The following is a 57,671-nucleotide window of genomic DNA, read 5'->3' as shown; positions in this document are numbered from 1 at the left end:
GCGTGAGCGCCAAGTTAATCTGGCAAAAGCCCGTAACGAAGCGCATATCGGTAGCGATGTAAATCAAGTGATTGAAGCGCGCCGTGAGAAAAAAGAAGCGCAGCGTCGACTCGCCGCCGAGAAAAATAACGTGAAAAAATCGCAAGCGCTTTAACTTTATATGCCATTAGATGGGTCGTGAGTGAGTTAGTCATGAGTTAGTCATGAGTTCGTACTGAACTCGTTTCTCACTCAGGCCGCTTTCACATGGCTCTCACAGTGAATATGACTTGCACTCTGGCTCGACTCGTTCGGGCCATTTTTTTATATAGATTTTAGTTTTAGCGTGAATGTGCTTTTAGGCCATTATTTAACTCATTATTTAACTTATTATTTATCATAGCGCTATGCCGAAAACCTTAAATTTATGATAACTTTCAGTCGCTAGTATTAAAAACGTTAGTATTAACAACGCTAGCATTTCAAAAAAGTCGAGTGCTATATACGAAGGGAGCGATTCAGTGCAAGGTAGGCAAAGCGCATGAGCATTTGGAAAGAGCTATACGATATTTTCGATAAGGAACGCAGTCGCTGGCAGCAATCGAGCGCCAGTAAGCAGGCGATTGCCTTTGAGTTAAAAGCCAATTTGGGTTTTCTGGCCGATGCGTTAAGCAGCGGTTTGTCGCAAAGTGCGATCGCCAGCGGTTTAGAATGCAGTATTTTTGAGGCAAAACTGAAAGAGGGCGCAGCACTCACTGCGTTAAATCGCCGTAAAGTGACACTGAAATTTATTGGTGAATTTGCCGAGTTTAATAAATATGTCGGTAAAGAGAACGACGCTTTAGTCGAGAATGCTTACGCTAGAATCAAATCGCTGCAGAAGTTAGTCGCGGCTGAGCCCAATAAAAATCATGATCTTAAGATTAAATCCCTGTTTCGCTTTTTAGTCTTTTTAGTGGCGCACCTTGAGGAGCTGCCATTGAGTCGCACATCAGCGAAAAAAGCCTAAGGCTGATGAGTGGCATTGACTAGCTTGTTATTTGAGAGACAAAAAAGGCGCCTGTGGCGCCTTTTCTATGTTTGCGAACGTCATTGCTCAGTGTTTATAGCGCAGTCTTTAAAAGGCGTGTTCAAGAGCCATCTTTAGACTCACTTTTAAAAGCCGCCATTGAGCTTAGCCTCTAGGTGGTTCAGTTTTGCTTTGATCTGCTTTTTTGGGTTCTGAGTCCGCAGAACTTGGCTTGCTTGAAGCCGCATCGGCATCATTCTCTGCTGCCGAAGGCTTGGCAGTATCTGACTTTATCTGCTTATCTTTACCATGTTGACCGAACTGCGGCAGTTTGAACTTAGCACTGTACTTCAACGCAGCAAGATTGCTGGCGATGACACCGACGATCAAAATAATAATGATCCAGACTTCTAAGGTCGACATACTCAGCTCCTGTTTCGAATTGACTCGCGCACACCTAACGGGCGATTAATCAACCGCTAAACGTTGCTCACATTTACGAATGTCTTCTGGCGTATCAACTTCAATAGAATCAAAGGCGCTAATGGCGATTTTGATCTTATGGCCGTACTCTAATGCACGTAATTGCTCGAGTTTTTCCAGATCTTCTAGACGACCTAATGGTAGGGCGGCGAAGGCCTGTACGAATTTGCGTGTATAAGCATACACACCTAAGTGTTTATAAACGGGGTAATCTTGAGTATCGCGGCCAAAAGGAATACGCGAACGAGAGAAATACAAGGCGTAGTTGTTGTTATCGAACACCATCTTCACATGCATAGGATCGTCAAGCTCGGCTTTATTGACGATTTCAAAGCCTAAGGTGGCCATTTCAAACTCACCAGGGTGACGCTCGAAGAGGCTGATGACTTGCTCGATAGAGGTTGGGTCAATAAGAGGTTGATCGCCCTGTAGGTTGATCACTAAGTCGTCATCTTTTAGTCCCAGTTGGTTTATTGCATCATTGATACGATCTGTACCCGAGGCTGCATCTGGGCTGGTCATGACTACTTTGCCGCCAAAACCTTCAACAGCCGCTTTAATGCGATCATCATCGGTAGCAACGTAAATATTGGTGAGGCCTTTGGCTAACGACGCGCGTTCATACACGTGTTGGATCATTGGCTTGCCGTTAATCGGGGCTAAGGGTTTGCCCGGGAAGCGGCTTGAACCGTAACGAGCCGGGATTAACAGAGTCACATTCATCAAATTATCCTACTTTTATCAAAGATATACAGTGTAGATATACAATGCATATAGACAAAAGGGCTCACAATTGAGCCCTTTTAACATGTGTTAGAGCTTAGATACGACGGAACAGGGCAGTCAACATTTCATCTGTGACTTTCTCTTCCCAACCCGCGCCGTAAACGTTAGCCCATAGTGGACCCATGCTCTTAGTCACGGCAACCATTTTTGCTATGGTTTCGTCTGGCAGATCTTTACAGATGTTCTTCGGCAGCGTGATGTTATGTTTCTTCATCATCAGACGGAACTCTTCAACGCCTTCTGGATAGAATTCTTCTAACACATCAAAGGCGATACAGTTGCCGATACCGTGGTGGTAACCCAGGATATAGGACAGACCGTAAGAAACCGCATGACAGGCACCCACTTGGCTATACGCTATGCTCATGCCGCCCATGAAAGACGCCATCATTAGCTTGTCGTCTTTTTCTATGTGGTCGTCTAAGTACACTTGGCGACATAAATCCATCGCTTTTTCAGCGTAGGATTTAGAGAACTCGTTTAAGAAGGTACCTTGTAAGGATTCAACACAGTGGATATAGCAATCCATACCTGTGTAGAACCATTGGTCTGTTTCCACACCTTCGATTAACTCAGAATCCATGATGATTTGATCGAATACTGTGTAATCTGAGTTCAAACCTAGCTTACGCACTGGACCACATAACACTGCGGTGCGTGACGCTTCTGCACCAGTACCAGAAATCGTTGGGATACCAATGTGGTGTACCGCTGGGTTCTTGATTAAGTCCCAACCTTGGTACATGGCAGAGCCACCTGGGTTTGTCAGCATCAGCGATACCGCTTTAGCCACGTCCATGGTTGAACCGCCACCTAAACCGACGACGCTCACTGGCAGTTTGCTATTGAAAGCTTGAACTTGTTCAGTCAGGGCATCGATTTGAATTGTGCTTGGCTCTTCATCAACGTTAACCCAAATCACCATGTCTTGTGCTTTAGCTGGAATGCGGCCCTCAAGGGCTTTGCCTTGATGCACGTCATCGACTAAAAACACCACGAAGTCGTCGGCGGTTTTACGTTCTGCAGCTAACACTTCATCCAGTTGGACGAATGAGCCACGGCCGAAGATCATTTTTTCAACTACTTTAAAATTCTTAAAACTCATTGCAACAAACTCCCGTAGAATTATTGGGCAAATGCTTTCTTGATGTTTTCGATACGCTCGGCGATCTGAGCATCGGTCCAAGACAACTTGATGAGCATAGAAATCGTGCGGCTCATAATGGCATCGGATTTAGGCACAGAAACTTGAGTATAGTCAGGTCTGTCGGCGATTAATGTGATTGGCAACGCAGCAGATGCCTTAAGCTCCTGAATGTGTTTCCAGTTTTTCAAATAATGCCAGTTGTTTACATACCAGTAGAAGCAGCCATCAACGCCGTTTTCAGCCAGTTTTTTGCTGATTTCTTGCGTGCGCGCTTCGGTTGGCAACATAAAGGTTAAGAAGCCAGCCGAGTCGCCTTCTGGATCGGGGATCTGGCGGAAGGTGACTTCTGAAATCGCGGCCATTGCATCTTTAATGGTCTTTTTGTTTTTACGTTGAATATCGATAATGGTATCGAGTTTACGTAACTGCGCTAACCCTAAGGCTGCATTCATTTCCGAAATACGGAAGTTCAAGCCAATGATAGGGTGTGACTCTGCGCCGCGGTCTTTACCAATATGGTCATGGCCGTGATCTGAGAACATGTGCGCATTGTTGTAGATTTCTGTGTTGTTAGTGATCACAGCGCCACCTTCACCACAGGTGATGGTTTTGACTGAATCGAATGAGTAACAACCCACATCACCGATAGTACCTAACGCTTGGCCCTTGTAGCTGCCACCAATGGCTTGGCAAGCATCTTCTAAAATCAGTAAGTTATGTTTTTTACAGACAGCTTTGATCTCGTCCATCTTCGCCATAGAACCGCACATGTGCACTAAGTTAATCGCTTTAGTGCGTGGGGTAATCGCGGCTTCGATACCTTCTGGAGATAAACACAATGTCTCATCGATTTCGGCAAAAATCGGAATAGCGCCTGCCATAAAAATCGCTTCAACTGAGGCTACAAAGGTAAAAGGTGGCACGATAACTTCATCGCCAGCACCAATGCCTGCAGCCATCATGGCCGTTTGCAGCGCAGCAGTACCGCTTGATAAAAGGTGAGCATGCTTCACGTTCATCTTCTCGCAAAGCAGTTGCTCCATATCGCGCGTCTTCCAGCGATCATTACGCATATGGTCGAAGTTGTAACGGAAGGTAAAACCGTTTTCCATAACGTCAGCGACTTCCTGCTTCTCTTCAGGACCAAATAATTCAAAACCGGGCATGGAAGGTATCTCCTTAGAATTTGTGGCGCATAGGTCGCCTGCAATTAACTGGCGGATTATAACTGGCGTAATAGACCCTTGCGATGTTTTATTGCTGAAAATTGTCATGGAAAAAGAAAAACCTGCACAGCGGCAGGTTTTATCTGAGCATTGATGATACTCAGCGGGGTGTTGAAAGCCGACATTCAGGCTGTTAGCGTGGATTAGCTAAACCGTATTCGCGATCGACCGTAACATCTAAATCTGTCAGTAAACCGTTATCAATGCCGTAAATCCAGCCGTGTACCGCCACTTCTTGACCACGATCCCAAGCTTCTTGCACTATGGTTGAACTGGTCACATTAGCAACCTGCTCAATCACGTTTAGCTCGCACAGGCGATCAAAACGTTTGGCTTCGTCCATCTGTTGTAATTCTTCCTGATAAATACGATAGATATCACGTAAATGCCCGAGCCAGTTATCGATGAGTCCTAAGCGTTGCTGACCCATGGCCGCGCGCACACCACCACAACCGTAGTGACCCACTACCATAATATGCTTCACCTTGAGCACATCGACGGCGTATTGCAGTACAGATAAGCAGTTAAGATCGGTATGGATCACCATGTTGGCGATATTACGGTGAACAAAGACTTCACCGGGCATAAGATCAATGATTTGGTTTGAGGGTACGCGACTATCTGAGCAGCCAATCCACAGGTATTCAGGATGTTGCTGTTTCGCTAATTGTTCAAAAAAATCAGGATTTTCTTGGCGTATACGTCCGGCCCAGCGGCGGTTATTGTCGAATAAAGGTTTGAGTAGTTTCATTTTAACCTATTGTTTTATTGACATATAAAATGTCTTCTCATGCTCTAATTCATGCAAGCAGCACATTTTTAGCAAGAGTATACCAGCAAATTTGGCTCTGCTGGTCTATCCAATTAAGGTTTGAATCAGGATATTGAAAAATCGAGATTATTTTTTCTTAATAGTACTGCAAATGGATAAGCCCTCTCTGAGGGTACAAGCACCATTTGATTTTGATAGTGTGTTTGTTGTTTATATCGCACAAATGCTGAGTGGAAACCTTGTCCGCCACAGATTAAGGCGGACAAGGATGATGCAGTATGGGTTAGAACTTACTGATCACTTTCACGCTGTCGTTGACTTCGCTGACGTCAACAAATCCGATCATATTGGGATTGGCGGCAATCAATGCGAGCATTTCAGCGCTGGAGTCGACGACTTTGGGCGGTTGACCTTGGCCTGAAAAGACCAGTTTTGACCAATAGGCTTTTAACTGACTCTCGGTTTTATTAAGGATCTGTTTAACAAAGGCATCACGTGCAGGCGTGCCTTCAGGTTGATCGAGTGCGACGACAGTGCCACCACTGGGGAAAGACTTAAGTTTGCCTAAATAGATCCGTGAAATATCCGCCGCGCTAATTTCTGACGTATTAGAAGGGTGTACCACGACGGCAATTTCGGCTTGAACACAGGCACTGCCAAATAGAAGCGCACTGGCGACTAAGGTTTTTATCATCAACCGAGAACTTATTAATAGTTTCATGCTTAACTCCTTAAAAAACTAAGTCTATTGCCATACTCAGCAACTGTTCATCGGAGGACGGTTTGTCGTTACTGTAGTTGGTGTACTCTAGCTTCAGTGCGGCAGAAGGATGGAAATCCCAGCGGGTGCCTATGATGTAGTAGGCGCTGTCTTCCTGCTGTGCTTCAAGCGCCGCTTGTGTTCCAAAAACAAGCGGTGCGAGTGCAGCTTGGTTTGCTGGTGGCAGACCATTGTAAACAGGTAACATAGCATCATAGGCATCGTACTGGGGCTCACCTTTATCAATACCGTAGGTCAAGTGGAAGGTGAAATCGTGATAGCGGATCCCGCCGGAAACAAAGGCTGAATCTTGAATATTAAAGCTACTGGGATCGACATCAATTCGCGTGTATTCGGCCAAAATAAACCATTCTTCAGCATCATATTTAACATTCGCGCCAATGAGTAACGCACTGTCATTAATCGGTAAAAGATCATCAACCACTTGCTGAGTAAAGAGTCCGGTTTGAGAAATTGCATTACCTAAGCCAAGTAGTGCGGGTAATTCGTAGGAGAAATCGGTGACTATGCCAATATTTAAACCGTACTCAAACCCTGAGGTTACAAAGTTAAAGTTCATTATGTGGCCCTCGGCGGAGAAGGGCGCAGGAGGCGTTGATGAACCGGTAGGCGAGTAGTCAGAAACTGAAGTAGTAATGTATTTATAGGTCAAACCTACTTCGGTATCGCCCCATAAATCGGCATAAACTAAGCCTACACCTTCACCTGAATTAAATGGCAGTGAATAAACTCCGCGGGGCGGAGTGATCCAATGATAGGCATAGCCTACATCAATATAATCGGAGTATTTATAGAGATTAAAACGTTGGCGACCTGCCATAAGCATAAGTTTGTCGCTGATGTCATAGGAGATATAAGCCCATTCGAATTCAGCGCTATAATCGTTACTGCCTCTGGATAGCACTTGTGCAGTAGCTCTTAAGCCACTACCAAGATCGGCGGTAAATTGTAAGGCAACTTTGGAATCATTATTAAAATCGAGTTCTTTGTCGTAACCATAATAGCTTTTATCGTCACTTAGACTTGAGCCCGCGACAATAGAGGCAAATCCATTTATTTGAACATCGGCATAAAGAGACGGCATATAAAGTGTGCTGAATACGCAGAGGGCAACTGTACTTTTTCTCATGGCAGAATACCTTGTTGAGGGAATACAGTATAAAGGTAGTTGATAATTAGTAGATTTCACCTTTGTGCAACATTTTTAAGCCGATTGGAACAAAAACAACGTCTTTACTTCTTAATAGAGGTTTCACTGGTGAGTTTAATGAAACGAGGCGTGCTCAATAACAGACTTTAATAAAGTAAAGCCTAATGTATTTATCCATAAAATAGGAATTAAGTATGGGTGAGCAATATTGATATAAGCACATCTTGGTAACATGTGCTAAGTAGAAATACTCATCTTCAAGATGCGAGTTTTCGCACCTTGAAGCGTAGATTTAGCGATTGATTAATAATGTTTAGCCAGAAAATCGGCTAAATGTTGGTTAATAAATTCCGCTTGTTCGAGAGTTGATATGTGTCCTGCCGCAGGAATATGCACAAGTTGGCTGCCATCAATGGCATCACTCATCAGGTAACTTTCCAATACGCTGCGGGCCTTATCTTCCACGCCAGCCATGATGAGGCAGGGCAGCGTCAATTGCTCGGCGTATTCCATGGTATCGCGACGACCAAAAATCATTCGTCCAAGTTTAACTATCGTGGGGATTTGCTCCGCTGTGATACTGGCAAGGGACTGTTCAAAGCCCGTAACCAGTTCGGGCGTGTTATTCTCGGCATCATTGGCGAAGAATAAAGGTGAAATTGCACTGATCAGCGGCGCAGGGATCGCCTTAGCGGCGGTAATCATATCCAGCATGCCATCATATTTCGCACGGGTGACTTCGGGTTCGAAACCGATAAAACTGTTGAGCATAACGAGGGTTTTAACTCTTGTTGGTGCTTTCAGTACCAATTCTGCGCCCCACATAGCACCGACAGATTGTCCGACAACACTAAAGTGAGTTATCTCAAGAGCATCCATTAGCTCAAGCATTTGATCGGCAATATCGAGTAGCGCTTTGCAGTTATTGGGCAGTAAATCTGACTGACCATGGCCCCAAAGTTCAGGCACTATGCAGCGATATTGGGCGCTTAAGGTGGCAATTTGAGGCGCCCACATAGCGCTATCCCATAAATAACTGTGCCCAAACAACAATACAGGGCCTGAGCCGACATCAAGGTAACTTAATTTTCGATCGGCAATAACAAGCTGCTGACGGTGTGAAGAAAAATCCATAAAACCTACTTTATCAAATATATCATTGTGTTAAACCGCATTTTGGCGCCCATTTTGACGATATAGCGCTAAGCTTAACCTGCCTTGACTGACCTTGGCGAGTATTTCGTGATTAGGGCTGAGCGATACGCAGCACGTATTCATCTATTAGACTGTCTAATCGGGCGAGTACTGCATCTTTTAGCAACATATCACTGTTTTCTAACAGGATTGCCAGTTCGGCACGATCGAATTGTGGCAACAATAACTGCGCTACAGGGAAATAGCTGATGTGCCAAGGCTCAGGACTTACCGCACTTTGTCCCTGCTGAAACGGGAAGTAAAAGCCAAAATGATGGGCATTTTCTACCAGCCAAGCATGCAATTTAGCGCAGGGACCACCCTGAACATATTCAGCTTCAACAAGGCGCAGGGCTTTAACATCAATTTGAGCCGCATCGAACACATCGAGATCGGTACCCCAATGGTGGCGTGAAGCGCCGGGCAACGCCGACCAGAGCAAAATCAAGTCAACTATGGCATCGTCACTTAAGCCCTGAATATTGACCGGTAACTCATTGGCATCCAATACCGCGCGTTTACCGCTAGCCTTGGCATTCCAAATTGCCAGTTGCCGTTCAAAGGGACGATGAGCTGAGCAAATAGCGAGTTTTATGCCCGCATCTTCAGCTTTTGCCGCCATAGACTTAAAAGCGATAGCTGTGTTCTCCTCTAACCCAAAGCTATGATAACCAAGGTGATACGGGCTTAAATAATCCACTAATTCAGGGGAGCTTAAGCCGTAAAGCTTTGCGGTTTCGGGACGGATCTTAAGGTGTGCTAACACAGTAATTGTTCCAAAATGACTTCATAACACAGGGCTAACTGCTCAAGGTCGTCCACTTTAACGCATTCATTCACTTTATGAATGGTGGCGTTGACAGGGCCAAGCTCTAACACTTTGGCACCCGTTGGCGCGATAAAGCGACCGTCTGACGTGCCGCCTGTGGTTTGTGGATCGGTTTCATAACCTGTGACTTGGCGGATCGCGATACGGGTTGCATCTAATAACGGGCCATCACCGGTTAAAAATGGTAGGCCATTGAAAATCCAGCTGATATCGTAATCTAGCTCATAGGCTTTCAGTAGAGTTTCAACTCGCTCAATCAAGATTTCGGCGGTCACTTCGGTGGAGTAACGGAAGTTAAACATCACTTCCAGTGCGCCAGGGATCACATTTGATGCACCTGTGCCGCCATTAATATTGGCGATTTGGAAGCTGGTGGGCGGAAAGAACTCATTGCCATTATCCCAGTGCATTTGACTTAGCTCGGCTAAGAAAGGCGCGGCTTTGTGGATTGGATTATCGGCAAGGTGTGGATAGGCCACGTGGCCTTGAATGCCTTTCACGGTTAAGTTGCCGGTTAAACTGCCGCGGCGACCATTTTTGACCACATCGCCCAGCTTTAGGGTTGATGAGGGTTCGCCGACTAATGCCCAAGTGATCTTCTCGTTGCGCGCTTCTAAGGTATCAATGACTCGCGTCGTACCGTTAATAAATGGGCCTTCTTCATCGCTGGTGATCAAAAAGGCGATAGAGCCATGATGATCGGGATGTTTAGCCACAAACCGCTCGGTGGCAATGACCATAGCCGCCAATGAACCTTTCATGTCCGCCGCGCCGCGGCCATATAAGTAGCCATCAATGATGGTGGGCACAAACGGCGGCGTGTGCCAACGGCTCACATCACCCGTTGGCACAACATCTGTGTGGCCGGCAAAACAAAAAACCGGACCTTCATTGCCACGGCGAGCCCACATATTGGTGGTGTCTTCAAATACCATAGATTCGATATTAAAGCCGATGGCGCTGAGTCTTTCAGCCATTAAGGTTTGACAGCCTTCATCAAGCGGCGTCACCGAAGGGCGGGCGATCAGCGCTTTTGTCAGTTCTGTAACGGGATAATCGTCGGCTGGCATCATAGTGAAAATACTCTTTTATAGGCGGCTTCATCAAAGCCAATCAGCACTTGTTCACCGACGACCAAGACGGGGCGTTTGATCAGTGTCGGTTGCGCCAGCATAAGTTGAATGGCTTTGGCTTGATCGATATTGGTTTTATCTGCGTCACTGAGGGCACGAAAGCTTGTGCTGCGCTTATTGAATACGGTTTCCCAGCCTGAGGTTTTACACCAGAATTCGAGGTCTTCTTGACGTAGGCCGTCATCTCTAAAATCATGGAAATGAACTGGAAGTTGATGATTTTCAATCCATTTACGTGCTTTACGCACTGTATCGCAATTCTTAATACCGTAGAGGGTCAAAATGATGCTCCAGTGTGGATGGACGCTTGGCTTGCAAGCATTGATTTTGCTGGCATTGTGGCATTGTGCGTCGCATGTCACAAGTGGGATGTGTTACTGAGGTAGCGTGAGCATAAAATGTCAGTGTGCTTGAAGCGTATTGGGATTATCGGGTGATGTCTGTCACTTTATGTAACCAAACGCCCTCAGGGCGTTTAGTCATATCTTGCTGCTTACTGATGCCGTATAGCACGCTTCATTGAGTGCGCTGCGGGCTTAACGGTAATGGGATGGCGTTGACTAAAGTTGCCAATTTAAATCAAAATCATAGCGAATGCCTAAGGCTATGATAGTGTTGTTTTCACGTTGATCATTATTTTGTTGTAAATATTCTAAATGCATGCGGACATTTGTTGCGGCTTGCCACTCTAAGGTGAGATTGTAGCCATCATAATTTTGGCTGCTGGTATCTTCTATCCCATCTTCAAACCTGAAGTATCCTAGTTTCAGCTTATAAGCTTTCGCAACTGGAATCGCGATGGCGCTATCAAATGTATTACCGGTTCTATTGACTGCGGTTTCAAATTCGTAGTCTTTATGCTGATAACCAACGGCGGCATATATGCCATTGCTAAATTCATAGGAAATGACGCCCCCGGCCAGTTGTTCTTCTCCAGTCATAATATCGTTCACATAGGTATCCTGTTGTAAGTAGGCGATACCTACGTGAAATCCACTCTGGTTAAATCCTGCGCCGACATTAATTACATCGGCACCACTGCCACCTGAGTTACCATCAAAAATGGCTGAAGCCATTAAGGTGATTGGCTTAATGTTAAGCTCATAGATCAAGGCATTATCAACAAAAAATGGACTCTCTTGGTTATAACCAAAGGGGCTATTCGCATTGTTAAAGATATCGACATATTCAGCGACTAAAGTGTACTGCACCGGCCTTTGGCGCCCAAAAGTCAACTTGCCATAGGGAGAATCGATCCCCGCAAAGGCGAGTCTCGCCTCGCCGAATCGGCCATTGTCATCGAGACGGATTTTCCATTCACCTTGGGCAATGGCACGCCAACCAGAGGCGAACTCGGTTTCAGCTTTAACCCCTAAGCGGGAGAGTGCATCGCCGATATCCCACACATCCTCACCTTTGTCTTGGTATTCTAAGGTCGGACGTAGTGAACCGTAGAGGATAAACGACTGTCTTGTAGGGAGGATTGCAATGAGGGACTGGCAGGCTCCGCTTTGGCTTGTTGCTCCAGTTCTTTAACTCTTTGCTCGAGTTGTTGCAGTCGTTCCGACTCTTCTGTGGTTGTTTGGGCATTAGCCTGTAGTGGGATCTGAAGCATGCTAACTATGACGAACAACGTTATTTTGCTCATGATGAGGTCCTGTTGTTAGTAGATGTCATGGTGAGCCATGGATAAAATCATGGCTCACTGGCTTAGACTATGAATTTATTAAGGATTGCATCTTGTTCTTTGATGTATTGAGTTTGCGTATGCATGGCTGTATTTGCATGAACTGCAGTGTCAGAAACTTGGACTGATAAATCTTTGATCCTGATAGTATTATTGTTAATTTCTTCAGCTACTAAACTCTGTTCTTCCGCTGCAGAGGCAATTTGTAGGTTCATATCACTTATCTGTAATATTGCTTCACGAATTTTGTTTAATGCGGTATTAGCACCTTGGGCGCGTGTAACCGCATCTTCTGCATTATCTTTACTTTGGTTCATTACCTCTGCAACAGCCCTTGCTCCTGCTTGAAGTTGCTCTATCATGTTACGGATTTGAGTTGTAGATTGTTGAGTCCTTTGGGCGAGGGTTCTGACTTCATCTGCTACCACAGCAAAACCACGACCAGAATCACCGGCTCTTGCTGCCTCAATAGCGGCATTTAAGGCTAATAAATTTGTTTGATCTGCAATGTCATTGATCACTTTCAATATTGTGGCAATGTTGTCAGTTGCAGATTCTAATGTTTTGACTTCAGTGACGGCCATATCGATTTTGGATGACAGGGCATTAATGGCATCAGTTGTATCGCTGACGATTTTAGAACCTACACTTGTCGCTTCATCTGCTTCTTTCGCAGCAGAAGCCGCTCCTTGGGCATTACGGGCTACGTCAGTTGAAGTGGTTGCCATTTCGTGCATGGCAGTTGCAAGTTGTTCTAGTTCATGCAGTTGCGAGTTCATGGCATCAGTAGATTGCTGTAATTCTAGCGATGTCATTTCTGAACTTTTATGGATGAGCTGGCCAATGGATTTAGATTGAATGATCAACTGTTGTAGATTTGCCGTGAAGGTATTGAATCCCAAGGCTAACGCTGAAAACTCAGTGTCTGTTTTAGTATTTAAGCGTTGAGTCAAATCACCTTCGCCAGAAGCAACATCTTGAATTGCATCGTTTAATGTTTGTAATGGGCGCATTAAGGTTGTGATCAATAGTAGTAGGGTTGTGATACTGATGATTAAGGCGATAACGGAATAGAGAATAGAGCTATTGCGTAAGTCCGTCACTGCAGCATAGGCAATCTCCTCATCCAAGATAACACCAACATACCAGTCCTCTCCCGCAACGCGTGAGAAATCCAAGGTGAAGCTTTTTCCCTCTATGGTTACTTTTTGTGGCGTTTCCATCACTTTGACATTAGGTAAATAATCGGCCATAAGAGTGCCATTTCGTTTTTCCTCTGGGTGGGCTATGGTCGTTCCATCCCCAGAAACAATAAACACATGGCCAGCGTTGAAGAGTTTGACCTCATTGACGAGTTTGGCTAACCCGACCAAGCTAACATCATAGAAAATGGCACCGATGAATGTACCGTGATCTTTCACGGGCGTCGCAATTGAGACGAGAATTTCACCGGAGGCTGAGTCCGCATAGGGAGCCGTGATGATTAATTTATCGGCTTGTTTTGCATCGAGATACCAAGGCCTTACTCTTGGGTTCCATCCCGCACCCGGATCCCAGCTAGGATTATTATTGATATTCGTGCCATCTTTTTCATAACCTAAACCGACGAGAATAAATGCATTTTTAACTATGGGGCGAGTGATGACTGCACTGATGTGTGCGGGCGTGAGATCTTGTTCCAGTAGGCTGGTCGTATAAGCTGCCAATTGTTTACGGGCTTCAATTTCCGATGAAACCGTATTTCTAACCCCATCGACGATTTCGGTGACACTGGCTTCCACCTGTGCCTGCATTTCATTCTGAATCGAGTAGTATTGTTTGGTCGTTAGAAGCGTTACTGTCACTAACAGTAACGCAGAGGATGCGGCGACAATCTTATGACTGAACTTCATTGTTATTCCTCTGTAATATTAAAAGCACCTTTAGATGTATAGTCATGATTTCGTTCGAGAGCCAGCGGGTACATTGATCTTTTTGCTTTTTGTGACCAATGTGAGCCGATACTCTGACGCTCGAACAGCACTCGCTATACAGGATAGGAAGTTTTGTTGGCCTGGTTGTCTTAGTCTACTCGGCCTGCAAATAGCCACATTGCTAACGTGCTTTCGATAGTCATTCAATCCTACATCTGGGTGGTTGATATTTGGTTTATTCTGTTTTAAATCAGTTTGAAACATTATGTCGGTTTTGTGATGAAAATATTTCAGCTATCAGACAGGCCTCTTCGCGAGGAAAGTGGAGATAAATAAAAGGCTGGCGCCTTTGGGGGAGCCAGCCTTTTTATATCAATCAAGGGTATTTTCAAACTGCTAATTCAAACACTTAAAGTAAAGCTTGATTAGAGCTGTACCGTAAAGATCACGTCTTTGCCTGCAGTGACGCTGCCTTGGGCTTTGTCGAGGTATTTGACATCTTCCATGTTCGCCAAAACGACAGGAGTGAGTAGGCTGTCGACTTGATCTTTTAGATAATCAATATCGAATGACAGAATCGGATCGCCGACTTTCACTTCTTGACCTTCCTGGGCTAAACGTTTAAACCCTTTACCTCTCAGCTCGACTGTACCTACACCAAAGTGAACAAATAGCTCTAAACCTTGGGGAGACTCAATACTGAATGCATGATTTGTCTCAAAAATTTTACCTATGGTGCCGTCGATAGGCGCCAGAATTAATTCGCCTTTGGGAGCGATAGCGATGCCATCACCGACAATCTTTTCAGCAAAAACCACGTCGGGGACTTTTTCAATGGCGACGATATCCCCGGAAACGGGGGCATATACCATGATACCGCCAGCTAACTGAGTCTGGCCCGATACCAAGCGCCTTATTCGGCTTAAAAATCCCATAATCTAGAGCCTCTTTTGCTTGTTTTTGTCATTGTTTTTGTTCTGTAACGCAGCATAACGAATAAATGTCTCTATTTATAGCTTGTTATACACTGTTGTAAGCTTGCAATTCTATCTTGTTGTAATGCCGTGTGCGCTAATGCTGAAAATTGTGTGATGCTGCCTTGGCAAATGGCCGCTTTCACTTCTAAGAGTGAGCTTAAGTTAACACTGAGTTCGTCCAACCCCATGCCGATTAACAGCGGCGCAATTTGCGGTGAACTGGCGAGTTCACCGCACAGAGAAACTTTAACATTAGCGGCCTTAGCTTGGGTTATTGTCATGTTAATTAAGGCTAAAATGGCAGGCGAAAGGGACGGATAGTCACGGGTAAGCTGCGGGTTTGTCCTATCGGCTGCCATTGCATATTGGGTTAAATCGTTGGTGCCAATGCTGACAAAATCAAGTCTTGGCAGCATAGCGTTGAGGTTGAATACCGCAGCAGGGGTTTCGACAACGATACCGTAGCTAAGTTCGCCATAGCCTTTCTCTTCTTCTTCCAAGGCATCTTGGCACTGGGCAATAAGTGCAAACACCTCGTCCAATTCTTCGACTTGATTGACCATAGGGAACATCAAACGGATCGGGCCATGGTTAGCGGCACGCAAAATTGCCCTCAATTGGGTTTTAAATAATTCTGGGTGCGCCAAGGTGTAGCGAATGCCGCGAAGACCCAAGGCAGGATTATCTTCAATTTCTTGGCATAAACAGGGGAGTTCTTTGTCTGCACCTATATCTAAGGTGCGGATGGTAAAGGTTTTACCGCCTAGGGCGTGCAATGCATCGCAATATAAGCTGTATTGGGCTTTTTCATCGGGCAGGGTGGCGACGTTCATCAACATAAATTCGGTGCGAAACAAACCTATTCCATCGGCGCCGACATCGCTGACATGAGTGATGTCGTTGAGATTACCCACGTTTGCCATGAGTCCCACGGTATGACCGTCTTGGGTTTGCGCTGGGACATCCTTGTAAGTTTGAAGTGCCGCGCGCCTTGCTTGTTCATGGTGAAAGGTGACTGTGAGTCTTGCCTGTTGGTCTGGATTGGGATTGACACAAAGTTCACCCGCGAGTGCATCGAGCACTAAGGGCGTACCGTTGGGAATAGAGTCTGCGTCGAACTGACAACTTAAGATGGCTGGAATGCCGGCTGCTCTGGCTAAAATGGCCGTATGGCTCGTTAAACCGCCCGTTTTCAGTACAATACCGCAGAGGTTTTCCCGCGGCAGTAAGGCAAATTCGGCGGGGGTCAAATCCTGCGCTAATAAGATAGTGGGTCTATCGAGTTTTTCGAGCCCTTGAGCTAAATGGCCGTTTATCGCCGCGACGACTCTTTGGCCTAAACAGCGCACATCTTGGGCTCTATTGGCTAAATAGGGATCATCTAAGGATTGTAACTCATTGGCCTGATGGGCAAAAATACGTTCAACCGCCACACTTGCCGACAATTGTAAGGTGCGAATAGCATCGTTCACTTGCTCGATTAATTCATCGTCTTCTAATAACAATAAGTCGGCTTCGATCAACTGATAATTTTCGGAGTCGCTGTCGAGTGCAGCTTGGCTGTGGGTCAGTTGTGCCTGTAGTTCTTGCAAGGCTTTGGCAAATTTACCCTGTTGTTGAGGGATTTTAGATAGGGGAATAGGGCGATAATCGAGGTGATGTTCGGTGTGGAGCAGGTGAAGTGCCTGTCCAAAGGCAATTCCCGATGACACTATAATCCCCGTTATTGACATATCCCTTCCTAAATTAACCACTGAACTGAGTGTCCGTTAGCGATAGCGAGTCTAGTTGAGTGACGCTAAGCTTGTAAAGCGTTTGTATGTAAAGCATTAGCATGTCAAGACGGTCGAGACGAGTTTTTTGCGTGTCGGTTAAACCTGCAGATAAACGCATTTTAGCGTAAGAAAAGGCCTAGCTTAGGGTAATGAGCAGCTCAGAGACTTTCTCAACCGCGGCCTGAGCCTGTTCACCTTCGGCAAACACTCTTACCGTGACGCCAGAATATAAGCCTAAGGTTTGTAGCTTAAACAGACTCTTAGCACTGGCTTGCTTACCATTACACTCGACCATGACATCACAGTCAAAGGTTTTGGCTTCTTTAACCAGTAAGGCTGCTGGACGGGTGTGAATGCCATGTTTGGCGGTAATGGTGACTGTTTTTTCGTACATAGTAGATGAACTCATATTTAAAGGGGTATTACATTTCGTCTTTCGATTCTATGATGTGATAGCCCTGTTTTTTCAAGGCGGCGATGGCACTTTTGAGGCGATTATTTTTTACTAAAATGTAATCGGTATCAAAGGTCGAAATCGCAAAAATACTGATTTGTTCGTCCGCTAAGGTGCCAGACACTTTAGATAAAATGCCTGTCATCGAAAATCCCAGTGGCCCGAGTACTTCAAAGCAACACCAGCCCGGTTCTTGCTCTAGGCTGTCGAGTTCCATTTCACTGGAAACGACTAAAGATAAACCTTCTTGGGTCTTACCAATGAAATACATGTCCTGTGCAAAAACCTCACTGGGCAATACGGCATTCGGGCTAAAGCTATGAATTGTGTACTGTTCAGGGTGAACGGCTAAGGTCATTCGCATGGCAGTGTCTCGGTTGGATTTTTAAGGCTAAAGCATACCGCATATCAAACGTTAGCGTGACAGAGAATTTGTGGTTAATGGGATTTTTTCGTTGAAATTCATTGTTGGTGAGATAGCGGTTCACAAGCGTTACCAGACGGTTTACCCAAAGAAAAGGGCGCCCTATGGCGCCCCAATCGACAAGTCATGCCGTTCTCATACACTTTAGTTAGATTTTAAACTGGCCTAAGGTGCGGGACATGTCTTGGCTAATGTCTTGCAGTGACTGAGCTGCATGGCTATTACTTTCGTTAGCTTTTACTGAGACTTCGGTTAATTCCGAAATATTACAAATATTTCGATTAATTTCTTCGGTCACCAGTGATTGCTCTTCAGTGGCGCTGGCTAATTGTGTGTTCATGTCACTGATATGGGCAATCAATTGCAGAATCGCCGCCATGGCTTTACCCGCTTCGTGGGCTTGAGCCTGCAGCTCATCGGATTGCAGTTGAGTTTGATTGTTGCTCTTCATCACTGAGCCTACACCGGATTGGATCTCGCTAATGATTTTTTGGATCTCATTGGTCGAGTCTTGGGTGCGAGTAGCAAGGGCGCGGACTTCATCGGCAACCACGGCAAAACCACGGCCGTGGGTCCCTGCTCGAGCAGCTTCAATGGCGGCATTGAGGGCGAGCAAGTTGGTCTGCTCGGCAATGCTGCGGATCACATCGAGAATGCTACCGATTTGCTGTGAGGCGACGCCCAGCTTTTGGGTGATGACTTCAGAAGCTTTTAATTCTGCCACCAGTTTTTCTGTATTGCTGACTGTGTTGTCGATCACTACTTGGCTTTGCTGCGCTTGTTCTTTTACGCTGTTCGCCGCATCGGCCGCTTGCTGGGTGTTGCTCGCCATTTCATGGGTGGTCGACAGCATTTGATTGACGGCTGTGGCGACGCTGCCTGTTTCTCTGTGGATATGTTCAGCACTCTGATTGGACTCTTCAACTGCAATCAAAAGCTGTTTTGCATCTTTATCTAATGCTTGGCCTAAAGGTTGTAAATGGCCGACCATGTCGCCAATTTTTTGGGCGAACATGTTGAAGGCGCGGGCGAGATGGGCAATCTCATCTTTACCTTGAGCATTAATGCGCTGACTTAAGTCGCCTTCGCCTTGGGCAATATCTTCAAGGGCATCAATAGCATCATTTAATGGTGAGGTGATGGAATGGTTAAGCACAAGGAAGAAGGCAAAAATCGGCACTGAAATCAAAAACATGATAATCAGATAGTCGATAATGACTGACTTTAAGCTCGCTTTGACATCGCTAAGATAGGCGCCTGTGATGACTGTCCAGCCCCATTGCGGGTAGTAACGGGCTTCAGCAAGCTTGTCTTCTATCGCACGGGTCATAGGATCGGCGATCGGGTATTCGAGGGTGGTTTTCGATTTAGCACGCGCTAATGGCAGCATAGTGGCTAAGGGATTTGTGCCATTAGGTAACTTGAAGGTTAATGCTGAGGTGCCAATAAGATTTGCGCTATCCCCGTGGGCGAGGATTTGATTATTATCATCAATAACAATGAAGTAGCCTGAACCTGAATAGCGAGTTTGATTGATTAAATCCGCGGCGATTTGTTTAGCTTCTGCTTCGCTAAACTTACCTTTGAGCGCATCCTGACGGTGCACATCTATCACGCTTAACATGCTGGCGAGCTGACCGTCTATCTGCAACCATTTCTGCTCAATTAAATTACTGTACTGCTCTTTAATTGAAAAACTGGCAAAACACACAGTCCCTATCGCGGCCATAAGGAGCATCATCATTAAGCGTTGCAAAATGGTAAACCGGCGCAAAAACGTGATCATTTGGATTCCTTAAGGGCTTATTATTGTGCATCAATATACCTGCGAATCAATCTCAATTGAATCGTCTGTGACATAAATTAAGTAAAAGCCGTTATAAAATATGAGTTTCTTTGATCTAAAGCAGGGAATAGTGATAGGGAACTTTAATCTGTTGCATTATGGGGCATGTTCTTATTAAGTTAGGTCGTTTTATAAGTCGCTTTATGTTGAAGGTTTTATCTGATCTATTAAATATCAATAAGTTAGCATTATGTTAATTTTGCCATCTTGCTATATTAGGCTAATCAATTGTTTTAATTTTGATTTTTTACGCTTTTACGCGCAAGATTAATTCATTATTCAGTTTGAGAATCGATTATGACCACAAATACTATCGTAACGTCGGATGATATTTTACTGAAGTTATGCCACTCAGTCGCCCACGTCCTTTCTAGCACCAGTGCCAGCAATGTTACCCATGCGGGTATGGTACAAAGTATTGCGCGCACGCGTCTTAAACCTGATCTCGGTTGTTTCTCGATTTTTGATGGTGGTTTTTCAGGGCTAGTGGTGATCAACTTTTCCGCCTCTGCAGCGATTGAAATCTACCGTCGCTACATGCTGAACATGGGCATGCCTGAGTCTGAGCTCGCATTTTCACATACGTCAGATGAAGTGAGTAATGTGATGGGCGAACTGATGAACCAAATTCTAGGGGATTTTATTAATAAAATTTCTAAAGAATTGCAAACGTCAATCAGCCAAAGCCAGCCAAAAATGTTGACGATTAATAAAGAGCTAACCATATCAATCGACGCTAACTTAGACGATGCGGTTGCCCGTAGAGTGTCGTTTAGGACAGAGAATAACCATATTTTCTACCTCGAGTTTGCCATGGACAAAACCGAATTCATTCGCTTAGATGAATTTGTCTACGATGAAGAATTCGATCCCGATAGTCTGTTAGAGCAGCACAGTTCGATTGGGGGAAATAACGACACAAATTCGAATGTTTCGCCTTGGGTTAAGATGGCCGATAAACCCGCCATTGCGACTCGTGCCATTGATAATGAAGCCGATGATTTGCTCGATCAGCTCGGCATTTAAGCAGAGTCTCTAATGTAAGACGGATGTTAACGCATTCGTCTATACAAGTGGGTGGAACTGTTTTAGTATCGACGCAAAATAATAACTAAGGTTAAATCCTCTTTATGGCATCGAAAGCGACCTCGATTGATATTGCTTATCGTGCTGGCGTATCCCAGTCAACGGTTTCCCGTGCCCTTAGAAACAGCCCGTTAGTCAATTTAGAAACTCGCCAACGTATTCAAACCATTGCCAAAGAGCTGAATTATAAGGTCGATAAAAATGCCAGCAATCTTCGCACCCAAAATAGCCATACCTTAGCGCTGTTATTGTGTGAAGACCCCACCAACGATGACTCGTTAATCAATCCTTTTTTCCTGTCTATGCTAGGTTCCATTACCCGAGCAACGGCGCAGCAAGGTTATGATTTATTGGTTTCTTTTCAGCAATTGTCCAGCGACTGGCACGCCGATTATGAAGACAGTAATAAAGCTGACGGCATTATTCTGCTTGGTTACGGGGACTATATGGACTACGAGCAAAAGTTGGAGCGATTGCTCGCGCAGAATACTCATTTTGTGATCTGGGGCGCTGAGCATAACAATAAGTCAGTACTTTCCATTGGTTGTGATAATCATCAAGGCGGCTTGATTGCCACAGAGCACTTGATTTCCCTTGGTCGTAAAGCTTTTGCTTTTTTAGGCGATGCCTCGAGCCACAGCCCCGAGTTTAGAGACAGATATTTAGGCCATGTGAAGGCGCTGCAAATGGCGAATATTGCTGTCGATCGCACTAAGCAAGTGTCGGCAATTAGCACTGAAAGTGCTGGTTACGATGCGGCTATGGCATTGATGGCCAAAGGCGCACAGTTTGATGCTATTTTTGCTGCTAGCGATCTGATTGCCATTGGCGCTATTCGTGCGCTGAAAGAGAAGGGCATTTCAGTCCCAGAACAAGTTGCAGTGGTGGGATATGATGATATTCCAGTGGCGAGTTTTGCCAATCCGCCATTAACGACCATTAAGCAGAACACCCAATTAGCCGGTGAGATCTTAGTCGACAGTGTACTCAAACTTATCCGCGGACAAGAGGTGAGTGCGCAGCTTATTCCGACGACCTTAGTGGTTCGCAGTTCCTGCGGCATTGATAGTGCGCCGCTTAAGCCGTTATAGATGGGCCGTTATTGCTAGGAGCTTGCTGTTTTTTGCTGGCAAGTCGTTGAGCACTTAATTTGCTTATTGAAACATCGCCGATAATCCTTGGATTTATCGGCTTTTTGCTTTTGGGGATCACTTAACCGCATATTGACGTAAAAACTTCGGCACATCTGCTTTGGTTTTCTTGGCGATTTTTTGCAGTAACTCGAAGGTGGGAGCATTGAGACCGAACTCTTGCTGAAGGTCTGCCAGCATTGCCAGCCACAAATGGCCAGTCATTTCGGCATCGGCTAAGGCGCGGTGAAAAGTGCCATCGGTTGGCAATTGTTTATAGCGCACTAAAGTACCTAACTGATGATTCGGTGCCGCTTGATATAAACGTCTTGCCACTAGCAAGGAACAACCAAATTGCCCTCGATAGCGATGGCGAATTTGAGCAAATTCCGCGTCTAAAAAGCGCTGATCAAATGCCGCATTGTGGGCGACTAAGTTATGATCGGCGATAAAGTCGGCAAAACGCGCCATCACTTCATTGCAGGGCGCTGCATCCCTGAGCATTTGATTGCTGATCCCTGTGTAGTCTTCAATAAAGCGACTTATTCTAAATCCTGGGTTCATTAACTCAGAAAATCTTTGGGTGATCACGCCGTCTTCAATCAGCACAGCTCCGATTTCAATCGCGCGATCCCCTTGATTGGGCGATAGCCCCGTGGTTTCAAAGTCGAGCACGACCAAAGTGTTAGCAGCTGATGTAGGCATAGATCTTACATGGACTCAATAAATGATGTGTCAGCATTAGCGCTGTTTGTGGCGAAATGCTTTTAGATAAGCCGATTGTAATTCAATACGTTAGTAAATTCACTATCACATTGATGCTGACAAAAGACTTAATGCTTTGTTGATCCGGTCGAGCTTTCTTGGTTTCGCTTCCTGTTAGCATTTGCTGCTATGAATAACAGTTTGGTTTGTGAGCACCCCATGCAACTCGATATTAACGGCTTAACGCCCGCGCAATTTCTAGCAGAGTATTGGCAGAAAAAACCTTTGGTGATCCGCCAAGGATTCAAGCATTTTCAAGATTTAGTCTCGCCCGAAGAATTAGCGGGCTTAGCCATGGATGAGCTGGTGGAATCTCGGCGGGTGTACCAACAAGCAGGCCAATGGCAGGCGGAATTTGGCCCCTTCGATTCCTACGATCATCTTGGTGAACGGGATTGGACTTTGATAGTGCAAGCTTTGAATAACTGGGTGCCCGATGCGGAAGCCTTGATCCAATGCTTTGATTTTATTCCGCGCTGGCGTTTAGATGATGTGATGGTGAGCTTTGCAACGCCTGGCGGTGGCGTGGGGCCGCATATCGATCTGTATGATGTGTTTATTTGCCAAGGTTCGGGACGTCGCCGTTGGCGCGTAGGCGATCTGGGGCCGCACAAAGAGTTTGCCGCCCATCCCGCTTTGCTGCACACCGAAGCCTTTGACCCGATTATCGATACTGAGTTGTTGCCTGGCGACATCCTTTATATTCCCCCTGGATTCCCCCATGACGGCATAACCTTAGAACAGTCGTTAAGTTTTTCAGTGGGTTATCGCACCGCCTCCGCCAAAGATATGATAAGCGCTTTGGCCGATCATTTGTCTGAGCAGGATTTAGGCGCACAGCAAATTAAAGATCCAGACCGTGAGCTGACCACCCGCAGTGGCTGTGTCGATAATGGCGATTTAGCGCGGTTACGCACCCAACTGACTAATATGTTGACCGATGAACTGGTGAGCGAGTTTTCTGGCCGCTATTTAACTCAGTCAAAGTGCGCCTTAGATTTACCCGATGAGCCATTGGACATCACACAAGACGAAGTGCTCGCTTGGCTCGATGAGCAGCCGCTTATTCGCCTCGGCGGACTGCGTTGTTTGTATTTTGATATCAATGTGGGACAAGGCGTTGTCTATATTAATGGTGATAAGTATCAGCTCTCTGCCGAATTGGTCGCGGTGATCCCACTCCTGTGTGATAGCAATCAGTTAGATAAAGCCGCCTTAGCCCCCTGGTTAGCTGATACCGATTTGCTTAAGCTGCTTACTGAGTGGGTGAACCTCGGTTACTGGTACTTTGAAGACCTGAGTGATGAAGAGTGTTAAGGCTGAGATAATAGGCAAAGCATGATGGATGTTGATACCATTTTAGCGCTAACGCCGATGGATTTTAGTGTTAAGTCGGTTTTGCAATCGTTGGATTATAGTGTTGGATGCATTCTAGTGTTAGTTGAGATTTAAAATAGAATAAGGTTGAAAGCCGCATCTACGTTCAGGGCAAGCTCATGCTTGCCCTTGCTTATCTTTTTAAGATCGCGAAGACTTGCAAGTCTGCTTTATTGCCTTAGTTGTCTCTCTACTGAGTTCATTGCCTGTCATTTTCAATGTTAAATATTGGGTGTTAAAATTATTTTACCAAGCGAGATGAGTTTTGCTGGCACAGTCTTAGTGAGATGGGTTTAGGCCGATAAGCCTATTCTGATTAATATCGTCAGGAGTGGAGTGAGCTTCACTGAATAACCAATGCTTAGAGTATTAATGCGATTCGCAGACGGTCATTAGCCACTGGTTCTGTTGATTATTTCACTATGGGCAATTGTGCCCATTGGGTGGTGTAACGAGGGGAAAGCTGCTCACGCTTCATTCCCCAAGTCGGGTCAATACCTTGTCCTGCAAACCAAATTTTTCCATGACCGCTGTGGTTCACTTTATCGAGTAACTGCATCAACTCTTTGCTTTTAGGCCTAGGCGTGACGTCATCGAATAATCCAAGCTGAAACACGCCAGCACCAAAAAAATCCCCTAACATGACACCGGCCTTTGCATAGGCATGACCTTCACGCCAAATGCGTTGCAGTAGGCTTTGGCCAAGGGTGACAAAATCCCGCGTATCATTGCTGGGCCGAACTAAACTGCCCGACAGCGATTTGCTGTACTGGGGAGTTGCATCGCTAAAAGGGCTAGTACGCACAAATACTGACATCGCTTTAGCGTACTGGCGCTCGGAGCGCAGTTTTTCACAGGCCCTAAAAGTGTATTCATTGATTGCCTGTTGCATCGCTTCTAAATTATCAATACGGCTGCCAAAGGATCGGGAGCTGATAATTTGTTGCTTAGCGGCGGCGACCTCTTGTATGTCATCACAGGCAATGCCGTTAAGTTCGCGTACCGTGCGCTCAACGGTGACAGAAAAGGTTTCGCGGATAAGCTTTGGATGCGCATCCGCCAATTGCAACGCGGTATTTATGCCCATGATGTTCAAGCGTTTTGTAAGCCTACGGCCTATTCCCCAGACTTCGTCGACAGGGATAAGCGCCATCAGCCGTCGTTGGCGTTCACGGTCGCGCAAGTCAACCACGCCCCGCGTCGCGGGATAACGTTTCGCGGCATGGTTTGCCAGTTTAGCGAGGGTTTTTGTCGGTCCAATGCCGACGCAAACACTGATCCCAATCCACTGTGGTATTCGTTGATAAATATCAAGTGCAAGCTGATGAATATCAATGCATTTATCGAGACGAGAAAGATCTAAAAACGCTTCATCAATACTATACACTTCTACTTTTGGCACCATTTGCTCTAAGGTGGTCATCACTCTGTTTGACATGTCGGCATAGAGTGCATAGTTGGAGGAGAATACCGCAACCTGATGCTGGCGGAGTTGGTTTGCTATTTGATATACAGGCACCGCCATCTTGATGCCAAGTTGTTTGGCTTCTACGGAGCGGGCGACGACGCAGCCATCATTGTTGGATAACACCACAATCGGCTTGCCAACCAAATCCGGCCTAAACATCCGCTCACAGGAGGCATAAAAATTATTGCAATCGACGAGGGCGAATAGTGAGGGCGTCATTTGAGCTTTTTCACCACGTTGGTCACTACCCCAAAGATGTTTAACTCAGACTCATCATTGATGGCGATCGGGGAGAATAAGGCATTACGTGGTAGCAATTGCACCACAGGGCGTAGCTGTAATTGCTTTACGGTAAACTCACCGTTCACCGCTGCGACAACGGTATCACCGTGGGCTGGCTGTAGTGAGCGATCTACCACCAAAATATCACCGGAGAAAATCCCCGCTTCGATCATCGAATCCCCTTGGACTTTGACAAAAAACGTGGCGGCAGGGTGTTTGATGCATAACTCATTGAGATCTAATGTTTGTTCTACATAGTCTTGGGCAGGTGACGGAAATCCTGCGGTAATCAAGGAGCTAAATAACGAGAGCTGATATTGGGTATGTTTGGCGAAGCGGCCTAGAAGCATCATAATAAATCACAATATACTGTACATATAAACAGTATAGTCTAACTATGAAGCTTATCGAAAGAATTTATGTGGGGAGAGTTATGTTATCGACCCAAGCGCTGTCGAGTGCTGAGCAATTGATGATGGCTGCTCTAAAGCACCCTTGGCGGCGTCAATACCGCCAAGGGTGAGTGTTTCGTCAATTTAATTTAGTTAACGCACTTTAGTTAACCCGCTTTAGTTAACGCAATTTAGTTAATCCAACCGAGCCATAGCCACCACAGATAATCCAGTGGAATAAGTGCAACTAGAGTTATTGCCGCTAGAGGTAAGGTGATGCGAAGTAGTTTAGTTAATGGCTCTTGGGATAATTGCATCGCCAAAATCAAAGGAGCCACCTGATAAGGAAAAATCACGGTTGAGAAACCGATCACCTGCGTCATTAATACCGCAGGGGTGGAGAAGCCAGTTGCATTGGCAAAGTCTGCCGCCATGGGGGATAACACAGTCGGCACGCCTGGAACCGTTGCCACTAATCCTGTTAGCGTCGCGATTAACGATAACGACATAAAATTCAGGAACGATGCCCCTTGCTGCAATGGTAACCATTCACTGAACAGTTGACCTAGCGCAGTGCCGAGCCCGGAATGATTGACCAATGCTCCCAGACCTAAGGCTGCCGCGACAAAAATGACGGTCGACAAATCCACTGAACTATTAAAACTCTTAGGCTCAAGCACTCCCCATTTGGGGAGCAATAACAAGATAGCCGTTGTTAATCCTACCCAAGCGGGATTAATGCCGTGCAGCGAGTCAGTCACCCAAAAGAGCAAAGTAATAGCCAGTAACAGTGCAACTTTCTTTTGCATACCAAGGTTATAAGCTTCTTTTTCAATAACGCGTTCAGGCTGGTTGTTATCAATTTTTGCAGGAAATAGGAAAACGACTAGCGCCACAATCAATATTGATTTGAGTAAGCCAAGGATTGGAAAATGCAATAAGAGATACTCGGTATAACCAAAATGGATATTGAATAGATTCTCACTGGAACCCGCTAATATCATGTTGGGAATATTCGCGGGCAATACGGCAAAACTGGGCATGTTACACGCCAGTGCCAAGGCGGTCGCAATGCCTATCCGTCCATGGCTACCACGAGCAAAACCGACTTGCTCAGCTAACGCCATACCAATTGGCACCATGACCACAGCACGGCCAACGGATGAGGGCATCACAAAGCCAAGCAGCATGGCACTAAAGACTAAACCCGCAATCAAGCGTGGATAACTTGAGGTCAGTATGGGGGCAATCAAACTGGCCATTCTGCGACTTAAGCCAGACTGAGTGATGGCACTGCCGATCACAAACCCTGAAATGATTAACCACACCGCAGTTGAGCCGAATCCGGAGAAAAGTATACTCGGCTCAATGAGTTTAAAAATGGTGGCAAGGGCAAAAAAGATTAACCCCGCCATAAAGGGCGGGAAGAAACCTGTGCTCCAAAACATCAAGGTCACTAACACTACGCCTGCGCTGTAGGAAAACACCGCGGGATGCTGACTTAGCGGAAAAAGCGCAAGTAAAGTAGCGATCAACAGTGCACTGAAAAACGCTAGCTGTTTAACGCCAATAAAACGTTTCATGTTTACCGACCTATTGGGTTGAATACGTAAAAGATGCCTACTAAGATAGCTGACTTAGTTTGGCGTTTTAAGAGGGTAATATGTCAAAATATGTTCCTAAAGCGACATTGTTAACACCCAGTGATGCGGCGTTTATCATAGATGCCAATCGGCCCGTACTGACCCATACTCGCAATATGGCGGCGGAAGCGGGTATCGAGCCTCACTCGCACCCGCGGGGTCAGCTACTTTGGGCCGCCAAAGGTTTGTTACGTGTTCGCAGTGAAAATGCCGTCTGGGTGGTACCCTCAACCCATGCCGTTTGGATCCCTTGCAATTTGCCCCATCAAGTGAACAGTGAAACCCACGCACATACTCGCAATATTTATATTGACCCTAGCTATGGCGTTAGGCCACAGGATACGCAAGTGGTGATGGTGACTATGACAGCGCTGATGCGCGAATTAGTGCTTAAACTTTGTGAAAGTTCACATCTTATGGACAGTGGACAACTGCATCAGCTGGGTTTGGTTGCCATCGATGAGCTCCAAACTCTGGACAGTCTGGATGCCCATTTACCCGCAGGCTCAGATCCAAGACTCAGCCGCTTGATCCAAACACTGATCCGACACCCAAAAGTGAGTTACTCACTGACCGAGTTAGCCGAAATGGGCGGCGCGAGTGTGAGAACGATTGAGCGACTATTCAAAGCTGAAACTGGGCTCACTTATCGACAATGGCGGCAAAGATTTCGTTTGTTAAATTCGCTTGAGAGCTTAAGCCAAGGGGAGAGCACGACTATGGTGGCCCATAGTCTAGGTTATCTGAGCGTCAGCAGTTTCAGTGCCGCCTTTAAAATGCAATTTGGTTGCACGCCGCAAGATTACCCGCAGCATAAGCCTATGAAAAGCGCGAGCTAAATCAGGCATGATAAAACCGTCTATAAAAAAGCTAGAACAATATCTAGGATGCTGTTCTAGCCTGCAATTTATCAAAGTATCGTTAAGCTAATGCGCTATTTTAATCGGCTATTTCAACTTGTCATTTCAATGCCGCTGGGACGATAGGGTAATAATCCCAGACTTGGCCATCGGTCATTGAGCGCACCAGTTTGATGTATTCGGCATGGGTCCAGGCAAGCGGTGTGGCAGAGTTGGTGCCTTGTCCGAGTTGGTAATGATAACGGGTGGTGTCGCCGACACCGTCCCACGCTTGCTCGGGTAACATCATGCCCGCATTCGCAAAGGTTTCCATGCCTTGCACATAGGTGTTGATCAAGAGCTGCTTGGTTTGCTTGGCATTATTGCCAGTTAGCTCGCCTTTTGCTTGGGCGAGTGCTAATTCAAAATGACCGCGCTCGCCGGTGAAGAAGGGCCAGATTCGGCCGCGTTGATCGGCGCTGTTGCTGCCCGATTCCGCATAGTTCTTGCCAGAAACCGTATCCTCACCGTAGCCGTCGTTGCCATAACGTCTAAAGCCTGGGATAGTGCTGCCATCTTTGGCGGTAAACTCGTATTTTATGCGTAGGTTGTGCTCAAGCTCTGTATTATCAATCAGTTGAAGGCTTTGATTGATGAGCTTGTCGGTTGCACCGCGCACGCCATAACGCACTAGTTCTAAAAATCCGCCATCGAGGATTTGACGCTGATCTAAACCTTGCTTACCGTTATTTGCCGCCAGTGTATCGCTAGTGTTTGGCTCGCCATTCGGGCTTAAACGTAAATAGTAAGGCGCGCTGACATCTGCGCTGTTTTTCAATAGCCCTTGGGTGGTGACTAAGTGTTTTTCTAAACTATTACTTAAGTCTTTGGCGGCGGTAAGATAACGGGCGCTTGAAGTAATATCTTTAGCTTCTTTGGCAATTTCACTCGCGGCAACAAGACCGGCGATCACGGCAGCCGTTGTTGAGGGGGAGTAACCCGCTTGTTCTTCCCAACGTTCTTGCTGAGTTTTAGGTGGGGTGATTTGAGTGTGATTCCAATCCAGATTGACGTCACCGCCGCTGATCAAAAAGTCCGCTGCACCTTTGAGCATCTCTTGATACCAGTGACTGATCTCATCAGGGGTGAGTACGCCCGCTTGCCAGAGTTTCCAGCCGAGCATGATAGGCATGGCGGTTTGATCGAGCTGCACGCCGACCCATTCAATTTGGCCATCCACATGGGTCTTTTGCAGGAACCAACCGGGCGTACCCGTAAAGCCGGGCGTCTTTTCGGTCACTTGCACTTTTTTCAGGTATTCGAAGGCCACTTTGGGCGTTTGCGTGTCACCCATGGCGAGGAATGCCATGGCGCATTGGTAAAAGTCGCGCGGCCATACCGCTTTATAGCCAGTGCTCGGCACGGCTGCCGAAACCGTATCGCCCCAAGGATTAGATAACGAGGCGATAAGTGCGCCCGCATAGGTTTTATCTTCCTGCGCTTTCAAGACCATAGCGCTGGTATACAGCAGCTTGCCGCTATCTGTGGTGTTGTTAGCCATGTTAGCAATGGCGGACAGTGAGTTTAAGTAATCGTGCCAGCCGGTGTTGTATTTGCTGAGCACAGCATCATAACCTGCGGCTAAGCTGGCATCGGCATTGGCTAAACTCTGTGTTTCATCTTTACCAAAACCGATGGCGAGATTAAAAGTGACGGGTTTGGCTTTGATAAGCGTAGGGTAACTCGCGGTAAAGGCGATATTGCCAACGGTCGATTTATCTTGCGCACTGGTCGTTTGATAGGGCGTATCGAGTTTGCCGTTATCGGCCAAATCGGCTAGGCCATCGGAGACACCGACAAAGCCAGTCGTAGCCTGCACAAAATTCAGATCGGATTTTACCGTCATTACGCTACTGTCTTTGGCGGCGGTATAGGCCACCAGCGCCTGATTATTAGCATGAGTGTTGGCATGACTGTCAGTATGAGTGTCGATGCGGCCGATATCATTGGCGCCCGCATTGTCGATATGCGGATTGACATACAAATGCGGTGTAATGCCATCTTCAAAGGCGGTAAAGGTGACACGCATCATCAAAGTGTCGCGGTCGGGATCGGTAAAGATATGCTTTTCAATCTGATACTTACCTTCAACATCTTTATTGATAATTTTATAGGCAAGAGATTGTGGGCGACCGTTAGCATCTGTATCTAAATATTCTATGCTGCTGATGGTGTTCTCTTTTTCGGTATCGACAAAGCCATTCCCCGTGATCACAAATTGCAGTTCTTTGAGCTGCGCATTGTGAATAAGACCATACATGGTTTCGGTTAAAATACCTTGGGCGAGGGAGAACCAAACGCGGCTAATGGGATTTTGCTTGGCATCTTGATATTGACCTTGGGTATAAGGCTCGTAAGACGTCCCAATACCAGTTTTACCCGAAAATGCCCAAGTCGGTGCTTTACCCGGTGCGCCGGGCGCAACCCGCTGCACACTTGGCGCGGCATTCACACTTGTGGCAGTTGTTGCTGAATTCGACGTGGGTGAACAGGCCGCTAACCCTATTATCCCCAATAGGCTTGCGGCGACGGCAAGCGCTAGGCGGCTGCGTCTTGTTAACGCTTGTGTGTGACGGTTTTGGTTGGTGTGCAGATCCTGCTGCGGCGTAGGACTCGATTCCATCTCGTTCTCCCCAAATAATGGTTTTATTTTTATAGTGATTGAAATTGATAAAGATATTTTATGCTGCTGTGATTAGCCAAATGACCGAATTCACCGCGCTTAACATGCATTGCTGCATGTCGCCTAATGTGTATCGCTGTTATAAAGAGCTAACTTTTATGTGTTAATTTGCTTGTGGCTTTCGTGATTAAGTGGGTCTTGCGGTTCATCGCTTCACTTTGATTATTTGAGTTATTTTGTTCGACAATGTCTTGGTCGACAAATAATACGGCAATGCCTGCACACATCATCAAGACGCCACCTGTGATCAGTGCATAAATAGGTTGACCATCGAACAGACCATTGAGCACTAAACCCAGCACACTGGCGGCAAGAAGCTGCGGGATCACGATGAAGAAGTTAAAAATCCCCATGTAAACGCCCATTTTTTGCGGGGGTAACATGCCCGACAACATGGCGTAGGGCACAGATAAAATTGACGCCCACGCGATACCGACACCTATCATAGGCAGCCATAACAGGCTTGGGTCTTTAATAAAAAAGAAACTAATCAAACCTATACCACCACAGAACATATTGACTGTGTGGGTCAGCTTGATGCCAATACGCTTAGCCAGCATAGGAATAAAAATCGCGGCAATGGCGGCAAAACCATTGTAGGAGGCGAACAGTACGCCGACCCAATCTGCGCCGTCGTTATAAGCTTGGGACAACACATCGCTGCTGCCAAAATGGTAAGAAGTCACGGCGGCAGTGGTGTAAATCCACATGGCAAACAGTGCGAACCAAGAGAAAAACTGCACGATCGCCAGTTGATGCATGGCTTTGGGCATATGGAACAAGTCATCGACCACGCTAAATACCATGCCGAGCTTATTGCGTTCAGCGGGTTGTGAATTGCCCAAACGCAGCGCGCAATATAGTTGTAATGGGCCAAAGGCGAAAATCCCTAAGCTTAAGATATACAGTTGTTTATCTAAATCCTGCGCCCAAATAGTGAAGGTGAGCAGGGCGCCGAGACCCATCCACACGAAGGAGGCAAATTGATAATCCTTGCGGGTACGAGTGCGGGCTAAGGTTTGATCTTCAGCATTGACTTGTTTTGCGTTAAAGCTGGCTAATTCTTCAGGGGAATATTCTCTTGACGATACGACAGTCCAAGTGACCGCGAGCAATAATACTGTGCCGCCAAAATAGAAGGCATAACGTACTGAATCGGCAATTTCACCTGCTGGTGCAGTATTCGCAACATCAAAAAAGTGAGTCAAAATATAGGGTAAGGCCGAAGCCACCACAGCGCCAATACCGATGAAAAAGCTTTGCATGGCATAGCCTTGAGTACGTTGGCTTTTCGGTAAATTGTCACCGACGAAGGCGCGAAACGGCTCCATGGCGATGTTGATCGAGGCATCCATGATCCATAACATGCCGGCGGCAATCCACAGGGTAGGCGAGTGCGGCATGATAAAAATGGCAAGGGTAGTAAAAATCGCGCCAATCAAAAAATAGGGGCGACGACGGCCGAGGCGTCCCCAAGTGTTATCACTCAAATAACCAATAATAGGTTGAACCAATAAACCCGTCAGTGGTGCGGCAATCCACAGTATGGGAATTTCATCGATAGAAGCCCCCAAGGTTTGAAAAATGCGGCTGACGTTGGCATTTTGCAGGGCAAACCCAAATTGAATGCCTAAAAAACCGAAACACATATTAAAAATTTGCCAGAAACTCAACTCAGGTTGTTGCTTGAATGCATGCGGCAACTGAGGCGCTGCGGCTTGATGGGGATCTTGCTGGTAATTCGCAGACATTGAACTTCCTTTCTGTTGCCGGCAGTCGTTCTGCCTTGAGTGCTTATTGTTTTAATTGTTTTGCCTAGCAATGGATTGGCACTGTACTTTGCTTTTATGTGGTGAGCTATTTCATCACAGCCAAGAGCATACAATAAAAGCTAAGAGTCAGATTCATGGCTTATTCATGGTAGTTTCGCGCATGCCATGAATGAGTGTACTCTGTGAAAAAATGGCGAATATACTCCTCCCTCAGAAGCATATTCGCCGATAAATTCATTTCAAATTTGGGCTAACACCTTAATTCAAAGGGGTTAGCCCAAGTGAGTGGCCTAAAGCCAGTCAGCAGAAAGAACTTAAGCCTGATAGCAATCCTTGTATATAACCCTATCAGAAACGACCTCACAGATTTCAAACCCCACAAGCAGAGGGTGAAACGAGCGGATTTATAGTAGCCTCGGCGTAGATTTTTGCACAACTGCTTACATACGTATTCATCATGGCTTAGTAACTGGATGGAAACATAGGTGTAACGCATCTAGACGGTTTATCAATAGTCATAGGCTTGCTGGAATGCTCAAATAACTCTCTAATCTTGTTGGAATACTTGATGATCAGTCATTGCATTATTTTTTAGAAAAAAGGGTATTGTTATTGCGGATGTTAACTGAGTGATAAAATCAACCGCAGCATAACTGACGGCGAGTTCAATGCACTTAATCAGAGTCAGCATGCAATCAATATCCAGTACGGATGCCGATAGCTTGACTCGAAAGTCGCGCACTCTGCACTATGATAATAGCCAGCCTAGATATGGTGGGATCAGATAGGTACTTAGCTTATGATGATCGCCAGATTAAGTGTTTTTCGTTCGATTATTTTAAATTTTTTCAGTTGATTAAAGGATCCCTATGTTTGTTGTCTCGCTTACCTATAAAAAGCCAATTGCAGAAGTGGAGTTACATTTAGCCGCCCATATTGCTTATCTTGATGAGTATTATGCCGCAGGGACTTTTGTCGCCTCGGGTCGTAAGGTGCCACGTACCGGTGGCGTCATCCTCGCCAAGGCTGAAAGTCGCGCGGCGCTAGAGGCTATTTTGCAGCAAGATCCTTTCTGCATTGCCGATGTCGCTGAGTTTGAGGTGATAGAGTTTGTGCCGACTAAAACGGCGCCAGGGTTAGAGCCGTTGCTTGAAGTGATTTAACCTACATCTTTGTTTGAAAATTATTCCGTGCACTTGGTTATAACAGGCTTGGCGGGTTGGGGGACATAGAGTTCCCCCCATTTGGGTGTTAGTCGGTGTTTATGCTGTTTTCGGGGCGAACTTTTCCGATATTCTGCGACCTAGTTTGGTATTATGCCGTTTTCCCTCTTGAAACCTTACGCAGGTTTCCGCTGCGCGAGTCCCGCTTTTTATGTCTATTCAAACGCTGTTATCGACGGCTCTGGCGAAACGCCATGATTTTTTACAACAAGCAGAACAGGATCAAACCGATTGTTTTCGGGTGTTCCATGGCACAGTCGAAGGCGTCAGTGGCTTGAATATCGACCGTTATGGCGATACTTGGCTAGTGCAGAGTTTTCATCAGACCTTAACCGACGAAGAGTTGGTTGATGTCGGCACTGTTTTGTTGCAACAGGCCGATTTGCCGATAGTGTATAACGATCGTTCATTAGGCCATTCCCGTGTATTGAATGCCTTATCTCCCGCACTGACAGAGATTGCGAGTTCTGAGCGAGTAATGCAGGAAAATGGCATCAAGTTCAGCACTAAACTGCGCCACGAAGGACAAGATCCGCTGTTATTCCTCGATATGCGTATTGGCCGCGAATATGTGCGGGCACACAGCCAAGATAAAACTGTGCTGAATTTGTTTTCCTACACCTGCGGCATTGGTACTGCGGCAGCTATCGGCGGCGCGACTCAGGTGATGAATGTTGATTTTTCTTCTTTTGCTTTAGCGACGGGCAAAGCGAATGCGGCGTTAAATCAGGTGTCGAATGTATGTGAGTTTGTGCAGAGTGATGCGTTTCCGGCATTGCGCCAATTGGCAGGCTTGAGTGTGGGAGGGCGTCGCAATCAAAAATTACCGAGTTATCCCAAATTGGCGCAAACCCAGTTTGATCTGGTGTTCCTCGATCCGCCGCGTTATGCCAAGAGTGCTTTTGGTATTGTCGATTTGGTTAATGATTATCAAGGTTTGTTTAAGCCCGCATTAATGGCGACCAAAGTCGGTGGCACTATCGTTTGCTGTAACAATGTGGCGAAAGTCGAGCGCCAAGCATGGTTCGACAGTTTAGTGCGCTGCGTTGAAAAACAAGGCCGTACAGTCACTACGTACACTTGGCTCGATCCCCATGAGGATTTCCCTTCGTTCGATGACAATCATCCACTTAAAATAGTGGCGCTGACGTTAAACTAATCGTGTCACAGTAAACATAAAGGGCGCTTTTTAGTGCCCTTTCTTTATGGTGTGACTTTTGTTTATAGCGGCTTTGTTGCTCGCAACAAAGCCGTTAAAGCACTAAACCTAAAGCACTTTGAACCTTATTGCTGTACCGCCACTGCTGGCGAGTGCGAGGTTTAGGCTATCTTTAGCGCTCACCTCTTTTGTTTCAATCACATAATCATAGGGATTTGTTTTCCAATCGGCTTTTGCGCCATCGCGGTAAATTTGTGCTTGATAACGTTTATTCGGGGAGAGGAAATCCAGTTTGACCGTGACCTTGCGTGCGGTTTCATCCGTGAGTGCGCCTAAGTACCAATCATTTTGATCCTTCGCTTGGCGAGCAAAGACCACATAGTCACCGACTTCACCGGCCAGCGCGACACTTTGATACCAATCTGTGGGCACATCACGGATAAATTGGAAGGCATCTAAGTGCTTTTCATAATTGCGCGGCAGATCCGCTGCCATTTGGATTGGGCTATAGAGCACAACGTACAAGGCGAGCTGTTTGGTCAATGTGGTTTGCACACGATTTTCTGCATCCAACCCTTTGGGCGCTAAGTCAAAAATCCCTGGGGTAAAGTCCATTGGACCCGCAAGCATGCGGGTAAAGGGTAACATGGCCGTATGTTCAGGGCTGTTTGGTGGGCTACCCCAAGCATTGTACTCTTGGCCGCGGGCACCTTCGCGGGAGATCCAGTTCGGATAGGTTCGGCGCAGGCCTGTGTCTTTGATCGGCTCGTGGGTATTGATGCTGATGTGGTGTTTCGCTGCTTCAGTGACATTGTGCAAATACTCACCGACCATAAACTGGCCGTCGTGCCACTCGTGACGGGTAATGCCTTTGTCATCGATGCGCTTGATTTGGCCACCATCGGCGACATAGCCCGTCTTGACTTGAGTAACACCATGCTGCTCATACAGGGCGAAGGCATCAGCCATTTGATCGCGATAATGCGTGACTGAACCTGCGGTTTCATGGTGGCCGATTAAACGTACATTTTGTTTTGCTCCGTAGGCTGTGATGGCGGGCAGATCGAAATCAGCATAGGCCTTGGTAAAGCTAAATTGATCGCCATTGTGGAACCAGTCGCCGTCCCAACCTTCATTCCAACCTTCTACCAGTACACCATCAAACTGATATTTAGCGGCGAAATCCATATAACGCTTTGTTTCACTGGTGGTTGCGCCATGGGTTGGGCCCGAGCCCCAGGTATTTTCGTTTAAGTGCATTCCCCACCAAATACCGATGTATTTCCCTGGTTTTACCCAAGTAACATCGCCGAGTTTATTGGGTTCATTGAGGTTTAGGATGAGGTGCGAATTGAGCAGCCCAGTTGCTTTGTCGGCAATTTGAATGGTGCGCCACGGCGTATAAAAACCCATTTGGGTTTTGACGCGAATACCGTCTGACCAAGGCGTGAGATCCGCCTTAAGTTTGCCATCGCGCTGTTGATCTAAGGTCATGGCGGCAAAGTCCACCAAGGCAGCTTCGTGGATACTTAAGTGCGTTCCATCTGCGAGTTTAAAGGTGAAAGGCGTGTGGACTCTATCGACTTCTTTCAGCGCTGTGGTGCGATACAAATATTCGTAGCGATTCCAACCGCGGGCAGGGATCCACCAAGCGGTGGCTTTATCGGCTTGGCCGACATTGAACTCGGTTAACTCGTCTGTGATTGAGAGCGGCGAATTCGCGGGAAGGGCGGCTTGTTGGGCTAAGTGATAGCGAAAGCCAATACCATCGTCAAAGGCTTTAAACTCGACTTCGAGTTGCACCTTGCCGTTGCTTAATACTGCGGTCAGTTGATTGTGCTGATCGCGGATCCATTCCTGCTCGCCCCAAGGTTGTTGCCACTTGTCATCGGCACTTTTTTTCTCGCTGCTGTTAATCTGCAATCCTTGACCGAGTTCACCAAGGGATTGAAAAACTAAGCCTAAGCGGCTCGGTTCTATGACTGTCTTGCCGCGAAAATCGATTTTATATTCGGGGCGACCAGTATCGTCACTCAAGCTGATTTGAATTTGTTGGTTGGGTGAGCTGACGGTAACGGTTTTAGCAAATACGTTGGCACTAAAAAGACTCGTGACAGCAAGGGCGATGGCTGTAGGGCTTAATAGCGCTTGTGATAGTTTTTGTCGCGATGAGCTCTGGCGAGTGTGGCTGTTTGTTAAGTGGCAGTCTGTTACGTGACGGGCAGTTAAGTCGCTGCGAGTGAACTGAATAGGGTTGGTCTTGATGAACATTCCTTGATCCTTGTTTTTATAATGAATGTGACTCACAGCATACTAGTGGCGATGGCTTTTTAATCGCAACGGCCTGCATACGTATTCACCATATTAAGGCGTGGCGTAACAGACGTGACGTGAAGCACTGCGAGAGCACGAACAAAAGATGTGGTTTGCTTTTGACTCGGGTAAACTGCGCGCTTTCTTTTTGCTTAAAAATGCAATTTAGCGTGGGATTTACAGTGGGATTTACAGTATTTGGAGCCGCAGTAGTAAGGTCAAACCGTGAAAATTAGCCAACGTTTACAACAGATAAACAGCATGATCAGTGGTCATTACGACCATATTTGGGATTGCTGCTGCGATCATGGTTTGCTCGGTATGCTGTTGCTAGAAAGGAGCGCTGCCCGCCATGTACACTTTGTCGATTGTGTCCCTTCGCTGATGCAGGCGCTTGAAGTGCGTTTGCAGCGTTTCTTCCCCGCTGACATATCAGGCCTAAATTCACACTTAGATCCAAACTTAGATCCACACTTAAACCCGGACATAGACCCAAATTTAAGTCGTGATACTCAGTGGCAAGTGCATTGCCTTGATGTTGCGGCTTTACCGCTCGTGCAAACCAGTGACAAGGATAAACAGTTGATCATCATCGCTGGTGTGGGTGGTGAACTGCTGGTGGACTTAGTGCGGGCAATTCTAGCCCTGCACCCACAGCGGTACCTCGAATTTATTTTGTGTCCCGTGCATCATAATTATTATGTCAGGCAATCACTTTCGGCCTTAGGGCTAGGGCTCAAGTCGGAACTCTTATTGGAAGAGAATCAACGTTTCTACGAAATCCTCCATGTCAGTACAATCGCGGCTCCAAATGCTCTGCCTATCAGTGCTACGGGTTCGTTAATGTGGCAGATGCTAGATGAAGCAAGTTTGCCGCGAGCGCAGCGTTATTTGTCGCAGGTGATTGGTCATTACCAACGCATGCCCACGCATAAGCAAACACCAGCGATTATTGATGCCTATCAGCAGCAATTGGCCCAGCTCTTAAGTGAGCATAGTGAGTTTGAATGCGCTTGAGCATTTTTGCCGCTTGGGGATTACGCTGAGAACTAAGATGAGAACCAAAGATGAGCAGTTACGATGAGGATCAGGCGAAAGAGCTGATGCATCGCGATCTTAACATCATGGGCAAAACGATTTTAGCTTAAGCCTTTAATAATCAAGAGTCTAATCGCTAAAACCTATCAATCACTCGGACTGGACTGAGTGTGATTATTGCCTCTGCTACAGTTTTTGATCTGCATTTGGCACATTTTCGTTTATGCTGCGACTCCTTTTCGGCAAATGGCTACGACTATGCGTTTATTGAGAACCACCCAAGATCCAGCGGTTAACCTACAGACGGCACGCGTTTTTTATCGCAGAGCTGCCCGCGCGATAGTGTTATCGGGTGAAGACATTTTGCTACTTTATACCCAAAAATACCGCGACTACAGCTTACCCGGAGGCGGAATTGATGATGGCGAGAGTCTCGAAGATGGACTGATCCGCGAGCTACAGGAAGAAACCGGTGCCTTAGACATTCAAGTGTTAGCCCCTTTTGGTCGCTATGAAGAGTTTCGACCTTGGTACCGTGAAGGAGCGAATGTAGTGCACATGGAGTCATTCTGTTATGTGTGCCGTATTGACATCACATTGGGCGAGCGTGGTTTAGGTGAGACTCGATTAGAAGCCCATGAGATTAAAAATGGCATGCGACCTCAATGGCTCAATATTCATCAAGCTATCGCCCATAATGAAGATATTCAGCGTAATCATCCCCATAAAGGCCAATCAATAGAACGTGAAACTTTTCTGCTAAAACAGATAGTGTTGGAATGTTTGTAAGTTTTATCATTTTTAAATCATGTGTTTAATATATGATTTTATTTCACACATAACTGAGTGAGCAGGGTTTGGTTGGCGATTAAACGTCGTTATTTTAACCTGATCTTTTAAGCTGATACTGCTTCGAGCCTGTTCCTAAAATCGCTAGATGTTTAATGTTATTTCTCATTCTTTTGCCGCAGCAAGGAAGGCAATGCAGATTATTTTATTGACCCACGAGCGCGAGTTAACCCGCAAAACGAATACTGGCCAACTCGCGTTAGCCGCATTCCCTGAAGAGGTGAAAAGCATCGTCTGGTCGAGAACGGCACCTGATAACGATTTAGTGGCTATGTTGGCATCGCAGCAAGCCAAGCTGTTGTTTCCTGCAAGTGATACTGAGTTTGCTATGCCCACTGATATTAACCCCTTAGCTGAGCCAGCGCTCTCGAACGCACAAGCCTTGTTAGTGCCTGCGCAATCCACAGTCATAGCAGCACAACGAATGCCGAGCCAAGTGGTGATTTTAGATGCGACTTGGCAGGAGGCACGTAAGATGCTGCGCCAGAGCCCCTATCTTAAAACAGCCGCACGAGTCAGTTTGCCGCCACTTATGCCAGAATCCGCCTTTATATTGCGGCGTAATCAGCAAGAAGGGGGTTTGTGTACTGCAGAATGTATTATTGCGCTTTGGCGCCAGTGTGGCAGAGAAGAACAAGCGACGCTATTAGCGTCGCTGTTTACTGAATTGAATAGCCGTACTTGATTGCAGTGTTTGAGAGAGTGTTCGAGGAAGTGCATGAATAGATAATTAACGACTTTTAGCTTTGACCCATAGATAAATCACAGTCATTTAAATCAGAGCCAGCTGAATCACCATCTGTTAAGTCACAGTCATTTAAATCAGAGCCAGTTATATTACCATCAGTTAAATCATAGTCATTTAAATAACAGTCAGATATATACACAGAAAGTGACTCATGGCACCGCCGAGCACAAACAAATGCCAAATGGCATGGTTGAATGGAATGCGTTTACCGACGTAGAACACAACTCCTAAGGTGTAAAATAACCCGCCTAAGATTAATAGATTAAAGCCTACCTCTGACATCGCCGCCGTTAAATCGCCCATCACAGTAACACATAGCCAACCCATAGCGAGATACAACACTAGGCTTAACTTTTTGAATTTGTGAATAAATAACGTCTTAAATAGGATCCCACCAATTGCAAGCGACCAAATGGCCGTTAAAATCACTATCGACTGCGTGCCTTGTAAGCTTATCAGCATCAAAGGTGTGTAAGTTCCTGCAATTAAACAGTAAATAGCGCAGTGATCGGCGATCTTCAGTTTATGTTTCCAGCCTGAATGGCTAACGCTGTGATATAACGTCGAGCATAGGAAAAGCACTATGATGCTCGCACCATAAATGGTTACGCCCGTAAGTTGAATTGGCGTTAGGTGATCTTGACCTTTAAGCAGCATGAGCACCAATGCCACAATCCCCGCAATGACACCTAGGCCATGGGATACACTGTTAGCGATCTCTTCTTTGATACTATATGGTCCAGATTTTACCAGGTTTTTAACTGTGTTTGGCTGTTCGGTAACACTTTGACTCGACATGGTAGATACACACTCGTAAACGATAATGACTGAGTCTATCAGTTAGAAAAATAAATCACCATATTTAAGCGTACACTTGTAAGCTTAAATTTATGGTTGGCTTCTATTTTTCATCTTTTAGATTTTTAATGCTGTCTTGCACTCCCATCAGTGCATCGCATTGATGATGCTACTCGCTTCAAAACGTGAGATTTAACATTCAATTTAGCGCGATTATGATCCCAATTCCCAGCCTTATTTGTCTTAACTGGCAAGTGACTTATCAAGCACTGGCGTAAAGTACTGTGCTTGTAGCAGGTTGCATTCGCATTGAACTTTGCTCTGTTTGCCTCCTCTAATCTGCGTTGAGCACTCGTAAGTAAATGCAATTATTGGGTAATTCGCTTTCAATATTCACCAACCCGATATTGGATTGATATTGATTAGAGTGTAATCGTTCCACGTTAAGCATCATTGAAATCAATGGATACTATACAAAACCTAAGGATGGATTTTGCCTTTTCAACATCAACCCAAGGCCGCGCCTTTATTGACAGCATCTCCTACAGCGATAGCGATTGGAGATGATGCTGATAGTGCTTTGCTTTTTTCGGTCACATCGCCAGAAGGTGAGTCTTTTATTGCATTTGATCATCACTTCGGTGATCTGGATACTGCTCAAACGCCTGTTTTTACCACTGATGCCGAGCCGTCAGCGTTCAATAGCGGTGCAGGCCTTTTAGTCACTGAGCATGGCACCCAATCTATAGACCAAGAGCAAGCCCAAGATTTGGTACTGCAAGAAATCCATGCTGAACATCAAGATCAACATCAAGATAAATTGGTTGCTGAATCTGAATCCAAACCTGAACTGTTTAGGACGATACAAACTAGTGCTCAGGGATTGGGGACGGGATCCGTTTTGCGTGCTCGTCAGCCGTATTTCAAAGGATTCAGTTTGTTATTTTTTGTGCTCTTAGTGCATGCGTGTTTATTTTTACTTATCTGCATTTTGTGGCGCCCGCAGTTAAATCCCTTTGGATTAACTGAAACAGAAAGCCGTGGCCCTAAAGTGACAGCGATCAAGGCTTACTTTATTTATGCTCCCGCGGTAGAGAAAGCCGAAACCTCGGAGTCCAAAACTGAGATCAAGGCCGAGGATAAGACTGAAGCGACAAGTTCTGTTACGCCTACAATTGTTCCCACACCTCAAACTCAAGTGAAGCCTCTGCCAATACTTGAAAAGGTCATGCCTGAAACAATAGCACCCGAAAAGGCCGTCTCTGAAAAAGTAGAGTCGGAAAAAGTGAACCCAGATACGGTTAAACCGAACATCACTCAATCGAGCCAATCTCAATCAAAGAAAACTCAATCAAGTGCCCAAAGTGAAGTACAGCCCGCGGAAGTGACGGCAAAAAAACCAACTAATACGCTTGATACCACAGAAATGAAGCCGCAGCTTGGCGCTAAGAGTTCGCCCGCAGCAGAAGGTGAGAGCACAATAGCGACAAGCTCAAGCATGAGTTTATTCACCCAGCAATATTTTGAACGTCAGCGCGAGCAAGCGCTCGATGCTCTCGTCATTGAACAGGCCGATAAGTTCACCCGGAAATCGAATATGAGTGAAATGAGCCCAGAGATGGAGGTGCTATTTGTCCCTAACGCCGATGATTTCGGTGGCACAACGAGTTTAGATTTACCCTTAGACCCAAATCGTATTGTGCGTAAAGGGGATACTTGTTATCGCGTGGTACAAGTCGGCACTCAAGTTAATCCTAACGCCGAAAATTTAGGTTTTCCCATTAACTGCAGTGGCAAAAAAATCAATCAAGTTATTGATGATGCCATTCAATCTCGATTAAACAAAATGATGCTCAAACCCCATAAATAGTGACTTTCTTTTATGATTTATTTTCATTCTAATTATAGCTTTTTTAGTTTAATTTTATTTAATCAATTAAAAACAATTAATTATGAATCTTTATTTTGGATTGGTGGTTAAGATTTTTAATTGCTTTTTTCCTTGTTTGTTGCTGCCGCTTCTGTCTATACTGCGCACTCATCTTGTCGGAGTGCCTCTTGGCTGAGACCGTTTATTCGGGATCCGTTGAACCTGATCAGGTTAAAACCTGCGAAGGAAACAAGCGTAATAACACACATTAAATCGCCAAAATAGACGGCTTGAACACCTGTTAACTCAGCAGTGTTTTAAGCCTTAATGTTTAGATTTAATCGTTATTGAGCAGGGTAACTCAATTTTTGAAGCCAGTGTTGGCCACAAAAATTGATTGCCATGCCCAGCTATCAACAACTCAATTCTCCAGACAAGCAACTCCATTTTTTAACGTGAGATTGCTTATGTCCAGTTCAAACCCAAACCCAGCTGTAGCTGCCAGTGCGATAGAAATCACAGCGCCAGAATCGACAATCCCTAATAAATCGACTGAGTCTAGTCAATCAATCGTGCCTCAGGCGCCGAGTCGCCGCGAAACCCGTGCGCAGGCCCAAGCCTTTATCGATACGCTAGCGCCACTGCAACATCCTAATTCACAAAAGATTTATCTCGAGGGTTCCAGTGCCGATATTCGCGTTGGCATGCGGCAAATTCTGCAGACTGACACCTTGGTCGGCGGCACAGATGATGCGCCCATCATGGAAAAAAATCCGCCAATCCGCGTGTACGATTGCGCCGGACCTTATTCCGATCCTGAGGCCGACATCAATGTGCGTCTAGGCCTTGGTAAATTAAGACAAAACTGGATTCTAGCCCGCAACGACACAGAGCAATTATCCTGCGCGACCTCAGACTTTACCCAACAAAGACTTGCCGACGACGGTTTAGATCATCTGCGTTTTGAGGCTGGCTCGAGTGCCATTGTCCGCCCATGCAGAGCGCTGCAGGGCAAACGAGTCAGTCAATTACACTATGCCCGTCAAGGGATTATCACGCCAGAAATGGAATATGTGGCGATCCGCGAGAACATGGCACTTGCGCAAGTACAGGATGAAATCCTCAATCGTAAAGCCAAGGGCGAAGCCTTTGGTGCCTTAGTCGGCGAACCGATTACCGCCGAATTTGTCCGCGCCGAAGTTGCCCGTGGCCGCGCGATTATTCCGCTGAATATTAACCATCCCGAAGCCGAACCTATGATTATCGGGCGTAATTTTCTGGTGAAAGTGAACGCCAATATCGGTAACTCGGCGGTGACGTCTTCCATCGAGGAAGAAGTGGAAAAGCTTGTCTGGTCAACCCGTTGGGGTGCAGATACTGTCATGGATTTATCCACGGGTCGTTATATTCACGAAACCCGCGAGTGGATCATCCGCAACTCACCAGTGCCCATCGGCACAGTGCCGATTTATCAAGCGCTGGAGAAAGTGAACGGCGTGGCAGAGGATTTAACCTGGGAAGTGTTTCGCGATACCTTGATTGAACAAGCTGAGCAAGGTGTTGATTACTTTACGATTCATGCTGGTGTACTGCTACGTTATGTGCCGATGACGGCTAAACGCGTTACTGGGATCGTTTCCCGCGGCGGTTCAATCATGGCCAAATGGTGCCTGAGTCATCACAAGGAAAACTTCCTCTACAGCCATTTTCGTGAGATCTGTGAGCTTTGCGTCGCCTACGATGTATCCCTGTCCTTAGGTGATGGTATGCGTCCAGGCTCGATTGCCGACGCTAATGATGCCGCCCAGTTTGCAGAGCTTGAAACCTTAGGTGAGCTAGTCAAAATCGCGTGGGAATACGACGTACAAACCATTATCGAAGGACCGGGACATATCCCGATGCAGCTCATTAAAGAGAACATGGACAAGCAGTTAGCTCACTGCGATGAAGCGCCTTTTTACACGCTTGGCCCACAAATCACCGATATCGCACCTGGGTATGATCATTTTACCTCCGGCATAGGTGCGGCCATGATCGCTTGGTACGGCTGCGCTATGTTGTGTTATGTCACGCCAAAAGAACATTTAGGATTACCGAATAAACAAGATGTTAAGCAAGGTTTGATTGCTTATAAGATTGCTGCCCACGCCGCCGATGTGGCGAAAGGTCATCCGAGTGCGCAAATTCGTGATAATGCGCTGGCAAAGGCGCGTTTCGAATTCCGCTGGGAAGATCAATATAATTTAGGACTCGATCCTGAAACCGCGCGTGCTTATCACGATGAATCTTTACCGCAGGAATCCGCTAAAGTCGCGCATTTTTGCTCTATGTGTGGCCCTAAATTTTGTTCGATGAAAATCACCCAAGATGTTCGCGCCTATGCCGCTGGCTTAGAGGCGGCACAAGCGAAGGCGGAGCAAGTTGAAGCGGCTGCCCAAGCTATGCAAGTCACAATCAAGACGCCGCAGGAGTTGGAGGCGGCAATGGCGCTAAAATCGGCACAATTTGCTGCCTCGGGCGCCGAGATCTATCAGGTGATAGACAAGCAGGTAAAAGATAAGCTTGTCGCCGAAGCTGAGGAAGCCTAATTATGCTGGGTATTCATGGGGGGAAATTGCCCATGAATACCGAGCGCCCCGCGTTTGTCTGGACTATAGCCGGTTCAGACAGCGGCGGCGGTGCCGGTATTCAGGCGGACTTGGCCACGATTCAAGATTTGGGCTGTCACAGTTGCAGCGTGATCACCACAGTGACGGCGCAAAGCTCAGTGGCGGTCACTTTAGTCGAGCCCGTATCTGCGGCGATGTTAATGGCTCAGTTGACCACTTTACTTTCAGACTTGCCACCCAAAGCGATCAAAATCGGCTTACTGGCAGATCAATCTCAAGTCGCATTGCTGGCAGATTGGATCGCGAGTTTTAAAATCCACTATCCATCAGTGCCTGTGATTGTCGATCCTGTGATGGTCGCCAGTTGTGGTGATGCATTAGCAGTAGATAACAGTCAGGATATAAAAAGTACGGCCAAATCAGCTTTAGATTTCAAGCCTTTCAGAGGCTTAATCGAACTTATCACGCCCAACGTGCTCGAACTTGGGCGGTTAACTCACAGTGATGTTTCGACCAAATCGCAGTTCGTTGCTGCAGCACAGGCTTTATCCCAAAGTTTAGATTGCAATGTGCTCGCTAAAGGGGGCGATGTGAGCTTTGGCAGCACTGATATTCTTGATGATACTCATACTAAAACTCACGATAACACTCATGCTCAAACTCAGGCTAACGTTCATGTTAGCACTCTCGATAGCAACGGCTGGGATTTTGAGCTTGCCGAGGATTATCTGGTTTGCCATCAAGTACGCGCTAGCTCTGAGCTGCATCAAAATGGGCGTTTCTGGTTGGCAAGTCAGCGTGTTAATACCCGTCATAACCATGGTAGCGGCTGTACTTTGTCATCGGCCATTGCCGCCGTGTTAGCGCAGGGTTTTGTATTGCAAGATGCGGTGGTTGTTGCAAAAGCCTATGTGAGTCAAGGCTTAAGCTCGGCGATTGGTTTAGGGCAAGGTCCAGGGCCGTTGGCCCGTACGGGGTGGCCCAATGACTTGTCCCGCTATGCCAAGATAAATCTGTGTGATGGCAATTTTATAAGTCATCACCTCAATCAACATCTTGATGTCAGAAGTGATTTAGTTGCAACAGTTTTATCTGCAACAGATCAGGCAACCGCTCAGGTAAGAATAGCCTCGACGCTGCCGCAATACATTTCAGCCCACGGTTTTAAAGTGCTCGATGCCGATCTTGGTGTTTATCCCGTGGTGAGTGATTTAACCATGCTGAAAAGTTTGTTAGTTGCGGGCGTTAAAACCGTGCAGTTACGGATAAAAACCGACATCAGCGAGTTATCTAGTGCAGTGCTAGCCGAATCTGATTTAGGCAAATGTGAGTCAGGTAAGTCTGAGTTGGTTGGCTCTGAATTAGAAGCACAAATTCAAACGGCCATTGCCTTAGGTAAGCATTTTAATGCTCAGCTTTTTATTAATGATCACTGGCAGTTAGCTATAAAGCATCATGCCTTTGGGGTACATTTAGGCCAAGAAGATCTCGCCGTTACCGACTTAGCGGCCATTCAGTCGGCTGGGCTCGCATTAGGTGTATCCAGCCACAGTTATTTTGAGTTGCTACTGGCGCATCAATACTCGCCATCCTACATAGCGCTTGGGCATATATTCCCAACCACGACGAAGCAAATGCCTTCGGCGCCCCAAGGGCTCGCAAAACTTAAACATTATGTGGCGTTACTCCAAGACCACTATCCCTTGGTCGCCATTGGCGGCATCGACTTAGCTAATCTGGCAAAGGTGAAAGCCACTGGGGTGGGCAATATTGCTGTGGTGCGCGCCATAACCGAGGCTCAGGATCCAGTCGCAGCGTTTGCAGAGTTGAGCCAAGCTTGGGAGCAATGTAGCTTGTCTGAAGAACTGGCTGTAAAGCATGAGTTGGTTGCTAAGCATGAGTAAAAACCAACCGCTTGCTCACGCAGAGGTTCTTTGCGACGGTACACAAAGCGCTCATACACTCAGTGATTCAGATTTCATGCGTTATTCTCGGCAAGTCTTATTGCCAGAGGTCGGTGAGGCAGGGCAATTGCAATTGGTCGACGCCAGCGTTGTTATTGTAGGGCTTGGCGGCTTAGGGCAATTGGCGGCGCAGTATCTGGCTTGTGCTGGCATTGGCAACTTGACCTTAATCGACATGGATAAGGTTGAAGTTTCGAATCTACCAAGACAATTGCTATTCACCGATGCCGACATTGGACTCAATAAGGCGCGAGTTGCCAAGCAAAAGCTCAAAGGCTTAGCGCCGCAGTGCACTGTTACTGCCCATGAAACAGCATTTAGTGCTGAGACATCAGCTCATCACTTCGCTGAGGTTTTACAATTAAAACAACAGGGTAAAAGAGGGCTCGTGCTTGACTGCACTGATAACTTTGCGACCCGCCAAGCCATTAATCGCAGCAGTATCGAAGCTGCTTTACCTTTAGTCAGCGCGTCAATCGCAGCATTTAGCGGCCAATTGTTTGCAGTCGATCAAGTGCAGTTCCCCTCTGGTGGTTGTTATCACTGTATTTTCCCCGCACAGACGAGAGTGTCACAGAGCTGCAGTACCCAAGGCGTACTTGGTCCGAGCGTGGGCGTGATGGCGTCAATGCAATCTTTGGTGGCTATGCAACTTTTGTTGAATATGGATAGTTGTAATGAATCGAAAAGTGCCTTGTTGGGGCGTTTTTGGCGCTTCGACGCTAAATCACTTTCATGGACTGCGGCGATATTAACGCGGGATCCCCATTGTGACATATGTGGCCCCAAAGGGGCTTATCTATCATCAAATAAAGATAATCTTGAGGTTTGATATGATTTTAATTCACATAAATAATATCCCACAGTCGTTGACTGAACCGACTTCGCTCGCGGCTGTGATCCTCGCGCAAGATATTGCCCTCGACTCAGTTGCTATCGTGTTGAATGCAGAGGTGGTTCCGCGCAACCGCTGGCAATCTATTCTCTGCCAACATGAAGATAAATTAGAACTTTTTTCAGCAGTGGCGGGAGGCTAATATGTTAACGATTGCCGATGTGGAGTTTGAATCACGGTTATTTACCGGAACGGGAAAATTCAGCAATAGCCAAGTGATGCTTGAGGCGATAACGGCTTCAAAATCGCAGTTAGTGACAGTCGCGATGAAAAGAATTGATTTTAAAATGGGGTTTGATGATTTACTCACGCCGTTACGTCAAGCGGGTGTCCGGCTATTGCCTAACACTTCGGGGGCGAGAAACGCCAAGGAAGCGGTGTTTGCGGCAGAGCTTGCCCGTGAAATGCTGGGAACTCATTGGATTAAGCTCGAAATCCACCCCGATCCTAAGTACCTGATGCCCGATGCAATTGAAACCTTAGCAGCGGCCAAGATTCTCTGTGATAAAGGTTTTATCGTGATGCCCTATGTGCATGCCGATCCTGTGCTGTGCCGTCGTTTGGAAGAAGTGGGCTGCGCTGCTGTTATGCCACTGGCGAGTCCGATTGGCAGTAATCAAGGTTTAGTCACTGAAAGCTTTTTAAAAATCATCATAGAGCAGGCGCGGGTGCCAGTGGTGATCGATGCCGGCATTGGCGCGCCTTCACAGGCTGCGCGAGCAATGGAGCTGGGCGCCGATGCGGTGCTCGTTAACACCGCAATCGCCAGCAGCGCGTCGCCGATAGTGATGGCCGAGTGCTTTAAGGAGGCAGTGCAATGCGGTCGGCGAGCCTTTGAAGCTGGGCTTGGCCGAGTACAAACGGGCGCGGTACAGACCAGTCCTCTGACGGGATTTTTAAACCAATGAATTTTGTAGCTGAATTTGCCAACATTCCACGGGATAAACTGTTACTCGATTTGTATTCTTGCACAGCCCAAGATGTCGAGCGGGCGTTAGTGAGTCCGGCAGGGGATTTGCGCAACTTACTGGCTTTGTTATCACCTGCGGCAGAGCCTTATATCGAAACCATGGCACAACGTTCAGCGGCGCTTACGCGGCAGCGATTTGGCGCGAATCTGGGCATGTATTTACCGCTATACGTCTCGAATCTGTGCGCTAATGAGTGTGATTACTGTGGCTTTAGCATGAGTAACAAACTCAAACGCAAGACCTTGAATGAACAAGAGTTGATGGCTGAAATAGCCATTATCAAAGATAGGGGCTTCGATTCTATTTTACTGGTGTCGGGTGAGCATGAAACTAAGGTTGGTATCGATTACTTCAAGCAGATTTTGCCATTGGTAAAGCAGCAATTTAGCCATTTGGCGATGGAGGTCCAACCCATGAGTGAGGACTATTATCGCCAGTTAGTCGCGCTAGGTTTAGATGCTGTGATGATTTATCAGGAGACCTATCAGCCCGAGACTTATGCTCGTCACCATTCCCGAGGTAAAAAAATGGATTTTGCCTATCGCTTAGCAACACCGGATAGAGTTGCGGCGGCGGGGGTCGATAAAATTGGTCTTGGGGTGTTACTGGGGCTGGATGATTGGCGTTTAGATGCGTTAATGATGGGATATCATATTGACTATTTAGAGCGTCGCTATTGGCGCACTCGCTTTAGTATTTCGCTGCCAAGGTTAAGGCCTTGTACTGGCGGGATCACCCCAAAAGTTATGCTATCGGATTTAGGTTTAGTGCAAATGATTTGTGCATTTAGACTTTTTAATCATCAGCTTGATATCAGTATGTCGACAAGGGAAAGCCCTGAGCTGAGGGATAATCTTTTGCCACTTGGAATTACTCAAATCAGTGCGGGTAGTTCGACACAACCGGGCGGCTATCAAGCACCCGACAGTCAACTCGATCAATTTGAGATAAGCGATGATCGCAGCGTCGAGCAAGTCATCGAACAGATGCAACGGCAGGGTTTTAATCCCGTATTTAAGGATTGGGAAGCCAATTGGATCACAGGATAAATAAGACCGTAAATAAATGGTGAGAATGCGGATAAAACCTGTACTTTTGCAGGTAATTGGTCAATAATTGACCCATTAATCACAGCGTGCAGGAATACCGTTATGCAAATCCAATCTGCTTATTCATCCGGTCTGCAAGGCTTGCAAAGTGCTCAATCTGGGCTCACTCAAGCAACAATAGATGTGGCTAAACCTACACCGACTCAAAGTGCGGCTCCGGCTGAATCTACAAGAGATGTTGCGCAGCCTGATAAAACCTCGGCATTACTTAACGCTAATGAGTCATTAAGACAAGGGGAAGCGTCAACAGAAGTGATTGAAACTGATTCTGAAACGATAGGTTCGATCATTAATATTAAGGTGTAAATATCATGTCGGTTGTGGCGCTATCACCTAAGGTTGGAGCGCCATCCTCTTCATTTTCGGCACATGATAAGATGCTCAGCTCGAATCTAAGCCAGAGTCAAAGCCAGAGTCACGCTAATAGCACTTATCAAGGAGCCAGCGCTCACACTGCAGGCTCCGCAAAAATTGAAGCGAGTGGTGTCCATGAACTACAGGTTACTGGAACTTCATTTGCTCCAGTTCAAGCCACGCCTATTACTTCATTAGCTGCTAACGTTTCCCAATCTCTCCACTCATCACCGAATGTGTCTTTTGCTGCTTCTAGTGCTGTTTCATCAACTGCAGCACCTGTACTTCCTGTACTGAATGGTGCAAGCCAAGCACCCAAGATCGATCCTTTTTCCGTACCAACGCCAAGGAGCAATCCTCAGGTAAATACGTTAAATGATCGAGCGAGCTTACATGCCGATGCGAGTTTTAGTTTGTTAACAGGACCAAGATCCATTTCTGGTATACGCGGGGGACAGATTACGACACCTATTTCTACTCAGATATTTTCGCCTGTCGCGGGTACGAGTAACAGCGGACTTGGGGTAAATTCCTTGGCTACAATAAGTCCAAATCTCAGTGTAACGAGCAATATTCCCGTTGATATTTTTACGCCTCTGAGTCCATCAATTGGTACGAGTGGTACTGATATTCCTGCTTTCAATCCATCAAGCACGGGTGATGTTTCTCCAATAATGCCTGATTTAGCTACTGTGTTTGGACCACAAACTGTCTTTACTGGAACTGCGTTAGTTGATCCCACTACGTCCGATTCTGCAATCAACAGTTCTGTAAATAAGAGTGCTGTAAATAAGAGTGTAGCAACGAGTGCAGGGCCTGTTGGCCAGTCAAACTCTGCGCAAGCCGTAGATCAATCCGCTAGCAGTGATGTTGCTCAACCGACTGTGTTAGAGCAATTTACTCAAGTTTTCGGTGAAGCTCAGGCTCAAGCTGGTCCTGTAGATGCTCCTGCGACAGCGTCTAACCCAGATGATAGTCAACAAGTCTTAGCTGCTGTCTTTGCCCCAAATGATAATCAGCTTGAAAAGCAAGTACAGGAAGAAGAATCGCGGAAACAGCAAATAGCAGCAGCGGAAGAGGCAAAGCAGCAATCACTGGTTCAGCAGGCTCAGGAACAAGAGATACAAGCCCAAGAAAAAGCGCAGGCTCAACAGCAACAGCAAGTCGATGAACTTAAAACTCGAGATTCAGAGGTTAAAGCCCATGAGCATGCCCACGCAACCGTCGGAGGACAATACGCTCAGAGCCCGAGTTTTAAGTATGAAAAGGGTGCTGATGGCCAACGTTACGCCACCGATGGCGAAGTGCAGATTGATGTCTCTCCAGTGGGAGGCGACCCGCTTGCAACGATAAACAAAATGAAGCAAGTTTATGCCGCAGCAATGGCTCCTGTTGACCCGTCATCAGCGGATATCCGTGTTGCCGCGGAAGCCTTGCAAAAAATGAATGAAGCTAAGGTGATGCTGGCAGAGGAGCGACAAAAACAAATTGTTGACTTGCAAACGGCTCAAACATTAATAGACGCAGATGCACAAATCAAAGAGTTGCCACCGTTAGAAAAACATACACCTGTAGTGACGGGAGACGTTGATGAGTCCGGTAATATTGCTCAGCCCCAAGAGGCTGTATTCACCCCCGCCTCTACTGCGCTTGATAAGCTAAAACAAGCGATCGAGGCGCAAACGGTCAACACGAGAGTCATTGATACTGGTTCGAAAACCTCTTCTGATATCAGTGACTCAGTCACTACATCGACCACAGTGGAAACGATTGAGCCACCGACCGCAACTTTAGCATTTGGAGAAGCTTCAACTTCAGCGGATTTAGCGACGGGTTTTATCTCAAGATCCGATAGTGCTGCAAGCCGTTATTATGTCGCGGTTGCACAAGCCAGTGCTGGACCTTCAGCTCGTGTCGATATGACGTCGCAAGCCAATATTCAGCCTTCTTATCTGGCATCTTCAAATGATCTGCTTAGCAATTTGCAATCTACGGATGTTTTGTCCGCAAACGATGTAAATGAGCAGTCTTCAAATATCAGTGCTAGCGCGAATTCGAATGTGTCTTTGCAGAGCAAGTTATATGTGGTAGATGACCTCTTGCAGGAGACAGGATTTATTCAGCCGCAATACTTGGGTTATCAACAAGCGCGCTATGTCGACTTTAGTGTGTAAGATTAGGTTTTAAGCTTTAACTTTTTCCATGATTCGCTTTTCATTATCTTTTTCGAAACAACTTCTCAGCGCCACTAAGAACTAAGCATTTAATCAGCAGTTAGCACTTATCGTTTTGCTCACTCGAATTGATAACTCTTTTTGTATCTTGCTGTTAATGACTATTCGTCGTTTCAATTCCATGCTGTTTTAAAATCAAGGAAGCAAGCAGTTTTGATGCAGGCCCTTGTTGATCCCTATTAGGGATAACTAAGCTCAACATGATGCGACGTTTTTGGCTGCCCTCAAGGTGTAAACGTACTAGATTACCCGAAGCCAATTCTTCTTGGACTAAGAAAGAGGGGATCCAACAGAAACCAATACCTTGATTTAAAATGACTTTAGCTTCATGGAAGTTAGAGACTGTCCAGCGCTGCTCAGCTTTGAGCCAGCCTATGTCGATATTGGATTGCACGCCGGTATCTTTGATCACTAACTGTAAATATTGTGCCAGTAGTTTATCGTCTTCAATTGTGCCTAAGTCAGCGAGTGGGTGATTTGGATGACAGACGAGGTAGAGTTCTTGTTCACATAAGGGTTCGGATAAATACCCTTTAGGCGGCACCCCTGCACAGATAGCAATATCGACTTTACTCTGCTGAATGAGCTCTTGAGTGCCGGTGATCACTGAGTCCAGCATGATGATTCGAGTGCCACGACTATGGGGCAGAAACGCATTGAGGGCGCACACTAAGCTTTCCATCGGATAGATAATTTCACGGGCAATCGTGAGTGTCGGCTCCCACCCTTGTTCGAGATTACTCGCAAGTTGTTCTAACTCATTGACGGCTTGGGTGACATGCCGTGAGCGGCGCAGCAGCACTTCGCCCTGCGGGGTGAGATAGGCTTTACGGCCTTTGACTTCGAGTAGCTCGATACCTAACTGATGCTGTAATTTGGCAACGGCATGGTTAAGTGACGATTGACTCTTGTTGAGTTTTTCGGCCGCTTGGGCATAGCCGCCAAAATCGACCACCGCTTGCAAAATACGCCATTGTTCTAAGGTAGATTTAGCTCGAGTCATTATAATCTCAAAAAAACGATAGATTGAGGCTTATAGTGGCCACTTCTTACGACTTTTTCAATTAAATATCATAGAGTCAGTCATTCTCACGACATATAGATAGTTATGTCGCGCTAAGTTATTAAGGTGATAGAGAGGCTAATCATGACGATTTTCAGTGTTTGCGCCCGAGCGAGTCACAAACACATCCTAAGCATTCACACTTAAAACGCACAAGAACCTGTTGCGTCGAAAGCTTGATTGTTGGAATTGTCAGCATGTTCTGAAGCGGCGCTATTTGAAATTCTTTGGATCAGTGCAGCACTATTAACGGGGGCGCCAATGACCACTTTTAATTGGTCACTGAAGCTTAAAGCGTCTTCATTGATGACTAATACATTGAATAATTTGAGTTTGTCTCGGCAGTTGAATGTGGATTGATCTATCAGCCTGGCTAGCGATGCTTGCCAGAGTGATTGGTAGTAGAGCGGTCCTTCGTTGGCGATAGCATTGAAGCTATAAGGATAATCCTGTGTTTGTGGCCAGTCTTGACCAAAGCTCGCATTAAACTCCGCACCGAGATCGGGGTAGACTTGTGCACTTGAGTTTTGGTAAAAGTTGACTGCAACCTTAGCGCGAAAGACTTTAAGCTGCTTCGAATAAGCTTTAGCCAGTGTTTCACGCTCCTGTAAATAGGTGTGCTCAAATTGCGGAAATAGTTGATGGCGTAGCACTTCAGCTAACCAGAGGCTCGCCACAAAATAGCTATCTTGACTCTGTCCCATGGCATTGTTGAGGTAGAAATGACTCGCTTTAGCAAGGGAAGTGACAGCCTCTGCGATGGATTCGGTTAATTGCTCAATGTCTTTGTAGTTACTCAGCTGTGGTTTGAGATCCAATGCTTGTTGTCCAAATTGCTGGCCGAGTACACTTTGACGCAATGTCTGCTGTTGACTACCTTGCTGTGGATTTGGGTTATACGCCACATAGATTTCACCTAACAATCTTTGCTGGTGGTAGACCCTGACGATATGTGGCCGATTGGGATCGGCAGGTATTTTATCGACCTTAGCGGTTTCTATGGTCTCAAACTGCAAACCAAACACTTGCAGATAAGTAAAGCTGCGACTCAAGACGTCAGAAGTTTGCCATGTCGGCCCCTTGGCTGATGCTTGTTGTGACAGGGTTCGTCCAATATCCCAGGGAGCCACTTGCAGATCTTGGGTTTGGCTATCAAGAAAAGCTTTGACTAATTCAGGGGACGATAACTGCTGCGAACTAAGCACTAATGCGCTGTAATCGGTAAAGCCTGCAGCAGTGGCGGCTTGTTGGCGCTGCTCAGCAATTCGCTCTAATGCCGTTTGATTGGTTTCACTGGCTCTGACTTGGTAGGCCTGCCATACATTTTGGCGACATACGGCGTTTTCCTGCGTCAGTAAGTAACTGACGATAGTGCCAGAAAAGTCGCTCTGCTTTGAATTGTCGGGCTTCGGCTCATCACTTTTATCACCTTTTTTATGCAGATGATGTTGCTGCTGAGTCGCTTCGGGTTGGCATTGGCTGTCATTGAAGGCAAGATTAAATTGCTGGCTGCCTAACCCTTGGCCTATGCTGGCTTGCGCTGTATGTAATTTCGCTTTTTCCTCGGCGCTCCAATGCTGTTGTAGTAACTGTTTAAGCTGTTGGCTCAGCAGTATTTGTTCTGCATTGCCTTGGGCTAAGGCGTAGGCGAGTTGGCTCAATTCAGTTTGGCTGAGAAGTTGCGATAGGGTGTCGGCGAGGTGTAGCTGGCATTGCAGTAGACCCTCGCGTTCCTCACTCGGTAAGTTAAACCCACGGTAATAGTTGAGCCTGTCGTTGATATTATTAAGCCCTAACATCTGTTGCTCAAAAATAAGCGCGCGCTGGGCCAAGGTTAATTCAGACGCAGTTAAACGCGCATTGGCGAACACAGTCGCGAGATCAATACTTGGCAAACGCAGGCATTGTTCAACTAAAAGGGGAACAGGGCTTGGCGCCGCATAGGCGGCATTCGTAACATAAAGGCTCAAGCCAAACAGGCTAACCAGTAAAGTGGGTTTTAACATGGGTAATGTGTTCTGCATCTGTGATGGAATGAGTTAACTTTGACTTAGTATCCAATTGAGTTAGCTTCAAGTCATTGTTATGCATGAAACCCTGTTCTGTTCTGGATGTCAACGATAAGGGTGGGAGTCGCAAATGTATTGCTATTCAAGGAAGGAGTTACACTGAGCTGCTGAACAACTACAGATTCCAGATGTACTAGAGGAATGGTGTTCTTTCTGCTTTTGATATCAGCCATCACCAACTCAAACCCTGAGGACGTAATGACTGATATTCGCTTACTTCAGACTGAAAAGGTTAGTTTAAATCCTGATTAGGCTGATTTTTCACCGCGATAATCGTGGCGCGTTTGGGCGCAGGATAACCTTCAACCGTTTTGGTGATGTCGTTAGGATCTAGGTATTCAACCAGTGATTCGTTGGGCATCCAGTCGGTACGGCGTTGCTCGGCAAGGGCAGTGACATCGGTATCGACACAACGGATATCAGTGAAATCACACTTTTTTAACCATAGCATGAGCGCGGCAACGGACGGAATGAACCATACATTATTCATTTTGCCATATCTATCTTGAGGCACGAGTACGGCATTTTCGTCGCCATCTATCACCAAGGTTTCTAGCACGAGCTCACCACCGGTGCGCAATTGATCACGCAGCTGTAACAAGTGATCGATAGGCGAACGTCTGTGATACAAAACACCCATGGAGAAAACCGTGTCAAATGCATCGAGCGGTGGCAGCTCTTCAATACCCAATGGTAACAGGTGTACAGGGTGATGTGTGCCCGCTAAACGTTTGACGGCTTCAAACTGACATAAAAACAACGGCGAAGGGTCGATACCGACGACACGTTTGGCACCTGAGCCCAACATGCGCCACATGTGATAACCACTGCCGCAACCGACATCGAGCACAGTGCGGTTTTTCAGCGGCGAAATATGTTGCTTAACGCGGTCCCATTTCCAGTCACTGCGCCATTCGGTATCGATGTGGATGCCATGAATGTGGAAGGGGCCTTTACGCCATGGCATAAACAAACGCAGCAGGTTTTCAAGCTTCTCTTTTTCGCCTGGGCTAAGTTGCTCGCCGCTACCGACGGTCACGCTATCAACAAAATCCACTTGGTCGGGTGCTTGATAGTGCAGCTTGTTGAGCACTTTTTCCCACTTTGGCAGGTTGCCGTGTTTATGTTCCCGTTGCCACTTGCCTAAAATGCTCGGCAGGGTTTCGAGCCAGTGCTGTAGATTCGAATCGGCGATTTGTTGGTAAAACGAGCTAAAGCTGATCACTTGATGGCCACCATAGAAGCAAAGTTAAAGCATTGGAACCAGAGACTAAAGTGACTAAAGCCTTGGCGGGTGAGTCGTTGTTGATGCGTGGTTAAGGTGTCGGGCTTCATGACATTTT

General features: G+C 46.4%; 52 protein-coding genes and 1 riboswitch (2 of these 53 cut by a window edge). Of the genes, 20 read left to right on the top strand and 32 right to left on the bottom strand.

Features of this window, described 5'->3' with window-relative positions:
• Together L5M71_RS11070 and L5M71_RS11065 are read left to right on the top strand one after the other, a co-directional pair.
• A protein-coding gene (locus L5M71_RS11070; RefSeq protein ID WP_263206785.1) for a rhodanese-related sulfurtransferase crosses the window boundary here: on the top strand, positions 1-154 show its 3' end. It extends 851 nt beyond the left edge of the window; the window shows 154 of its 1,005 coding nt (coding positions 852-1,005); its start codon lies off the left edge, out of view; its stop codon occupies positions 152-154.
• 366 nt (positions 155-520) lie between these two features.
• A complete protein-coding gene (locus L5M71_RS11065) occupies positions 521-988 on the top strand; it encodes a hypothetical protein (protein ID WP_263203503.1) in 468 nt (155 codons plus the stop codon).
• 165 nt (positions 989-1,153) lie between these two features.
• On the opposite strand, the gene L5M71_RS11060 is transcribed toward L5M71_RS11065, so the two are convergent.
• The 19 genes from L5M71_RS11060 to L5M71_RS10970 form a co-directional block, all read right to left on the bottom strand.
• A complete protein-coding gene (locus tag L5M71_RS11060; RefSeq protein WP_198573290.1) occupies positions 1,154-1,411 on the bottom strand; it encodes a DUF2897 family protein in 258 nt (85 codons plus the stop codon).
• A gap of 45 nt (positions 1,412-1,456) precedes the next feature.
• Entirely contained in the window at positions 1,457-2,194 is a 738-nt protein-coding gene (gene kdsB, locus L5M71_RS11055) for an 8-amino-3,8-dideoxy-manno-octulosonate cytidylyltransferase KdsB (protein ID WP_012197229.1), read from the bottom strand.
• Between the two features lie 97 nt (positions 2,195-2,291).
• Positions 2,292-3,362 carry a 3-deoxy-alpha-D-manno-octulosonate 8-oxidase KdnB gene (gene kdnB / locus L5M71_RS11050; RefSeq protein ID WP_131524475.1) on the bottom strand — a complete coding sequence of 357 codons (1,071 nt, stop codon included), beginning with the start codon at positions 3,360-3,362 and terminating at the stop codon, positions 2,292-2,294.
• 20 nt (positions 3,363-3,382) lie between these two features.
• Complete coding sequence (gene kdnA / locus L5M71_RS11045; RefSeq protein ID WP_263206781.1) at positions 3,383-4,570, bottom strand: 8-amino-3,8-dideoxy-alpha-D-manno-octulosonate transaminase KdnA; 1,188 nt, start codon at positions 4,568-4,570, stop codon at positions 3,383-3,385.
• Positions 4,571-4,763: 193 nt separating this feature from the next.
• Positions 4,764-5,381 carry a carbonate dehydratase gene (gene can / locus L5M71_RS11040; protein WP_168827515.1) on the bottom strand — a complete coding sequence of 206 codons (618 nt, stop codon included), beginning with the start codon at positions 5,379-5,381 and terminating at the stop codon, positions 4,764-4,766.
• 304 nt (positions 5,382-5,685) lie between these two features.
• Positions 5,686-6,123 (bottom strand): phosphate ABC transporter substrate-binding protein, encoded by a 438-nt coding sequence (locus L5M71_RS11035; RefSeq protein ID WP_105252606.1) that lies wholly within the window; start codon positions 6,121-6,123, stop codon positions 5,686-5,688.
• A 10-nt stretch (positions 6,124-6,133) separates the two neighbouring features.
• Positions 6,134-7,312 (bottom strand): porin, encoded by a 1,179-nt coding sequence (locus tag L5M71_RS11030; protein WP_263206779.1) that lies wholly within the window; start codon positions 7,310-7,312, stop codon positions 6,134-6,136.
• Positions 7,313-7,636: 324 nt separating this feature from the next.
• Positions 7,637-8,467 carry an alpha/beta fold hydrolase gene (locus L5M71_RS11025; RefSeq protein WP_263206777.1) on the bottom strand — a complete coding sequence of 277 codons (831 nt, stop codon included), beginning with the start codon at positions 8,465-8,467 and terminating at the stop codon, positions 7,637-7,639.
• Between the two features lie 112 nt (positions 8,468-8,579).
• The gene (locus L5M71_RS11020) at positions 8,580-9,293 is read right to left on the bottom strand and encodes a M15 family metallopeptidase (protein ID WP_263206775.1); all 714 of its coding nucleotides are present in this window, start codon (positions 9,291-9,293) and stop codon (positions 8,580-8,582) included.
• Positions 9,287-10,426, bottom strand: coding sequence for a succinyl-diaminopimelate desuccinylase (dapE, locus tag L5M71_RS11015; RefSeq protein ID WP_263206802.1), 1,140 nt, complete (start codon positions 10,424-10,426; stop codon positions 9,287-9,289). Before dapE ends, L5M71_RS11020 begins: the two co-directional genes overlap by 7 nt.
• Positions 10,426-10,770: an ArsC family reductase gene (locus L5M71_RS11010; RefSeq protein ID WP_263195777.1), complete on the bottom strand. Its 345-nt coding sequence runs from the start codon at positions 10,768-10,770 to the stop codon at positions 10,426-10,428. Before L5M71_RS11010 ends, dapE begins: the two co-directional genes overlap by 1 nt.
• A gap of 279 nt (positions 10,771-11,049) precedes the next feature.
• Positions 11,050-11,973 carry a porin gene (locus L5M71_RS11005; RefSeq protein WP_263206801.1) on the bottom strand — a complete coding sequence of 308 codons (924 nt, stop codon included), beginning with the start codon at positions 11,971-11,973 and terminating at the stop codon, positions 11,050-11,052.
• Positions 11,919-12,137: a hypothetical protein gene (locus tag L5M71_RS11000; RefSeq protein ID WP_263206773.1), complete on the bottom strand. Its 219-nt coding sequence runs from the start codon at positions 12,135-12,137 to the stop codon at positions 11,919-11,921. The genes L5M71_RS11005 and L5M71_RS11000 overlap by 55 nt, the downstream gene beginning before the upstream one ends.
• Before the next feature lie 62 nt (positions 12,138-12,199).
• Positions 12,200-14,068, bottom strand: coding sequence for a methyl-accepting chemotaxis protein (locus L5M71_RS10995; RefSeq protein ID WP_263206771.1), 1,869 nt, complete (start codon positions 14,066-14,068; stop codon positions 12,200-12,202).
• 446 nt (positions 14,069-14,514) lie between these two features.
• Entirely contained in the window at positions 14,515-15,024 is a 510-nt protein-coding gene (gene crr / locus L5M71_RS10990) for a PTS glucose transporter subunit IIA (protein ID WP_006081821.1), read from the bottom strand.
• Between the two features lie 71 nt (positions 15,025-15,095).
• Positions 15,096-16,799, bottom strand: coding sequence for a phosphoenolpyruvate--protein phosphotransferase (gene ptsP / locus L5M71_RS10985; protein ID WP_113939609.1), 1,704 nt, complete (start codon positions 16,797-16,799; stop codon positions 15,096-15,098).
• Positions 16,800-16,977: 178 nt separating this feature from the next.
• A complete protein-coding gene (locus L5M71_RS10980; RefSeq protein WP_028760055.1) occupies positions 16,978-17,235 on the bottom strand; it encodes an HPr family phosphocarrier protein in 258 nt (85 codons plus the stop codon).
• A gap of 28 nt (positions 17,236-17,263) precedes the next feature.
• Positions 17,264-17,659: an ACT domain-containing protein gene (locus tag L5M71_RS10975; protein ID WP_198573284.1), complete on the bottom strand. Its 396-nt coding sequence runs from the start codon at positions 17,657-17,659 to the stop codon at positions 17,264-17,266.
• A gap of 208 nt (positions 17,660-17,867) precedes the next feature.
• Complete coding sequence (locus tag L5M71_RS10970) at positions 17,868-19,505, bottom strand: methyl-accepting chemotaxis protein (RefSeq protein WP_028760053.1); 1,638 nt, start codon at positions 19,503-19,505, stop codon at positions 17,868-17,870.
• 357 nt (positions 19,506-19,862) lie between these two features.
• Between L5M71_RS10970 and L5M71_RS10965 the strand changes: the two genes are divergently transcribed.
• Entirely contained in the window at positions 19,863-20,591 is a 729-nt protein-coding gene (locus tag L5M71_RS10965) for a DUF3334 family protein (protein WP_263191876.1), read from the top strand.
• 104 nt (positions 20,592-20,695) lie between these two features.
• Complete coding sequence (locus L5M71_RS10960; protein ID WP_113939612.1) at positions 20,696-21,742, top strand: LacI family DNA-binding transcriptional regulator; 1,047 nt, start codon at positions 20,696-20,698, stop codon at positions 21,740-21,742.
• Between the two features lie 117 nt (positions 21,743-21,859).
• Here L5M71_RS10960 and L5M71_RS10955 read toward each other — a convergent pair whose 3' ends face one another.
• Positions 21,860-22,486 carry a PolC-type DNA polymerase III gene (locus L5M71_RS10955; protein WP_263206768.1) on the bottom strand — a complete coding sequence of 209 codons (627 nt, stop codon included), beginning with the start codon at positions 22,484-22,486 and terminating at the stop codon, positions 21,860-21,862.
• Positions 22,487-22,705: 219 nt separating this feature from the next.
• On the opposite strand from L5M71_RS10955, the gene L5M71_RS10950 reads away from it, so the two are divergent.
• Positions 22,706-23,863, top strand: a complete 1,158-nt coding sequence (locus L5M71_RS10950) for a cupin domain-containing protein (RefSeq protein WP_263206765.1) — start codon at positions 22,706-22,708, stop codon at positions 23,861-23,863.
• A 472-nt stretch (positions 23,864-24,335) separates the two neighbouring features.
• On the opposite strand, the gene umuC is transcribed toward L5M71_RS10950, so the two are convergent.
• From umuC to L5M71_RS10935, 3 genes are all read right to left on the bottom strand, one after another.
• A complete protein-coding gene (gene umuC / locus L5M71_RS10945; protein ID WP_263206763.1) occupies positions 24,336-25,610 on the bottom strand; it encodes a translesion error-prone DNA polymerase V subunit UmuC in 1,275 nt (424 codons plus the stop codon).
• Positions 25,607-26,026 (bottom strand): translesion error-prone DNA polymerase V autoproteolytic subunit, encoded by a 420-nt coding sequence (gene umuD, locus L5M71_RS10940; protein ID WP_411568988.1) that lies wholly within the window; start codon positions 26,024-26,026, stop codon positions 25,607-25,609. The genes umuC and umuD overlap by 4 nt, the downstream gene beginning before the upstream one ends.
• Before the next feature lie 230 nt (positions 26,027-26,256).
• On the bottom strand, positions 26,257-27,648 hold the full coding sequence (locus L5M71_RS10935; protein ID WP_263206761.1) for an SLC13 family permease: 1,392 nt from the start codon (positions 27,646-27,648) through the stop codon (positions 26,257-26,259).
• A gap of 80 nt (positions 27,649-27,728) precedes the next feature.
• On the opposite strand from L5M71_RS10935, the gene L5M71_RS10930 reads away from it, so the two are divergent.
• Positions 27,729-28,547, top strand: coding sequence for an AraC family transcriptional regulator (locus L5M71_RS10930; RefSeq protein WP_263206759.1), 819 nt, complete (start codon positions 27,729-27,731; stop codon positions 28,545-28,547).
• A 121-nt stretch (positions 28,548-28,668) separates the two neighbouring features.
• Here L5M71_RS10930 and L5M71_RS10925 read toward each other — a convergent pair whose 3' ends face one another.
• The gene (locus L5M71_RS10925; protein ID WP_263206757.1) at positions 28,669-31,230 is read right to left on the bottom strand and encodes a glycoside hydrolase family 15 protein; all 2,562 of its coding nucleotides are present in this window, start codon (positions 31,228-31,230) and stop codon (positions 28,669-28,671) included.
• 149 nt (positions 31,231-31,379) lie between these two features.
• Positions 31,380-33,041 carry an MFS transporter gene (locus tag L5M71_RS10920; protein ID WP_263206754.1) on the bottom strand — a complete coding sequence of 554 codons (1,662 nt, stop codon included), beginning with the start codon at positions 33,039-33,041 and terminating at the stop codon, positions 31,380-31,382.
• Positions 33,042-33,931: 890 nt separating this feature from the next.
• On the opposite strand from L5M71_RS10920, the gene L5M71_RS10915 reads away from it, so the two are divergent.
• Together L5M71_RS10915 and L5M71_RS10910 are read left to right on the top strand one after the other, a co-directional pair.
• A complete protein-coding gene (locus L5M71_RS10915; RefSeq protein WP_198572268.1) occupies positions 33,932-34,225 on the top strand; it encodes a YciI family protein in 294 nt (97 codons plus the stop codon).
• A gap of 211 nt (positions 34,226-34,436) precedes the next feature.
• Positions 34,437-35,444: a class I SAM-dependent rRNA methyltransferase gene (locus tag L5M71_RS10910; protein WP_263206752.1), complete on the top strand. Its 1,008-nt coding sequence runs from the start codon at positions 34,437-34,439 to the stop codon at positions 35,442-35,444.
• 108 nt (positions 35,445-35,552) lie between these two features.
• Here L5M71_RS10910 and L5M71_RS10905 read toward each other — a convergent pair whose 3' ends face one another.
• Positions 35,553-37,715, bottom strand: coding sequence for a glycoside hydrolase family 97 protein (locus L5M71_RS10905; RefSeq protein WP_263206750.1), 2,163 nt, complete (start codon positions 37,713-37,715; stop codon positions 35,553-35,555).
• A gap of 267 nt (positions 37,716-37,982) precedes the next feature.
• Between L5M71_RS10905 and L5M71_RS10900 the strand changes: the two genes are divergently transcribed.
• The 3 genes from L5M71_RS10900 to L5M71_RS10890 all read left to right on the top strand — a co-directional run bounded on the left by L5M71_RS10900 (position 37,983) and on the right by L5M71_RS10890 (position 40,329).
• On the top strand, positions 37,983-38,774 hold the full coding sequence (locus tag L5M71_RS10900) for a tRNA (adenine(22)-N(1))-methyltransferase (RefSeq protein WP_263206748.1): 792 nt from the start codon (positions 37,983-37,985) through the stop codon (positions 38,772-38,774).
• Positions 38,775-39,053: 279 nt separating this feature from the next.
• Positions 39,054-39,584 carry an NUDIX hydrolase gene (locus L5M71_RS10895; RefSeq protein WP_131524087.1) on the top strand — a complete coding sequence of 177 codons (531 nt, stop codon included), beginning with the start codon at positions 39,054-39,056 and terminating at the stop codon, positions 39,582-39,584.
• Positions 39,585-39,732: 148 nt separating this feature from the next.
• Positions 39,733-40,329 (top strand): tRNA-uridine aminocarboxypropyltransferase, encoded by a 597-nt coding sequence (locus L5M71_RS10890; protein ID WP_131524086.1) that lies wholly within the window; start codon positions 39,733-39,735, stop codon positions 40,327-40,329.
• Positions 40,330-40,384: 55 nt separating this feature from the next.
• On the opposite strand, the gene L5M71_RS23130 is transcribed toward L5M71_RS10890, so the two are convergent.
• Positions 40,385-40,531, bottom strand: coding sequence for a pentapeptide repeat-containing protein (locus L5M71_RS23130; RefSeq protein ID WP_411568987.1), 147 nt, complete (start codon positions 40,529-40,531; stop codon positions 40,385-40,387).
• Positions 40,507-41,190, bottom strand: coding sequence for a PAQR family membrane homeostasis protein TrhA (trhA, locus tag L5M71_RS10885; RefSeq protein WP_131524085.1), 684 nt, complete (start codon positions 41,188-41,190; stop codon positions 40,507-40,509). The genes L5M71_RS23130 and trhA overlap by 25 nt, the downstream gene beginning before the upstream one ends.
• Before the next feature lie 493 nt (positions 41,191-41,683).
• On the opposite strand from trhA, the gene L5M71_RS10880 reads away from it, so the two are divergent.
• The 9 genes from L5M71_RS10880 to L5M71_RS10840 all read left to right on the top strand — a co-directional run bounded on the left by L5M71_RS10880 (position 41,684) and on the right by L5M71_RS10840 (position 53,136).
• Positions 41,684-43,060, top strand: a complete 1,377-nt coding sequence (locus L5M71_RS10880) for a hypothetical protein (protein WP_263206745.1) — start codon at positions 41,684-41,686, stop codon at positions 43,058-43,060.
• Between the two features lie 167 nt (positions 43,061-43,227).
• A riboswitch (TPP riboswitch) is annotated at positions 43,228-43,326 on the top strand.
• Between the two features lie 201 nt (positions 43,327-43,527).
• Positions 43,528-45,648, top strand: a complete 2,121-nt coding sequence (gene thiC, locus L5M71_RS10875; RefSeq protein ID WP_263206743.1) for a phosphomethylpyrimidine synthase ThiC — start codon at positions 43,528-43,530, stop codon at positions 45,646-45,648.
• 2 nt (positions 45,649-45,650) lie between these two features.
• Positions 45,651-47,573 (top strand): thiamine phosphate synthase, encoded by a 1,923-nt coding sequence (gene thiE / locus L5M71_RS10870; protein WP_263206740.1) that lies wholly within the window; start codon positions 45,651-45,653, stop codon positions 47,571-47,573.
• Positions 47,566-48,465: a HesA/MoeB/ThiF family protein gene (locus L5M71_RS10865; RefSeq protein ID WP_263206737.1), complete on the top strand. Its 900-nt coding sequence runs from the start codon at positions 47,566-47,568 to the stop codon at positions 48,463-48,465. The genes thiE and L5M71_RS10865 overlap by 8 nt, the downstream gene beginning before the upstream one ends.
• A gap of 1 nt (position 48,466) precedes the next feature.
• Positions 48,467-48,670, top strand: coding sequence for a sulfur carrier protein ThiS (gene thiS, locus L5M71_RS10860; RefSeq protein ID WP_263138807.1), 204 nt, complete (start codon positions 48,467-48,469; stop codon positions 48,668-48,670).
• Between the two features lies 1 nt (position 48,671).
• On the top strand, positions 48,672-49,436 hold the full coding sequence (locus tag L5M71_RS10855) for a thiazole synthase (protein ID WP_263161357.1): 765 nt from the start codon (positions 48,672-48,674) through the stop codon (positions 49,434-49,436).
• A complete protein-coding gene (gene thiH, locus L5M71_RS10850) occupies positions 49,433-50,548 on the top strand; it encodes a 2-iminoacetate synthase ThiH (RefSeq protein ID WP_131524080.1) in 1,116 nt (371 codons plus the stop codon). Before L5M71_RS10855 ends, thiH begins: the two co-directional genes overlap by 4 nt.
• A gap of 102 nt (positions 50,549-50,650) precedes the next feature.
• On the top strand, positions 50,651-50,914 hold the full coding sequence (locus tag L5M71_RS10845) for a chemotaxis protein (protein ID WP_131524079.1): 264 nt from the start codon (positions 50,651-50,653) through the stop codon (positions 50,912-50,914).
• Positions 50,915-50,919: 5 nt separating this feature from the next.
• Positions 50,920-53,136: a putative metalloprotease CJM1_0395 family protein gene (locus tag L5M71_RS10840; protein WP_263206734.1), complete on the top strand. Its 2,217-nt coding sequence runs from the start codon at positions 50,920-50,922 to the stop codon at positions 53,134-53,136.
• A gap of 154 nt (positions 53,137-53,290) precedes the next feature.
• On the opposite strand, the gene L5M71_RS10835 is transcribed toward L5M71_RS10840, so the two are convergent.
• The 4 genes from L5M71_RS10835 to cmoA all read right to left on the bottom strand — a co-directional run.
• Entirely contained in the window at positions 53,291-54,199 is a 909-nt protein-coding gene (locus L5M71_RS10835; protein ID WP_028759846.1) for a LysR family transcriptional regulator, read from the bottom strand.
• Between the two features lie 203 nt (positions 54,200-54,402).
• A complete protein-coding gene (locus L5M71_RS10830) occupies positions 54,403-56,265 on the bottom strand; it encodes a M3 family metallopeptidase (RefSeq protein ID WP_263206732.1) in 1,863 nt (620 codons plus the stop codon).
• 295 nt (positions 56,266-56,560) lie between these two features.
• The gene (cmoB, locus tag L5M71_RS10825) at positions 56,561-57,553 is read right to left on the bottom strand and encodes a tRNA 5-methoxyuridine(34)/uridine 5-oxyacetic acid(34) synthase CmoB (RefSeq protein WP_173496872.1); all 993 of its coding nucleotides are present in this window, start codon (positions 57,551-57,553) and stop codon (positions 56,561-56,563) included.
• Positions 57,550-57,671, bottom strand: the final stretch of a protein-coding gene (gene cmoA / locus L5M71_RS10820; RefSeq protein WP_173496873.1) for a carboxy-S-adenosyl-L-methionine synthase CmoA. Its footprint extends 610 nt past the window's final position; 122 of the gene's 732 nt are visible here — the last part of the coding sequence; its start codon lies beyond the right edge, outside the window; it ends in the stop codon at positions 57,550-57,552. The genes cmoB and cmoA overlap by 4 nt, the downstream gene beginning before the upstream one ends.

It is taken from the genome of Shewanella sp. SW1, assembly GCF_025653545.1.
Taxonomy (GTDB): domain Bacteria; phylum Pseudomonadota; class Gammaproteobacteria; order Enterobacterales; family Shewanellaceae; genus Shewanella; species Shewanella oncorhynchi.
This window is presented reverse-complemented; position numbering and strand designations above follow the sequence as displayed.

What these genes read in the sequence shown, in the direction of transcription:
- L5M71_RS11065 (WP_263203503.1), top strand. Translation starts at nt 521, where the DNA reads ATGAGCATTTGGAAAGAGCTATACGATATTTTCGATAAGGAACGCAGT.
- L5M71_RS11060 (WP_198573290.1), bottom strand. Translation starts at nt 1,411, where the DNA reads ATGTCGACCTTAGAAGTCTGGATCATTATTATTTTGATCGTCGGTGTC.
- kdsB (WP_012197229.1), bottom strand. Translation starts at nt 2,194, where the DNA reads ATGAATGTGACTCTGTTAATCCCGGCTCGTTACGGTTCAAGCCGCTTC.
- kdnB (WP_131524475.1), bottom strand. Translation starts at nt 3,362, where the DNA reads ATGAGTTTTAAGAATTTTAAAGTAGTTGAAAAAATGATCTTCGGCCGT.
- kdnA (WP_263206781.1), bottom strand. Translation starts at nt 4,570, where the DNA reads ATGCCCGGTTTTGAATTATTTGGTCCTGAAGAGAAGCAGGAAGTCGCT.
- can (WP_168827515.1), bottom strand. Translation starts at nt 5,381, where the DNA reads ATGAAACTACTCAAACCTTTATTCGACAATAACCGCCGCTGGGCCGGA.
- L5M71_RS11035 (WP_105252606.1), bottom strand. Translation starts at nt 6,123, where the DNA reads ATGAAACTATTAATAAGTTCTCGGTTGATGATAAAAACCTTAGTCGCC.
- L5M71_RS11030 (WP_263206779.1), bottom strand. Translation starts at nt 7,312, where the DNA reads ATGAGAAAAAGTACAGTTGCCCTCTGCGTATTCAGCACACTTTATATG.
- L5M71_RS11025 (WP_263206777.1), bottom strand. Translation starts at nt 8,467, where the DNA reads ATGGATTTTTCTTCACACCGTCAGCAGCTTGTTATTGCCGATCGAAAA.
- dapE (WP_263206802.1), bottom strand. Translation starts at nt 10,426, where the DNA reads ATGCCAGCCGACGATTATCCCGTTACAGAACTGACAAAAGCGCTGATC.
- L5M71_RS11000 (WP_263206773.1), bottom strand. Translation starts at nt 12,137, where the DNA reads ATGAGCAAAATAACGTTGTTCGTCATAGTTAGCATGCTTCAGATCCCA.
- L5M71_RS10995 (WP_263206771.1), bottom strand. Translation starts at nt 14,068, where the DNA reads ATGAAGTTCAGTCATAAGATTGTCGCCGCATCCTCTGCGTTACTGTTA.
- crr (WP_006081821.1), bottom strand. Translation starts at nt 15,024, where the DNA reads ATGGGATTTTTAAGCCGAATAAGGCGCTTGGTATCGGGCCAGACTCAG.
- ptsP (WP_113939609.1), bottom strand. Translation starts at nt 16,799, where the DNA reads ATGTCAATAACGGGGATTATAGTGTCATCGGGAATTGCCTTTGGACAG.
- L5M71_RS10980 (WP_028760055.1), bottom strand. Translation starts at nt 17,235, where the DNA reads ATGTACGAAAAAACAGTCACCATTACCGCCAAACATGGCATTCACACC.
- L5M71_RS10975 (WP_198573284.1), bottom strand. Translation starts at nt 17,659, where the DNA reads ATGCGAATGACCTTAGCCGTTCACCCTGAACAGTACACAATTCATAGC.
- L5M71_RS10970 (WP_028760053.1), bottom strand. Translation starts at nt 19,505, where the DNA reads ATGATCACGTTTTTGCGCCGGTTTACCATTTTGCAACGCTTAATGATG.
- L5M71_RS10965 (WP_263191876.1), top strand. Translation starts at nt 19,863, where the DNA reads ATGACCACAAATACTATCGTAACGTCGGATGATATTTTACTGAAGTTA.
- L5M71_RS10960 (WP_113939612.1), top strand. Translation starts at nt 20,696, where the DNA reads ATGGCATCGAAAGCGACCTCGATTGATATTGCTTATCGTGCTGGCGTA.
- L5M71_RS10955 (WP_263206768.1), bottom strand. Translation starts at nt 22,486, where the DNA reads ATGCCTACATCAGCTGCTAACACTTTGGTCGTGCTCGACTTTGAAACC.
- L5M71_RS10950 (WP_263206765.1), top strand. Translation starts at nt 22,706, where the DNA reads ATGCAACTCGATATTAACGGCTTAACGCCCGCGCAATTTCTAGCAGAG.
- umuC (WP_263206763.1), bottom strand. Translation starts at nt 25,610, where the DNA reads ATGACGCCCTCACTATTCGCCCTCGTCGATTGCAATAATTTTTATGCC.
- umuD (WP_411568988.1), bottom strand. Translation starts at nt 26,026, where the DNA reads ATGATGCTTCTAGGCCGCTTCGCCAAACATACCCAATATCAGCTCTCG.
- L5M71_RS10935 (WP_263206761.1), bottom strand. Translation starts at nt 27,648, where the DNA reads ATGAAACGTTTTATTGGCGTTAAACAGCTAGCGTTTTTCAGTGCACTG.
- L5M71_RS10930 (WP_263206759.1), top strand. Translation starts at nt 27,729, where the DNA reads ATGTCAAAATATGTTCCTAAAGCGACATTGTTAACACCCAGTGATGCG.
- L5M71_RS10925 (WP_263206757.1), bottom strand. Translation starts at nt 31,230, where the DNA reads ATGGAATCGAGTCCTACGCCGCAGCAGGATCTGCACACCAACCAAAAC.
- L5M71_RS10920 (WP_263206754.1), bottom strand. Translation starts at nt 33,041, where the DNA reads ATGTCTGCGAATTACCAGCAAGATCCCCATCAAGCCGCAGCGCCTCAG.
- L5M71_RS10915 (WP_198572268.1), top strand. Translation starts at nt 33,932, where the DNA reads ATGTTTGTTGTCTCGCTTACCTATAAAAAGCCAATTGCAGAAGTGGAG.
- L5M71_RS10910 (WP_263206752.1), top strand. Translation starts at nt 34,437, where the DNA reads ATGTCTATTCAAACGCTGTTATCGACGGCTCTGGCGAAACGCCATGAT.
- L5M71_RS10905 (WP_263206750.1), bottom strand. Translation starts at nt 37,715, where the DNA reads ATGTTCATCAAGACCAACCCTATTCAGTTCACTCGCAGCGACTTAACT.
- L5M71_RS10895 (WP_131524087.1), top strand. Translation starts at nt 39,054, where the DNA reads ATGCGTTTATTGAGAACCACCCAAGATCCAGCGGTTAACCTACAGACG.
- L5M71_RS10890 (WP_131524086.1), top strand. Translation starts at nt 39,733, where the DNA reads ATGTTTAATGTTATTTCTCATTCTTTTGCCGCAGCAAGGAAGGCAATG.
- trhA (WP_131524085.1), bottom strand. Translation starts at nt 41,190, where the DNA reads ATGTCGAGTCAAAGTGTTACCGAACAGCCAAACACAGTTAAAAACCTG.
- thiC (WP_263206743.1), top strand. Translation starts at nt 43,528, where the DNA reads ATGTCCAGTTCAAACCCAAACCCAGCTGTAGCTGCCAGTGCGATAGAA.
- thiE (WP_263206740.1), top strand. Translation starts at nt 45,651, where the DNA reads ATGCTGGGTATTCATGGGGGGAAATTGCCCATGAATACCGAGCGCCCC.
- L5M71_RS10865 (WP_263206737.1), top strand. Translation starts at nt 47,566, where the DNA reads ATGAGTAAAAACCAACCGCTTGCTCACGCAGAGGTTCTTTGCGACGGT.
- thiS (WP_263138807.1), top strand. Translation starts at nt 48,467, where the DNA reads ATGATTTTAATTCACATAAATAATATCCCACAGTCGTTGACTGAACCG.
- L5M71_RS10855 (WP_263161357.1), top strand. Translation starts at nt 48,672, where the DNA reads ATGTTAACGATTGCCGATGTGGAGTTTGAATCACGGTTATTTACCGGA.
- thiH (WP_131524080.1), top strand. Translation starts at nt 49,433, where the DNA reads ATGAATTTTGTAGCTGAATTTGCCAACATTCCACGGGATAAACTGTTA.
- L5M71_RS10845 (WP_131524079.1), top strand. Translation starts at nt 50,651, where the DNA reads ATGCAAATCCAATCTGCTTATTCATCCGGTCTGCAAGGCTTGCAAAGT.
- L5M71_RS10840 (WP_263206734.1), top strand. Translation starts at nt 50,920, where the DNA reads ATGTCGGTTGTGGCGCTATCACCTAAGGTTGGAGCGCCATCCTCTTCA.
- L5M71_RS10835 (WP_028759846.1), bottom strand. Translation starts at nt 54,199, where the DNA reads ATGACTCGAGCTAAATCTACCTTAGAACAATGGCGTATTTTGCAAGCG.
- L5M71_RS10830 (WP_263206732.1), bottom strand. Translation starts at nt 56,265, where the DNA reads ATGTTAAAACCCACTTTACTGGTTAGCCTGTTTGGCTTGAGCCTTTAT.